A 57,671-nucleotide genomic window follows, 5' to 3' on the forward strand; every position below is an offset into this window, starting at 1 on the left:
TTTTTTGCCGAACCTTTCCTTCAATGGAAGGTATATGTCTGAAACCAGGCTGCTGGTCATCGAGTTTATTGCCGAGTTGAAGCTTGACAGGGCGGCGGCAAGAAGGCCGACCATCATAAGCCCCAAGACTCCTGATGGCATATAATTGAACATATATTGAGGAAATACCTGGCGACTGTCACTCAGGGTATCTTCAGGAAATGAAGCCCCCATCAGTTGCGGACAAGCATAGAAAATATATAGTAACAGTCCGATAATCATAAAAATCAAAACGACTGGCAGAGATATAATCTGAGAATAAATCAGTGAAGTAGTCGCCTTTTTTACTGATTGGCAGGTGAGCTGTCGCTGAACAAATTCCTGATCTGTACTATATTGTGCAAATTTGAAAATTGCGCAAGCTACCAGCGCTCCTACAAGGTTATATGGTTCAGTAAAAGAGAATTTTGTATCGATAACCTGTAGTTTGTTCATTTCTCCTCCATCAGACAATGAGGCATGTTTCAAAGCATCAATCGTCTCAGGCAATGAAACGGGTATAGAATTATAAAGCAGCAAGATTGCTGCTATTCCTGTTCCAATGACAAGCAAAATCTGTATGGTATCAATATATATAAGCCCTTTGATGCCTCCTGCCATAGTGTAGATAGTACTAATAATACCGAGTATAATGATTGAGAGAATAAGATTCGGCATATAGATATCGTTATAAATCATAACGGATACGGCAATTGCAGCAATAAAAATCCTGGACCCGGAAGTGAGTAATTGCCCTAAAAGGAACATGATGCTGGTCGCCCCTTTGGCCCCGTTCCCAAACCGCTCCCCCAAATAACCATAAATGGTAATTGTATTTGCTTTGTAAAGAGCTGGCAAAATAATATATGCCGCAAGTACCCCCCCCAATATGGCGCCTACACTCAGCATAAGGTAGGTCATGTTGCTGTCGAAAGAGATTTGAGGCGCCCCTACAAAAGTACCGGCACTAATGGAAGTTCCCACAGCGGCAAAAGCGACAAGCCACATCGGCATGCTCCTGCCTCCAAGGAAATAGTCATTGATATCTTTGTTCTTCCTGGAAAAAACCATGCCGATCGTTATAAGCGTACCGAAAAAAAAGATGATAATGCCCCAATCAAGTAATGTCATTATGTAATTGTTTTGTTATAGATAATTCGTTTAAGGTTAATTGATTAATCAAGGTTGTAAGTTCTTCATTCAATAATTCCCCCTTGATTTATTAATTCCTGTTGAATGTCCTTATAATCCAGGCTTCGCGGAGTTTTGTTTGATTGTACAGATAATGCTGCTGCTACTCCTGCCGCATGACCCGTGGCCCCACAGGTCGCCCCGACACGAACAGACCCCATTGCTTCACGATCTGTGGAAATACATCTTCCCCCTACAACCAGGTTCTCGATTTTCTTCGGTAAAAGCGCCCTGAACGGGATTTGATAAGGTAAAGGGACATACATTTCATGCATCCCGCTTTGTCCTTTTGGAGGATGAACATCAATCGGCCAGGTTCCCAAAGCAATGGAATCCGGAAATTTACGGCATGAAACGACATCTTCTTTTGTCAGCATATAAACGCCATCAAGCCTCCTCGTTTCGCGGATACCAATTGTTGAGGCGGTTTTCATCAGCCAGCTATGCTGAAATCCTTCACATTCCCTTTTGTAATAACCGGCTATCACATGGGCATTTTTCCTGGCCTCTATTTCCGCCGTTGTCAATTCCTCTGCATTAATAGCTGAACCATAGACCCTGGTCGTATTCACCCAGGGATATTTTTCCCTCATTCCTCCAAACCAGGGGCCACCAAAAAAAGGTAATTCTCCTCTTTGTGCTGCTTTTCTTAATTTTCCCCGGTCAATATAAATATCCCTTCTTCTGGAAGTATAATCTGATAATACAGGCTCTTTTAAAAAACCCGGTTCCGGTCCAATTGGTATTATTGATTCCTCCTCAAGCCCAATCTTACCTTTGGATTCTACATCCGCCAGATAAAAAGGTAAAGTCATTGGTTGCAATTCCGGCGAAATATGAAAAGTTTCATTTGCACGTGCAAATACATCCCCGTTTCCGGTACAATCGACAGTAACTTTTGCTTTGATTGCCTTCCGTCCATCTACATTCTCAATTAAAACTCCTTTCATGCAATTATCATCAATTATGACATCTGCCATCCAGGTGTGTAAAAGACATTTTACCCCATTTTTCAGGAGCATTTCATCGGCCACTAACTTCATAATCTCCGGATCGGAATTTAACACCCAACTCCTGTTATTTTCTGCTCCTCCTTTTTTTTCAGCTAAGGAAATCCATTTACCCAAAACGCCATTTACACAACGTTGATATGGTCTTAACCAGTTATTAAATCCGGCGAGTGTGATCACCAGCCCGTTGGTCCACATTCCCCCAAAGGAGCCCATCGCCTCAACAATCATTGTGTTAGCCCCGGCCCGAGCTGCACCAATAGCTGCCCCAATACCGGCAGGCCCCCCCCCAATAATTAAAACATCGACTTCATCGATTATGTCAATTTCTTTTTCTTTTTCTAAATAGGTATTTATCCTCATATAATTCTTTTTTTATTCATTGTAATTTCCTTTTTCATCTTTCAGGGGTCTGCCGCGCCAGAAATTAGCGAGTATTGAACCAGTTATATTCATTAAAGGCCCAAAAACAGCCGGGCCAAGGCCAACAGTGGCAATTTTCCCCATCTCCAATGCCAGACCGGAAGCCAGTCCGCCATTTTGCATGCCTACTTCAAATGCAATTGTACGACGGTCCCTTTCGGGCATCCGAAAAAGCCATGCTAAAAAATAACCCAACGTGTAGCCACCCAGGTTGTGCAACAAGCTGGTAAAAACGAGGGTAACCCCCACAACCAAAAGGCTTTCACGGCCGGCAGCAGTAATAACAATCACGATAACAGCAATTCCAACCATGGAAACATAGGAAAGAATGATGTCTATAATCTTTTTATCGCCTTTAAATGACTTATTGAAAAGGTATGCACCAACAATAGGCAGTAAATAAAACCAACCCATCCTTTTTACAAAATAAACAATGAATTCAGACATGCTTGCATTTTGTGCTTTGACAAAAACCAGGCTCGTAAGAATCATTACAATTGGGAAGGATACAAGTTGAATGATCTTCGACCGCCTACTTGTGCCCTTTATGTTTAAAAAAAGATTAAATATAAAACCGGCAACGATGGGAAGAATTATCATGTTTAGCATATCGAGCATCATCGCCCAGGGATCGACTTCAACCAACGTTCCTGCCAGGTATTTCATGAGCAATGGTGTAATAAGCGGTGAAAGAAGCGTGGTTATCGCTGCCAGCGTCACTGCCAGGGGAACATTGGCCCGCGCTAAAAACGACATTACGTTAGATGCAAGCCCGCTTGGAACGCATCCTATCAAAATTATACCTGCTGCTATCTCTGAAGGAAAATCAAAAATTCTGGAAATAGTCAGGGCAACCAATGGCATGATTGAATATTGAGCAAAAATTCCAATGATAACCCCTTTGGGCATTTTGATAATTCCAATAAAATCTTTAAAACTCATCTGAGATCCCATGCCAAACATGATCAACTGCAACAAGGGGACTATTAAAAGACTAAACTCAAAATCACCAATTGCAGTGAAATACTGAGGATAAAACATGGCAGCAGAAACACCTGTAAATATCCATAAAGTGTAAGATAATCCTTTTGTTGATTCAAAACCCCTTACACTAACAGCGAGCGTGATAAAGAACAAAATCAGTATTGGTCCGCCTGACGCCGTATTTCCCGTCAGCAACATAACCAGGGCAGTTAATAAGAATATTCCGGCAAGGCCCAGTACTAACTTGTGAAAGTTCATTTTTCTCATTTTTTTGATTAAAGTAAAATTAGCTCCAGGGCCTGTCATGGGAACGTTTTTTATCCCATTCGGGGGTTGGTTCGAAGTACCCGTTATCTTCCTGAATTAAATGTTTCTTCACCTCTTCGTCGTTCAATTCAATTCCCAACCCCGGTGCATCCGGCGGGACATTGGCAAAACCTTTGGTGATCAGTTGCCTTCCATCAGTGGTCTTTACCAGGTTTTCCCACCAGGGAAGGTCAACGGAATGGTGCTCCAGCGCCAGAAAGTTTTGCGTGGCTGCGGCACAATGTACTGCGGCCATGAAGGAAACGGGTGTACCCGCCTGGTGCATGGCCATGGCCACGCCGTGTTCTTCCGCGTAATCGCCGATCCGTTTAGTCTCCAAAAGTCCTCCTGAAGTAGCCAGATCCGGGTGGACAATATCAACCGCATGGGTATCGATCAGCGGTTTGAAGTTTTCCAGCAGGTAAATGTCTTCTCCGGTGAGCAGGGGGGTCTCCAGGGCATCTGACATGGTTTTCCACTGGTCGGTGAATTCCCAGGGAACAAGATCTTCCAGCCAGGCCAGCCTGTATTTCTCCAAAGCCCTGCCCAGACGTATCCCGTTGTTTAAATCAAAATGGCCGTAATGGTCCGTGGAAAGCGGTATATCATATCCAACCATACCGCGTACGTTTTCAACGATCCTGGCCAGTTCGTCCAGCCCCTTGTCCGTGATTTGTACCTGTGTAAACGGATGTTTGGTATTTGCTAAAGACATATAACCACCGTACCATATTTCAAGGTTGCCGTTGTCCTGCCAGAATTTCTGGTTCACCAAAGTGCCGGGTATGTTTACCAGTTCCCGGATGGAAACATCCATTTTGAGCCAGGTATAGCCTTGTTCCTCAATACGGTACTTAATGAGTCTTTGCTGGTCTTCGGGAGATGCGGACTGGGGCGTATCAGCGTATAATCTCACTTTATCCCGGTATCTTCCACCTAACAACTGCCAGGCCGGTACCCCGTAGGCTTTACCGCATAAATCCCACAACGCCATTTCCACACCCGAAACACCACCACCCTGACGACCGTGACCGCCAAATTGTTTAATGATCTTAAATATCATTTCTACATTACACGGGTTTAGACCGAGAATCCGGCTTTTTAACATCAGGGCGTAACGGGGGTCGGCTTTGTCCCTTACTTCCCCCAAACCATATATTCCCTGGTTGGTATCGATCCGGATAATAGCCGTACCTTTAAGCACCGACGTGACAGCATAACGCAGGTCCGTTATTTTTAAATCTGAAGGACTTGACGCGCGTGAAACTTTCGAGGTGGTTTGGGCAATGATATCTTCGACCGGCAAGGTCATTAAACCTCCTAAAGTGATCCCTCCAAGCGCCGCTTTTTTCAAAAAATTACGCCGGTCTTTCTCTGAAGACGGGTTAGCACTATTTGTTTTAATAACTTCTTTAGTTGTTATGTTTTCCCGTTCCCTGCTTTCTTCAGTAATTTGCTGCAAAATCTTTTTCATTATGTTTAAAATTTTAAGTTCTTAAAAATTTGATCAATTATTTTTGTGATTGTGTTTCAATAAATTAATAAACTACCAAGTCCTGCCTTTTAAATAGTTATCCAATTCTTTCCTTGACATAGGCGCCTGCTCAGGATTCTCACTGACCCACTTTAAAAAATGTTCTTTAATCTCGTCTGTCCAACGGGTATCTATCTGTCCGGGGGTGTATATCCCCTCCCGGAGCATCTGGTGACCGAACGCGTCTTTTAACTGGATGAATTCGCCAGTGAGAATAACTTCTTCAACCAGGTGGGATGGGACAAAAATTACTCCTGCCTTTTTTGCCACCACTACATCGCCAGGCACACAGGTTGCCCTCCCAATCCTGGTAGGTATGTTTATTCCCGTAAGCATCATGTTTGTAATGTATGAAGGATCAAACCCCCTGGTGAAGGCATTAAACCCCTCAATTCCAGACAGACCTTCAGCATCCCTGGCACCAGCATCGAAAACAACCCCTGTTTTTGATCGTGAATAAATTGAATTGCCCAAGTTATCACCAATCAATGTGCCATCAACCACCTTCCCATATCCCGCCGCCACATACACATCGCGTTCCCTAAGCCTGTCAATAGGCCATGAATTTGATGCCCCAATCCTTCCTTCTTCCTTCCCCTTTTCCATTATTTTATCGTTCACATCCGGCCGGCTGGGCATATATACTGCCGTTAACGCTCTTCCTGAAAAAGGCCTGTCCGGGTGTAACATTTCCCAATCACCTTCGTATTGGTTAAAATATCCTTTATTCCTCAACACACTCCATATTTCCTCTATTGAAAGTTTAAGAAGCCTGTCCATCAGACTATCCGGTACTTTCGGCCTTCCATCTTCAAATCGTTCACCCTCCCACTCGGAAGTGTAGAACATCATCAGATCCCTCGATGGCTCAATCTGCGCGATAGCCAGAGAAGAAATAAAAATTCCAATAAATAAAACTAACTTTCTCATATCCTGCTTTTTAGATTAGTATCTTCGTCATTAATCTTAACTTCCGCCATTTAGCTACTTGATTGACCATCTTTTTGTAATCCCAAGACAGGTTCAACCTTCTCATCTCTCGGGGTTTTACCACGCCAGAAATTAGCAAGTACCGAGCCGGTGATATTCATTAAGGGTCCAAAAACAGCCGGGGCAAGACCAACAGTAGCAATTTTCCCCATCTCCAATGCCAGACCGGAAGCCAGTCCGCCATTTTGCATGCCTACTTCAAATGCAATTGTACGACGGTCCCTTTCGGGCATCCGAAAAAGCCATGCTAAAAAATAACCCAACGTGTAGCCACCCAGGTTGTGCAACAAGCTGGTAAAAACGAGGGTAACCCCCACAACCAAAAGGCTTTCACGGCCGGCAGCAGTAATAACAATCACGATAACAGCAATTCCAACCATGGAAACATAGGAAAGAATGATGTCTATAATCTTTTTATCGCCTTTAAATGACTTATTGAAAAGGTATGCACCAACAATAGGCAGTAAATAAAACCAACCCATCCTTTTTACAAAATAAACAATGAATTCAGACATGCTTGCATTTTGTGCTTTGACAAAAACCAGGTTCGTAAGAATCATTACAATTGGGAAGGATACAAGTTGAATGATCTTCGACCGCCTACTTGTGCCCTTTATGTTTAAAAAAAGATTAAATATAAAACCGGCAACGATGGGAAGGATTATCATGTTTAGCATATCGAGCATCATCGCCCAGGGATCGACTTCAACCAACGTTCCTGCCAGGTATTTCATGAGCAATGGTGTAATAAGCGGTGAAAGAAGCGTGGTTATCGCTGCCAGCGTCACTGCAAGGGGAACATTGGCCCGCGCTAAAAACGACATTACGTTAGATGCAAGCCCGCTTGGAACGCATCCTATCAAAATTATACCTGCTGAAATTTCAGGAGGAAAATTGAAAATGTTTGAAATTAACATAGCAACAAAAGGCATAATTGAGAATTGAGCAAAAATTCCAATAATAACGCCTTTGGGCATTTTGATTATTCCAATAAAATCTTTAAAACTCATCTGCGATCCCATGCCAAACATGATCAATTGCAACAAGGGAACTATCAAAAGGCTAAACTTAAAATCACCAATTGCCGTGAAATACCGGGGATAAAACATGGCAGCCGAAACACCTGTAAATATCCATAAAGTATAAGATAATCCTTTTGCCGATTCAAAACCCTTTACACTAACAGCAAGGGTGATAAAGAATAAAATAATCAAAGGGCCCGCGTTGACAAGATTCCCTAATAAGGCCATGATCAGGGAAATGATTAATAATAAGAATGAAAAACCCAATAATAACTTATAAAAATTAAGTTCGTTCATAATCCATCGTTGTTACTTTAATCTTTCTATTTTTTAACCTGCCAACCTTGCTGTTATTACTCTGTATATTCCTGAAGCAGTTTAAGCATTTCACGGTCAAGCTTATGTCCATGGAAGTCTTCGTATTCGACATCTTCACGTCCGCTGTCAAGGATTCCGAAAGGGCCGTAGAAATTCCACAAAGCCCATCCGAATTTTGCCTCTTTCCATTTCTCGAGCCAGCTTCGCATCCAGGCTAATGTTACATCGTGCGGTGTCCGGTTATAAACGCCAAACTCGCCTACAAACACGGTCTCTCCCTGATCGGCAATTTTGATCCAGGGGTCAAAATAATCATTAATAGGCCACTCAGGGTCGAAATCAGCAGGCACCGGGCCGATCTTACCATCGGCCCCGATTTCATAAGTCCCGGGTTTCTGCCTGTCTATGCCAGCCCTGTATTTGATATCGGCAGGAAAGACCAACTTGTCACCGCCAGGCGGTTTGATTGAAAATTCACTGAATATCAGGTTCACACCATCTATGTTCTCGAACGAAACTTGCTCCGCTGCAAACGGAAGCGTGATGGTATATTCCCGGTCATAGATGTTCTGGTATTCCTGGTATTGTTCGTTCCAGATGACCTCTTTCCATTCTCCTTCTCCGCCTCCCGGTTCAAATGTTTTCTCCCATAGGACTGTTCCATCGGCTTTAACTGTAAGTACAGCCTTACGCACCACCTGATGTACCCGGATCGCGATTTCAGTATTCGCCTTAAAATCCGATTTTAACACGAACGGGCCGGCGGCCTCCGGTTTAGCAGGTCCGTACAGCCTCCCGATAATGAAGGGCATTGGCCAGGCAGGCCTGGGATACTCGGGGACGTTGGTTCCGGGTTTCATATAATGGGAAATGTTGCCAGGCACATATCCCCTGCATGCCTGGACCACGTTGGGTGCGTCCACAAGTTCCGGAACAGGTTCTTGTGACACATTCATTCCGTCGACAATGATCAGTCGACTGGGATCAACCCGGTGTATCGCTTCAATGGCACGCCGGTGCACGCTGAGAAAATTTCCTTTTGTCGTCTTTGGTTCATTCATCAGGTTGAAGAAGATATATTCGTGAGACACATTCTTATAACGTTTGGTAAACATCTCCCAATGCTCCAGAAAAATAGCGATCTTCCCTTCATTTGTCCAGAAATCTGATCCTCCGTCCGGATTGTCGTAAGGGTGATAACCTATCGGGTGATGAAAATCGAGCAAAATATGTATGCCGTACTTCTGTCCAAAGCCGATTGCATCATCGATCCATTTCAGCCGCTCCTCATCAAAAGCGCGTATATCTCCCGGAACCGTGTAACACCGGTAATCCAAAGGCAACCGGGCAAAATTGAAACCCCAATCGGCCATCCACTTAAAATCGTTTTCGGGGTATGGCTGCGGTGAGCTGTATGTCGCGTTAGCCCATGGGGTGTACATGTTTCTTAAATTAAAGCCATGTAATCGTGAGAAATCCACGTTGACAGGTTCATCGGGTTCATCCGGTTCGTCTTCATCTCTTGAAAAGATAGAACATCCGGCAAGAAACGTCAATAAAATAATTATTTGAAGACTAAACAGAATCTCTTTTTTCGGGAACCTTATGAGTGTTTCCAAAAACCGGCATCTTTTGTCATTCTCTGTGTCTTTCATCTTTTTTGTTTTATTTTGTACATGTTATTATTCCTGTTGAATTAATTCTTTGTCAGAATAACGGAACTGGTATTGACCGGAACCCAAATCCAGGTTCACGCCAATTTCTGATTGTTGCAGGCTTTTTTTCATTTTGGAAGTTATTGGTAATGAGTTTACCGTTAATTCTTCTGTTTTTGCCCATGGTAAGATAACAGTTGCCGTTGTATTAGCCGGTATGATAATATCATAAATGAAATTTCCACCACTGAGCTCCCATGCAGATTTTACCAAGCCATACATGGATAAGAATTCAGCGCTCGCATGGCCCAACCCGCCTCCGGGATGCGGGCTGAAAAGAATATGTTTATAGCCCGGATTTTGAGGGTCAATACTGATCCCGGCAACATGACTGTAAAGCCATTCTCCGATTGCCCCGTACGCATAATGGTTGAAACTGTTCATACTTATATTTTGAAATGAACCGTCCGGTTTCTGTCCGTCCCAGCGTTCCCAGATGGTGGTCGCCCCCCGGGTAACCGGATATAACCAGGAAGGATACTCCTTTCTTTTCAGCAGCATGAAGGCCAAATCATCGCGGCCAATGTCTGATAAGGTCTGGCACAGTAAAGGTGTCCCTACAAAGCCAGTTGTAAGATGTCCAAACTTTTCAACATCTTCAGACAAGTACTTAGCCGCTTCCGGCACAAGTTCGTCAGGCAACAAATCAAATGAAAGCGCCAGCACGTAGGCAGTTTGGGTATGGGATACCAATCGCCCGTTTGGGGTAACAAATTCAGCAATAAAGGCTTTTTTAATGTTATTTGCCAATGCCGTGTATATACCGGCATCAGTTTTATTGCCGATGATTGCTGCAATTTTGCCCAACAAACCAATCGAATAATAATAGTATGCAGTGGCTATTAAATCTTTTTCAGTGGTTGCCCCGGTATAATCGGAACGTGTGCTTGCAAAGGCCAGCCAATCCCCAAAGTGGTCATCACCCGTCCAAAGGTTATCATCCCCTGCGCGGGTTCTCATGTATTCGACCCATGCCTTCATACCGGGGTATTGTTCTTCCAAAATGCGTTGATCTCCATAGGTACAGTAAACTGTCCGGGGAACTATGACCGATACATCGGCCCATGCAGTTGAGCCGCCGTCCCCTTTAAACCCGTATCCTTTTAAAACATCGGGGATAACATGCGGAACCCTGCCATCGGGCAGTTGATCTGCGACAACATCTTTCATCCACTTGGTAAAAAAAGCAGCCACGTCGAAGTTAAAAGCTGCTGTCCTGCTGAATACCTGGGCATCACCTGTCCAGCCAAGCCGTTCGTCCCTTTGGGGGCAGTCTGTCGGCACGTCGAGGAAGTTCCCCTTCTGGCTCCACTGAATATTTTGTTGTAAGCGGTTGATCAATGAATCCGAGCAGGTAAATGTTCCGGTTGGTTTCATTGCCGAATGGATTACAACGCCGGTGATCTGGTCCGGCTTTGGCAAGCCGGGAAATCCCTCCAGTTTTACATACCGAAAGCCGTGAAAAGTAAAATGAGGCTCAAAAGTTTCTTCACCGGCGCCATTAAGAATATAAGTGTCAGTCGCTTTAGCCTTTCTGAGGTTTTCAGTGTAGAAATTACCTTCTTTATCCAGTACTTCCGCGAATTTCAAGGTAACCTTATCACCTTCATTTCCCTGAACTCTCAACCTGACCCAGCCCACCATATTCTGCCCCATATCGAAAACAGTTTCGCCTTTAGGAGTTGTAAGCAATCTGACAGGCTTTATTTCCTGTACGGCCTTCACCGGTACCCCCTGAGAAGCCACAAGTATGTTTTTAGGATGGTCAAGTAAGCTTACGTTCCCCCAACTGCTATCATCAAAATCAACGGCCGACCAGTTTTTCATTTCAAGTCGGGCATCATAGGTTTCCCCATTGTAAATATCAGATTGCAGTATCGGGCCTGTAGTTGTTTTCCAGTTCGCGTCGCTAATCAGTGTTTCATGGGTTCCATCCGTATAATTAACTTCCAGTTGTAACAAAAGCGCCAAGGTGTCTCCATAATAGCTGTGTCGTGGCTTCCACCCAATATTCCCGCGGAACCAGCCATCTCCAAGTATGGCTCCAATTGTATTCTTTTCACGGAGCATCGGGGTGACATCGTAGGTTTGGTATTGCAGTCGCTTGTTATAGCTGGTCCAACCGGGGGTAAACAACTCATCGCCGACTTTCTCTCCATTCAGGAATAGTTGATATAAGCCCAGTGACGTTATATAAACCCTGGCCGAACTTATTTTTTTTGCTATTGAAAATTCTCTTCTGAAATACTGGCATGGGCGTGATCCGTCAACTTTTTTCTCCTCTTTCACCGCAACCCACGATGCAGTCCATAATTTTGGGTCTAATATACCTGTTTCCCAATAAGCCGGCTCACTCCAATCAGATATTTTACCCTTGTTATCCCAAATCCGCACCTGCCAATAGACCCGTTTCTTCGATTTCAAAGCGGGGCCTTCATAGATAACGTTCACTGATTGATCACTTAAAACTTTCCCTGAATCCCAAATCAAAAATTTTTTTTTGTTCAGTTCGGAGGGTGAACCTGCTACCCGGATCTCACAGGCTGTTTGTTTGACGTTCTCCTCATCTGAAAGAATTTGCCAGCTAAGCCTTGGCTTTTTTACATCAATGCCAACGGGGTTTATGTGATATTCACAAACGGGATTTGACACACTTGTCTTTGCGATAACGTAATGGGACATTAGGCTGAAAACCAAAAATAGTGATAAGATACAGGGTAAATGCTTTACATTTTTCATGATGTTGTCAGTCAGATTTGCAGTTTCAAATTATCTTCGAGAATGGTCAATTATCAACAATTATTGGATTTATGCTCCAATAATATCTTTTAACTGCCACGGATCCCTTTCCGGACGTGAACGCATCCGATTTGCTTCATCATCATTGATAAATTCCTCTTTTCCCGGATCCCATTTTAGTTTGCGTTGAAGTTTCATGGCTATATTACCCATATGCGACATGGTCGATGTACGGTGCATATCTTCGGCGGGGTGATAAGGTTCTTTCCCTCCCTTAATACATTCGATGAAATTAACGAACTCGTTGGTGGCCGTATACAAATGAGTTTCATTTTCTCCTATTTCCGAATAAAGGATGTCATCCGAACTGGCCTGAAGTTCTTTGTTCCAACCTTTAATTCTTAACCAACCATCTGTGCCTTCACAGCCTATTTCAACCGTGTCAGTACTGTACACTTCCAAAATAACGCCATTCTCGTAACGGTAGATAAGATTGTACTTATTGAAGGTATTGTAAATCCCTTCAGATGGTCTGGAGCCAATACCCTCTACCTCAACCGGTCCCCACTTTTCGGTGCCATTGCACCATTGTGCATCGTCAATCAGATGCGCCCCCCAGTCGGTCAGGCTACCCCCCGAATAATTCTCGACCCACCTGAAATTCCAGTGGCACTGATCAGGAATATATGGGATATAAGGCGCCGGACCTAACCACATTTCATAATCAAAGTAATCGGGTACCGGTTGTATTCTGTCGTTTGTATTGTATCTTACCAGGTATTTACCTTCCAATCCCACACGAATTTTCAGTAATTTGCCTATGCGTCCGTTCCTTACTAATTCAGCCATGCGGTGATAAGGTTGCTTCGACCGGTCTTCCAGACTGGTTTGGAAGACTTTGCCGTATTTTTTTATCTGATCAACCAGGATCCGTCCGTGTTCAATGGTCAGGGTCGGCTTTTCGCAGCAAACATGTTTACCAGCCTGCATGGCCAGGATTGATAAATGGACATGCCAATGATCAGGTGTTGTGATTTGCACGGCATCAATATCCTTTCGCAACAATAACTCCCTGAAATCACGGTATCCGGATGCGTCATTATTCTGATACTTTTTATTGGTAAAACCAACCGCTTTCTGCAAACGTCGGGCATCCACATCACACACAGCCACAACCCTGCATGCATCAATGTCCAGATAATTCCGTTGGTTATATGCCATGCCATGATCTCCCATACCAATCATACCAATGTTAACCCGGTCATTGGCCCCCTTTACGCATGAAGGTATAATCGTCGGAAGGACAATTACCCCACTGGTTGCCAATGCGGTTTTTTTCAAAAATTCCCTTCGATCTGTTTTCATTTTTCTATATGTTTGTTTATTAGACTATTATATTAGTTATCTGTACATGGTACAATATTCGTTAAACAGCCCAAGTACGTAGTTATTTTTCCATATATTCCTGAAGAAGCTCCAGCATTTTCCGGTCGAGCTTGTGTCCATGGAAGTCCTCATATTCAACATCTTCGCGCTCGCTATCCAGAATGCCGAACGGACCGCTGAAGTTCCACAACGCCCAGCCAAACCCCGCCTCTTTCCACTTTTCAAGCCAGCTTCGCATCCATGCTAATGTCACATCGTGCGGTGTCCGGTTGAATGCACCCCACTCGCCTACAAGCACAGTCTCCCCTTGGGCGGCTATGTCGATCCACGGTGCGAGGTATTCGGAAAGCTGCCACTCGGGATCGAAGTCAGGCGGCGCCGTAATCTCGCCATCAACACCGATCTTGTAACTTTCTGGTTTCTTTCCGGAAGCAATGTCGGTTGTGAAGATCATCTTTTTGCCGCCAGGCTGTCTGACCGAGAATTCCGTGAACATCAGCCAATCGCCGTCGGTGTTCTCGAATGATATTTCCTTCGCTGACGACGGAAGCGTGAAGGTGTATTCCCGGTCATAGATATTCTGATAGCGACCCCATGACTTCGAGTAAACAACCTCCTTCCATTCTCCGTCGCCGTCTTTCGGCTCAAAAGTTTTTTTCCATACAGTCATTCCATCGGCCTGAACAATGATGGCTGCTTTCAGCGATACCTGGTGCACCCTGATAGTGATCACAGTTCCTTCTCTGAAATCCGATCTCAGTACGAACGGACCGGCAAGTTCCGGTTTTTGAGGGCCATACAACCGACCTGTAATGAAAGAAGACGGCGGCCATACCGGTTTTGGCCAATAGCCTGTTCCCGATCCGGGTTTCTTGTAGTGAGAAATTGTACCTGGTGTATAACCGCGCGTTGCCTGGATCACGTTTGGAATATTCAGAAGCTCCTGAAGAGGTTTTGACGCAGTGTCCAACCCATCAATAACAATTATTCGTTTGGGGTCTATCTGGTGGATCGCTTCAATCGTGCGTAAATGTACCTTGAAGAAATTCTCTTTTGTTGTCCTGGGTTCGTTAATCAGATTAAAGCTAAGGCATGTGTGGGGAACATCTTTATAACGACTGGCAAACATCTTCCAATGTACTACAAAAATATCAAGAGCCCTTTCATCTGTCCATAAATTACCTGTTTCCTCATCATCATCACCAAGTCCTACACGGTATCCCGGAGCCCGATGGAGGTTGATGCACACGTGGATGTTGTACTTTTGTCCGAATTCGATAGCTTCGTCGATCTCTTTCAGACGCGCCTCGTCAAAGGCCAGCGGGTTATCGGGGAATGTATAACAACGATAATCCAGAGGTAACCGGGCAAAATTAAATCCCCACTCTGCCATCAACCTGAAATCTTCTTCATAATAAGGTTCAGGGGACTCGAAAGAAGCATTGGCCCCAAGTGTGAATTTGTTTCGCAAGTTGAAGCCATACCATTTCGATGTATTAATGCCCCCGATGATTTGGGCAGGGCTGACAGGGGGCGCCGTCAGCCGTTTCAAAATATCCAGACACTCCATCATCGCCCTCCCTGTATGATAGGCCCCTTTCCATTCATTGGCTTTGTCTCCGGCCGGCCTTTTATCAGTGCCAATAATCCAGAACCATTCCCCTTTTTCCCAGTCTACCTGATGTTTTTCGATCCAATCAAGCGTTTTATCAAAATAATTCAAATACTTTGCATCATGGGTAAACTCGAACATGGACAGAGAGGATACTAATCCTTCTGCCTGTACCCACCATGCTTTGTTCATCTGATCCGCTGGTTTATTAAACTGTCCGCTTTGATAGAACCCCCCTCGTTTGTGGTCGAATCCGTACCGTGTGGAATAGTTAAATAGCGTACGATACAGATCAAGAAGCGGTGCGTTTGAAAGATTGACCGCTTTGCATGCATCAGCCAGCAGCCAGATGTTTTCAACATCGTGTCCATAGGACACGCGGTCATATCCGTCAGAAAGGATCGGCGTCCAATCGGGAGCATATTTATCGGTACAGGCTCCAATATTCTTGCGAACGATGGCATTGCTTTGAATTTGGATGAGTTCCAGCAGCCGTTCCCTGGCAAGGGAGTTCCCGGAAATCCGGTAGTATGCAGTCATGGCTTCCATCAGGTGCAGATGGGTGTTCATGAGCTTAAACGAATTGGGAACCTCCAGGGGACCTTCTCCCCTGAGGTCCTCAGAAGCGGGTGCCCAGTCAGAAAGAAAGACCTCGACATAGCCTCCATTCAACCGATCGCGGGCGTTATTCTCCAGCAAGCCAAAGAGCCTGTCGGCCAGTTTTAATGCTCCACTGTCTTTTGAAGCAGTTGCATATTCTGATATAGCATACAAAACAAAGGCTTGTCCGTACAAATACTTGTTGGCATCGATAACAGTGCTACCGGAGCGATCCACTTTCCAGTAAAAGCCACCATTCGTTTCATCCCACATCCGGTTCTTGAGAAACTCGTATCCCTGCCTGGCGACAGGCAGATTCACTTCAGAATCCCTGCCCGTGTTGACCAACCTGGAAAAATACCAAACCATCCTCGCCTGGGTGACGATCATCTTGTTTGCAGGCCCTTCCTTATGCCGGCCCTCCAGGTCCTGATCCAGAATGAACCCACCGTACTCCTTGTCGATCGAGTTGGAAAACCAAAATGGAATGATGTTCTTGTTGAGGATCTTCTCAAGCCGGCGCTGATAATCTGCAGCCTTGATCACGGAAATTCGATCTTCAGTATATGCCCCAAAGGACAGCATATGGCTCAGAAAAACTATACTTATCAGCGCCAGAGTAATATGTAATTTCATTTTCTGTTTCATTTAATCATTATTAAATATCTGTACACAACACGATATCTGTTAAATAGTCCAAATAGGTATTGTAGTTACCCCGGATAAAAATTAACGGAAGATCTTTATTCGCATTTATGGGGGTTACCGGACGATATATTTTAATTTTTCCCTTACTGATAAGTTCCGGTTTTTCCCAATTTACACCTGTATCCCTGGTTGTCCATTTTTCGATGTACCACTCCTTGTCCGATTCCCTTGACAGATAAAAAGTTTGACCACCGCCCTTGACAAACTCAATCCCGCCAAAATAACAATTCTTACCTGCCGGTACTTCTATTGGTTGTCCGGCATTGCAGATCGTTCGAATATCAAAAGCGGAACCATTCCATCGGGCATATTTATAGATGGCATTATTGGCGTTTGTATAAGAAGCAAAGGCTATCGTTGGCGTTGAGGACAGCGCGAGGTCAAACATTCGTGTAGATTCTCCAGTTTTCACTGTATAGACAGTGGAGAATTTAGTCGGGGTTAACGGTAAATTTGCCCCATCCAATCCTCCTGTAATATCTCCGTTGACAATCCGAAAATAACCTGATCCGTCAACAGAGCCATAATAAATATTGTGGTCGCCGCCTGCAGCAAGCGGGTGTGAATACATCGCCAAACGGATAACATCGGGATCAGTTTCGCTTCTCTGAAACTTGACATAGTACTGTTTACCGGCAGTTAGCCATATTCGTTCCGGATTCCATGAACCGGTTGAAACGCTGTACGAACGGTATCCCCATGACGTATTGGATACCCGGTAGAATAACCGGAGAATTCCCGTATCCATCAAAAATGCCTGAACATAGGTCACTCGTCCGGAAGATTGAATTATTTGTTCCGCCCCAAACGAAGAAATATCTTCCGGTTTTATCGAAATGCGATAACGAATGGATTGGTCCATATTATGTCGTGCATAAAAAACCATGAGACGATCATCCGGCAAGACTACGATGCAAGGTACATTATGGTCATCAGCTTCATGTGGCCCTGATAAGACATTACGTTCCGTGACGCCCGAATCATGGTCAACAGAGGCAATTCCCATATATCCTTTGGAATCAACATACGTGATATAGGTTTTATCTTTATGGCCCTTATGATGAACTGCCAATGGCGCCGTCCACCACGAATAAGCGGCATCTTTTATTATAAGGGTATCACCTGTTGCTGTAGCTCCTTTACCCTTCACACTCTCCCCTTCAGGTGAATTCCCGCTACAGTAGAAGCAGGAAACAAGAATTAGTGAAGTAATAATGATAGTTATCGAACCTGCAACCTTTTGTTTTTTTGATATCCTCTTCATGTTTTTTCCTTGTTTAGTTCAATTTTATTCATGCAAAAACACTACCCCCTCGTATGGAGCCAGGGAAAGTTGAACCGTTTTTTTCTGTTCATCCACCCCAAATTTTTTCCCGCTCAATTGATCTGTTAATTCCACCTTACCTGCGAACATGTCTGGCTCCAGGGAAATTTTAGCATTGTATGGGGCTACCGAGAAATTGATGACTACCAACGCTTTTTTGTTATTGTATGCCCGTGTAAAAGCAACGACATCCGGATTATCTTTAACTGGTATTTTCTTAATCTCTCCGAGACGTAACACCGCATTTTGATTGCGAAGTTTGAACAGAGACGTATAAAAGCTGAGAAGTTTTTCATCCTTTTCACCGCCGGTGCCGTAATAGTTACGGTTGCCGACTTCCTGCCCCCACCCGATAAACGGTACCCCCGGAATGGTACACATAAATGTCATCAAGGCTTTTGAATATTTTAATCCAAATGATTTTATCGCGGCCGTTCTATCGTGATTTTCTAAAAAGTGTACCCTTAAAAACCTTTTATCCCAATCACTGCCTATAAGTTCCGGCGTTCCTTTCCTCGCATCCGGCCATTTAAATCCACCGTATACGGTCAAATCATAAATGATATTGTCGAGGAACTCTTCATGCGTCATTTTGCCAGCCTTGCATCTTACCGACCAGTCGTAGAAAAAACCATTGTATCCATATCCAGCATCGAAACCATTTTCAAATAACCGGGAAGCATCCCCTTCCTGTAAAAGGATGACATCTTCTTTTACCTTGGAAAGAGACTTCTTGAAATACCTCCAAAAATCCTCAGGTAGCAAGGCAGCCGCATCACATCGATAACCGTCAATATCAAATTCCTGTATCCAGTAAACCCCGACCTCGCCCATGTATTTCCAGACCGGAGGAACGGTATAATCCAGTTTACACATATTCCCCCATTCGGACCAGAACTCTCCGTCTTTCAATTCATAATATTCCGGGTGTTCCCTCAGCAACGGGCTGTTTTGGGACGTGTGATTGATCACCAGATCGATAATGATCTTCATTCCGTTAGCATGGACTTCATGAACCAGTTGACGAAAATCCTCTTTGCTGCCAAATCTCGGATTAAGTGAAAAATAGTCTTTCACAGCATAGGGACCAAGATGGTTCTCTTGAATAGGGGTCAGATAGATTGTGTTTATTCCCAGTTGCTTTAATTCAGGTATTCTCATCTTCAAACCCTGAATCGTACCCTCTCCGGAGGCACCGATTATCGGAGTCTGATAGATGATCGCATCATTTATCCATTGTGGTCTGGAAGGCAGATCCTCTTTTCTTATATTTAATTCTGCAGGGATATTTGCTTCAGGTACGACTTTGAAGCTCCGTTCGTCTGCTTTTACTTTAGTCAAACCATATTTTTGCTTTTCGTTCTCATTATTTGTCACATCAGAAGGGGCTAAAACACCGCCTTCGACTAAAATCTGGTCAATGTAGCATACCGACTGTGGGTTATTCCCGTTTTCAAGGCATAAGCTTTCAAAACTGCTAAGCTGATAAATAAAGCTATAAGGCCCATATACTTTGTTGTTATTCCCGTTTCTGATCATAAAACTCCCTTTACCATTCACATCCCGGCTAATGTATAATGTCATCGGGTAGTTAAACTTTATGGGATACGGGGAGATATACTCCCTGGAATCATCTGATGTCAGGAAAACCCATGTAATATCAATCGTTTCCTGATGTTCTTTTCCTGATCTTTCAGTATATACATCTAAATAAGTCTTACTAACATCCTGCCTGATACCAACATACGGCCCTTTCTCTCCGTTTTCATCGCATAATGAAATTTTTAAAACATCGCCATACCTGGAACTTTCCGGAACACGACAGGAAAACATCAACCTGATAGTTTTCTCCTGTGTCTGAAAAGGATACTTGAAGCCCGATTGATTTCCGTTAAAACTAACTTTCAGGCTTCGTTTGCCCCCGATATAACTTTGCTTGTCAGTAATGGCATCAACAATTTGAAAGTCCTCCTCATTTTGTCCTGTTCTCTTCCAGTTTTTTAATGTTTGGCTGTTTTCTTCAAACTCTTCGTCGAGGATCAGCGTTTTGCCTGGCGCTTTGTAGCCACCGCCAATCGTAAATTTTTCTGCTTTGGAGATCCCTTGCTCACTGTTTTTGTCCAGTTCTTGCGCACAGCCGGGGAAACTTCCCATGATTGTGATGCTCATTGCAATCCACAAAATGATAACAATCTTGTTATGTAATTTCATATTCATGTGCTTTCTGTTTTTTGTGTTCGTGATAAAATAACTTAACATCCGGGAGTTATTTCAACGTTAAATTAAAAGCTGTCATCGAATGGGCAGGAAATGTGTAGGTAAAACCATCATCAAAACAGGGGACTGCTTCACCTGAACTGACTTCCTTTACCAATTCTTCGTCGCCGTTATGAGCAGACAGGTTTGGGCCGTTGACCTGCCATACCCGGGTGGAAGCGATCGATGCATGGTTAATCTTTACGTCTGTTTCAATATCTTTTTCAGAATGCTTATTAAAAACGACGAGATACAAGGTTTTACCATCCCCGGAGAGACTGGCTGTAGCGGTAAGCGCCGAATACGGGGGCCTGGGTGGCAAGCGTTCAAACTTTATGTCTTTAACTTCAACCGTCGCGTTCACCGGATCAGGTGACTGCCCCGCAAGCCACCAATTCATGACAAGCCCCGAACAATCGGGCAAAGTAGTAACTTCCGTTGTAAACTCCGTCCAATCTTTAGCGCTTTCGATACTGGCAATTGGAACAGAATGATGAGTGGCTGACCATCCTCGATCGTCTCCTACTTTTATCCCAAACCGGTACGAACCACACTCACCCATGAAACACGCTTTGAAAGTACATCGGTAAAGGGCTCCCGGTGAAACTTTTAAGGAACCAAATTCCATTGCGTTTGAAAAAAGCATTACAGATGAATGATTTACACCTACGTAGTTTTTCAACTCCAGTTTAATGGTTTTTCCCTCCATAGTTGCCTGGGCGCCGTCAATCCTGTCTTCCACCAAAATGACATGAGGGTTGTCGATGAAACCGCTCCTGGAATTCTCCATCCGCGGCCTGGTTCGCAAATAACCTTCGAATTCAAGTCCTGGGCCGGTTACTTTTGTTTCCACAAGTTGACTGCCGAAATGCTGTGCCCAAAGCCGGTAGAGATAATATCCTGCCATTTTCTTCCATGTCCGGGGATTCTTACCATATTTCGCAATCCCATCGGGATCGAGTATAAATGACCAGTAACCGCCAAGACGCCAGTAATTTGCCATGATCACGTTATTTCCCGGGTTAAGTAGTACCCTCAGGTAATCGGCTGCAAAAAGAGCGGCGGCATAGGGGAGAGGATTGGTATGCGAAAATCCGGCATTATACTCAGTAATTGCTATCGGAATATCCCGGCCTGCATTTTCACGGATAATGCGACGGTATTCGGAAAGAATCTCTTCCAGGTCATCGCCACTTGCCATGCAGGCCCGGGTCTGAATATCTCTCACAGGGTCACCGCCAGCTATATAGGTATGAATACATATAAAATTGGCGACATCCTTTACCATGGACAGGACTATTTTATTCCACAAATCATAAGGGCCAGTGCCTGTTCCCATCAGAGCACCCATTTTAATAGAAGGGTCAATCCCTTTCATCAGCTTAGCACATTCAAGAAACCATTTACTGTACTGTTCAGCCGTGTAACGCTGATATGGCTTGATGTTGTGGTTACCGTGATCCTCTTCATTCCCCATTTCAAAATATTTAACCTTGAAAGGTTCTTCGTGACCCCACGCCGCACGTTTCATCGCCCATGGGTATTCGGGAGTAGCAGGAGCATTGAGATACTCGACCAAATCCGCCTTATCCTTTGCATCTCCTACATACAGCGCCACGTTCATTAGTGGTTCGGCACCCAATGCCTGGCAATATTCTATAAATTCGTCAATACCGAAGACACGATCAGGACGGTTTTCCATAGGACCCACCGCCTTTTTCCAGTCGAATTTATGTACCAGGCAACCTCCCGGATACCGCATTATTTTCACCCCCATGTCTTTAACCAATTGAAGCGCTTCAGGAGCCGGGGAGCGAGTTATGGGATCCCAAACGCCATCGCCGGAGATACCGTAAGGAACGGATTCTGTACTATGGATATCTTTAGAATCTTCGGCGTGAAGATTATTCCCGAATACAAGCGGGTTTACCGGTCCCGGAATGTTGCTCACATCGATTTCTATTTTCCCGGTTCCTGTAATTTTCGATTTTTCTTTTTCGTTTGCAGTTGGACCTAAATTACGAACGCAGGCTAATGTCACCACGATAATAGCGATTAACCCCACCAGTCCAAGCCTTTTTGCTTTTGTCTTCATGTTTTTCCCTTTCATTTTCATTGACATGATTTACCTGCTCCGCGGGCTGGCTGACCTTTCCCTCCAGCGATCACAATCACAGCCTTTAACGGCAGCAGTGTAGCGTCAGCAGGAACAAGCGTTAAGGCGCTTGTTCCTGACTGACTGCTTTCATTGTTTACACAACCCCACTTTGCATTGCTTATTATATACTCAATAGTTAGGGTTTTGGCCCAGATTTGGATTAATAAGGACTTCCTTAGTAGGTATGGGCCACAGATAATTTCTTGTTGGATCAAACGTGCGTATAGCAAGTTGCCTGATCAAACCTGCATTAGCCATAGGTGTAAAGTCAGCTACACCATCTTCGTCAATCTCGGGTGTTTGAGGGAAAAACCAAAGACCGGGCTTAATCACTCTGGAGCGTAATTCCGCAACATTTAACAGTCCATATATGGGAATATTCATTACTTTCTCTGCAAGTCTCCAACGAATAATATCCATGTAACGGAGGCCTTCAAATGCAAATTCCATTCGCCGTTCTGTGCGGACTATTTTCCTGAGTTCTGCCTGATTGGTCGTTGTTACAGCAGGGTATGCCGCCGTATTTCCCGGATCGACGTGATAAGCCCTCGCCCGAACCTGGTTAATTGAGATGAGAACAGACTGGTCTATTTCATTCAGTTCAATCTTAGCTTCGGCATACATGAGCAAGACATCGGCATAGCGCATCAACACGATATCATTTTCTCTCCTTTCATCATCAAGCCATTCTTCGTCAATCCCTTTCTTCCAAAGCAATCCATTGAATGACGCATACATACCAACCGAACGTGTGTCCTGGTTTTTCTGAAGTTTACCGGTTTTAAAGTTCATGATATAAATCGAATCCGGATGAGGTTGATACATATATCCAAGGAACGGGGTTTGAAATTCAACGATGGTAGCCGCGCATCTCGGGTCACGGTTCTTGAACGGCTCACGGGGGTTAAAAAGCGGCGATTCGTCGATCGGAAGGCCGTCCGTGCAAAGATAGGAACAAAATAACTCCCACGAAGGATTAGCCGCTGCCCAGCCACCGGCATTTCTTGGGGTTATATCTCTCCCTTCGGCAGTGCTGTTATAAACAGTCGATCGGGGTATTCCAAATATCATCTCCTTTGGATTTTTGGTTTTGGATAAAAATAAGATGCCATAATCAGGAAATAATTCATAAACACCCAGATCGATACAAGCTTTGGCCGCGTCCCTTGCTGTTGTGTAATCCCCCATGTATAAGGCGATGCGGGCCTTGAAGGCTAATGCAGCGCCTTTGGTGGCATACATAGTTTGAGAACCGCTATACGAAACCGGAAGTTTTGAGGCAGCAAAATCAAAATCTTCATAGATGGCCTGAAGAACCGTATTTTTATCGGTGCGCGACAAGGTAAATGATTCTTCCAGATCAAGCGCATCTGTAAAATAAACCACGTCTCCATAGTGCAAAATCAGCCAGGCATATTTTGAAGCCCGCACGAAACGGGCTTCTCCGGCAAATTTATCAATAGTTGCCTGAGGTACTTCGCCTTCGAGACGACCGAGGTTTGCAAGAACGGCATTGGCCCGGGAGATACATTTATAGGAGTTTGCCCACCCGTTCACAACAAAACTCGTCTGACCCGTAAGAATAGCAGGGCCTATTGGGGATACCTCCCGGTTGGTATAATCGTCGGTGAACTTCTCGTAATAATAATCATAATCATCCTTCGGCCAGAAAACCGATTTATATAAATCATTCAATGCCATCCTCATCTGACTTTCGTCGGTGTACCAGTTTTCGCTGGATCCCATGGATAACGGGTTTAAATCCAGATCGGCGCAGGAGGAAAGCCAGGCCACGCCCGTCAATAAAACTACTTTTAACAATATCTTATTTTTCATGATTAAATTTTTAAAATGTAACGGATAAACCAAATACATAAGAAGCCGTGATCGGGTAACCAGTTACGGCAACTTCAGGATCCCAGCCTTTCGGATAGTTGTCAATGGTAAATAAATCAGAAGCGCTGGCATAGATTCTCACACGTTGCAGACCTGACTTTTGTATCAAAACTGTCGGGACGGTATATCCTAACGTCACGTTTTTAACCCGGAAATAAGCCCCGCTGGTTAACCAGAAATCAGACATGATATAGTTGTTACCTTTACCGGTCAATGAGTACCTGGGATACTTCGCATTTAGATTTTGTTCATCGCTGTTGTACATACTCCATGAATTACCGGCAATATTTTTTGGTACATTCCCAAATTGTGCGATCAAAGGCTCCACCATTTGTCCGCTCAATCGCTTAAGTACTTTCCCGACTCCCTGAAGAACAAATGATACATCAAAGTTCTTATAGTCCAGGTTAACATTTGCGCCGTATAAATAACGAGGTAAAGAACCACCTAATAACACCCGGTCATATTCCGGAGAAATTTTTCCATCGGGGACGCCATCCGGTCCGCTGATATCCATATATTTTACGTCCCCCGGCCTTACTGATGCGCTCGTTTTGGGAGAATTTGCCACTTCTTCCTGCGTTTGGAAGAGTCCATCTGATCGATAACCGTACCATTCGTTAAACTCGCTGCCTTCAATTTTTATCTGGTCACCGATAAATTCAGTTCCTCCCAGATCACCCATGACCGATTTATAATCGGACAAATTCAGGGAAACAGAATATCCCAAATCTCCGGCGCTACCATTCCAGTCCAGTTGGGCTTCCCATCCTTTGGTGTACATTTTTCCCGTGTTTTGATCAGGATTATCAAAACCAATGAAATCCGGTATTTCCAGGGCCAATAACATGTCTTTGGTTGTTTTTTTGTAATAGTCGGCGGTCAGGCGTAACCGGTTATCAAAGAACCCGGCATCCAACCCAAAATCATACGATTCGGTCGTTTCCCAGGAAATATCCCTGATCACATATTGCCATTGGGCAGCAGTAGTTTCAGAAACGACATTGTTTCCCTGGAAAAAAAGTGCGTTACTAAAATTCATGGCTGCCTGATAAGGATAATTTCCAATCCGTTCATTTCCAAGCGTTCCCCAGGAAGCCCGTAATTTAAGGAAAGACAGGCCCCGGATGTTTTTCATAAATCCCTCTTCCGTCATCACCCACCCGGCCGAAAATGAAGGGAAAGAACCCCAGCGATAATCCTCATGGAAACGGGAAGAACCATCGTACCGGATATTCCCTTGTATGAAGTATTTACTTTTATAATTGTACATGATCCGGCCGAAGTATGAACGATAGGCATTCTCGTAAGCATCTCCGCTGTTATTCCTGTATTCAAGAGGCCCCAGGTCCAGGTAGGGAAACGAAGTTAACTCGTACTGATCCCGTGACGCCCCAAGTTTTTCATTAAAGGCATAGTAATCTTCATATCCAGTCATGACATCCAGGTTGTGTTCCCCAAAAAATGTTTTGGTGTAGTTGACCAGGAATTGTTTGGTGATCCTCTTAGCATCGTCTCTTCTTTCATACAATATAGTTTTGGCCTGGTCCTGCAAAGTACTAATATAAACTGTTGGATCATCGGCGGAATAATAAGGGACTTTTTTATTAAAAGTTTTTCCTTTGTTAAAATCCAGTCTTGGTGATACAACAGCCGAAAACTTCAATCCCGTCAAAGGCGTATAATCAATGGACATTTTCCCTCCAAACTGGTTATACCAGTTATTGGCAAAGCCTCCATATTTCATACTTCCATAAGGATTAAGCCCTGATTTCCCCTCTGCAACACGACCATCACTCCACATGGCTGCATAGACAGGAGGCATCGTCATTATCCCATCTATCGGATTAGGTGGCTCTTTGGATACTGATCGTTTAAATGAAAAATCAAGGCTCGCGGATAAGTTTTTATTGATCGTAATATCATTATTGAAACGGCCGGTAATCCGTTCATAAGTCCGGCTATCGTAAAGGGCGTCTGTCTTGTCGTAGCCTAAGGAGGCCTTTGTCCGAATCACATTGGAACCTCCGGTAATGGTCAACAGGTGGCTTTGTTTAGGAGCCTTATCGTTCAAAATCAAACCAATCCAATCGGTATCAGGGTAACGATTTGGGTTTTCGGTATGTAATGCAGCGTAATTGTCCACGACATCCCTGGAATACAACGAGTACTCGTCTCCCGTATTTTTGTTATCATTCCATATCAGTTCATTATAAGCTTTCATATAACCAACCGCATCAGTAAACTCAGGGAACACCGTTGGCTTTTCAAAACCATATTCTGCATTATACTGTAACCCGATTTCTCCGGTTTTAGCCCGTTTGGTCGTAACCAGGATAACGCCGGCAGCAGCCCTGGAACCATAAATGGAAGCCGAGGCCGCGTCTTTCAGCACAGAAATACTTTCCACATCATTGGGGTTTATATCGTCAATGCCTCCTATAGGAACACCATCAACGATAACCAATGGATTATTTTCTCCGATAGTTGTAATACCCCGGATCCGAATGGTTGCAGTTGCCCCCGGGGCATTGTTGTTACGGGTAACCATAACACCAGGCATTGCTCCCTGTAAAGCCTGTGAAATTTGAGTGGTTTGCCTCTCAGCAATAGTTGTACCTTGCACTGAGCTAACAGCGCCTGTTAAATCTTTTTTCTTAACCGTACCATATCCAATGGCTACCACCTCTTCTATGCCAATAGCTTCTTCTGCCATAACCACACTAATGGTTGTTTTGCCCGATACCGGGACTTCCTGGGTTTTCATCCCCACAAACGAAAATTGTAATACGGCATTTTCAGGGATGCCGGAAAGAGAATATTCACCTTCGGCACTGGTAATAATCCCGGTGGTTGTGCCTTTTACTACCACAGTTACGCCTGGAAGTGGGATGCCGGAGGAGTCGGTTACGCGGCCCGAGATGGCGCGGGGTTGCTGAACTGTCATTCCAGTATTCCCCTCTTTTGGTGCAATCACCACATATCGGTCGATCAGAGAATATCCCAAACCCGTTCCTGTAAGTATTTTATTCAGAATTTGATGAATGTCTTCTTTTGCAACATCGATATTTATCAATCGATCAGCATGTAATTCATTCTCTTTGTAAAAAAAGTAAAACTCGCTCTCTTCTTCAATAAAAGACAGTACATCAGCTATCGACGTTTGTTGAAAAGAGAAACTCAACTTGGTTTGCTGAGAGTACGTTTTTGCATGCACTGTTAACACTGCAAGAAAAATAAATGCCAACGTTAACTTCATAATGTTTAATAGTTTAGTCAACAACCTTTTCAGGTCGTTATTCTTCCATTTTTTTTTCATAAATTTGAAAAGTTAAAGATTAGTACTTACGTATTATTTTTATCAAAAGCGGTGACAGGTGCCTAAGCTCTCACCGCTTCTTTTTTATCGTTATTTCGTTCGTTTAATTTCCACCATGCTGCTGCCATCCGGTTCTTCATTCATCCTAAAATCAATGGACTCGGATTTGGCGAGAACATTCAGAATTTGCCCGATGGGTTTATCTTTCACGATGGTCCCTGTCAGCCTGACTTGTTTGATTGATTCATCATCAAACACAATCCGGACATTATACCATCTTTCAAGAATTTTCACCAATTCTCCAATCGGTCGGTTTTTCAGGAAGATTTTTCCGGTTTGCCAGTCTGTTTTTAGGTGCGTATCGATGGTCGTCACCAAAATCCTGTTCCGCGTTTTGTCCAACACCAGGTTCTCATTGGGTTTTAATTCAGCGACTGTTTGCCCTTCGTTATCGATCACGGTTATTTTCCCTTCCTCCAGGGTCGCTTCCGGGTTTGCGTCCGGGTATGATTGCACATTAAACCGGGTGCCCGTGACTTTAACGGTAAAATCATCAACATGTACCAGGAAAGGATTCCTCGTATCAGAAGTGACGTCAAAAAAAGCTTCCCCAGTCAAAAAAACTTCCCGTGAGCTCAGAAAATTTAACGGGTATTTCAGTTCACTCGAAGAATTTAACTTCACCCGTGTGCCATCGGGCAAAACGACACTCCCCATTTCAGCATTCGGAATGTTAAAGACCGTGAACGCACCTTGATTTTCCCGGGCAATTTTATAGGACGCCATGTAATAGCCTCCCAGGATAAACAAAAGGATGGCCGCCGCATACCTGAGCGACCTCTGAATAGTCCCGGATATTGTTTTGCGCCGCTTCCTGTAAAGGATTTTCTTCCAGGCCCTATCGACGCTGACCGCTGCAATTTTTTCAATCACAGCTTTGTCATCAGCCAACAACTCGTTGATCTCTTTTTCGTTGTTGTCTGCATCCTGGTTGTGCTTGTTCTGATTTTCCTGATTCATTTGCTCTCGTTTTATGTATCACCTTTTAACCGCGAAATGCAACGTTCCATCCCTGGTTCTATAAAGTACTACACATAAACTTGAAAATGGGTGAAGAGAAATCAGAAAAAAATCGTGCAAAATTTTCTTAACTGCGCGTAAGCAATGTTCAACTGGGTTTTAATCGTATTATTTGAAATATTTAATATCTCAGCGACTTCATTGTATTTTAACTGCTTAAACACAATCATTTTAAAAATTTCCTTGCGCCGCGGGGGAAGGTTTTCTATTTCAAAAAGGACTTTTGAAATTTTTTCTTCCCGTTCAAAATTATATTCTTCATCAAATAACTCATGCAGACCGGGGACAAATTCCATCTGTTCTTTTTTGTCACGGATATGGTTCAGGCTTCTGTTCCTTGTTGATTTCAGGAGGTAGGATTTAAGTTTAGGATCAGACAGGTCAAGTTCCGGTTTTTCCCACAATTGTAAAAAAATTTCCTGGACAATATCTTCTGAAGACACCAAATCATTGGTTATCCGGACTGAAATTATAAGCGCCAGTTTATAATGCAGTCTGAAAAATTTCTCAAATTCTTTCTCAGGGAAACCGTATTTAAACCTGAATTTCTCCATGAACGATTTTTGAACAGGGCAGTAAAGTTAACTAAAAATAGATAATTCAGTATTTCATTTGAATGTATGATTTTTGCATTCCCATCGTCAGTAAATCAGTTCTTCATCCGAACTTTTTGGAGAGGGACAATTGTGAGAACTACATTTTCAACCTCGATTTCAAACTTTTCATATCCTCCGAAATCTTTGATTCCAGAACCCGTGCATAGGTTTGGGTAGTCCGGATTGATGTGTGTCCCAGAATTTTCGAAACCGTTTCAATGGGAACCCCATTCGTTATGGTAACTGAAGCGGCAAAGGTGTGGCGCGCCACATGCATCGACAGGTTTTTGTTAATCCCGCAAATATCTGCCAGTTCTTTCAAATAGCTGTTCATTTTTTGGTTTGACAATGCCGGTAACAAACGTCCTTTGGATTGACAAACCGGATAATTTTCGTACAGTTCCAATATTTGTTTGGCAGAAGGTAATAGAGGTATCCTGCACCGGGTGGAAGTTTTGGTCCGGTCAATGACGATCCAGTCTTCACCGGCTTCTCCTTGTCTGATATGCATTTTGTTCAATTCCGTTAAAGTAAGAAATTCCCTGTTGGGTTCCTGCTTTTTAACCTTGAATTTCAGATAAGGGCTTTTGTCCAGATAATCCAAGGCAATGGCCAAATTGAGTATTTTCTTTATTTGCTTATGGTATCCCCAGGCCGTGTTCAGGTTATTTTTGTGCTTTTCTTTCAGGTAAATATCAAAAGAATTGATGAACCTGAAATCGACGAACTCAAGTGATACGTCATTTTTGTGATAAACTTCCCGTATAAATTCAACTAACCTGTTCCTTGTCGTCCGGTACTGTTTCAACGTCCTTTTGGATCAATTAACACGAAATGAGTCAGAAACTTACAGCGATTCGCGAGACCCCTTTCCCGGATTTTTTTTGGGAGGTCTCGCTAAAGTCCCTGTTTCGAGGGATTTCAAAGGGACTTTTTGATTTTTAACAAAATAAAAAAGACGCCTAAAACATTGATTTTAAGCGTCTCCGATTCAATTTAGTTTCCTCTTTTGTACCCGGGGCGGGAATCGAACCCGCACGATATTGCTATCACTGGATTTTGAGTCCAGCGCGTCTACCAATTCCGCCACCCGGGCCTGAATTAGCGATGCAAAAATAATGGAAAATTCCTTTATGCAAAGAAAATAACTTAAAAAGTTTCACATTTGAATGCATCGCTGATTCTGCAATAAAACCGGTCTAATTAAAAAATATACCTGATTGAAATAGCCGCTCCGTCTCCCCAGAAACCGGTGTCGCCAACCAGGTTAATTACCGGCTTCCAATCCAGTCCAAGGTTAATCGGTATCTCAGAAAAATTGTATTCAATACCAAGAATACCATCGGCGCCAATAACAACATAATTGTCTCCATCGTCAAAACGCGACGACCTGTCCCCGTCATAGAATCCCAAATGGGCTCCAAAACCATAGTACCAGTTTAAACGCGGTGCATTGAATGCCTGGCGGTGAATCTCATAAAGCCCGGTAATTTCCAGACCATGCCAGCGGGAGGACAGTAATCCTTCAAATGCATGTGACTGATTCAGAAAATGTTTAACGGTAAGACCGCTAAAAAATCCGCCACGAAGACCAATACCTGTATTGTAATCCTGTGCGTTTGCCGAAAAAAGAGCAAAAAATGAAATAGCTGTAATAAGAATTAGTTTTCTCATGACTTTTTGTTTGTGTTTTACGAAGATAAAACGGTCATTTCTCCGGAATGTTTTTAAGCCCGCCAAATTTTTTATTTCATGAGACAGACATGAAACCTGAATTTGCCTGTAAAAGCGGAGCAAATATGTTACAAAATTATTATCCGTTTATTAAGGGTTTACGATGTCTGAACCGTCTCTTATTTTTAATACCTTAGCACTTGCCGGAACTAATAATGATGTCGCCATAAGCACCGATGGACAAGCTAACCGATAACGAATTGTTTGAAAAACTGAAAGAGGGTAACGAGAATGCCTTCCGGGTATTATTTCTGAAATATTACGGCCCGCTCTGTGTATTTGCTCTTCAGTTTTTAGCTGAGAAAGGAAAGAGCGAGGAAGTTGTTCAGGAAGTGTTTTTTCGGATTTGGATGAAAAGGGAACAACTGCATATTGAAACTTCAGTTAAACAATACTTTTTCCGGTCGGTCCGGAACGAATGCCTGAACAACCTTCAACACCGGCAAGTCAGGCAAAAATACAGCCGTAAGGTGCTTGAAGAATTGAAACACGAACCCAATCCTGAGCCCTATTTCCTGGAAGTCGGTTTACAACAAAAAATCGAAAAAAGCATTCATTCCCTGCCTGAAAAACGCCGGGAGATTTTCAGGCTAAGCCGCGTGGAAGGTTTGAAATACCACGAAATTGCCGACCGCATGAATATTTCGGTTAAAACTGTAGAGGCCCAAATGGGCATGGCCCTGAAACAATTACGGGAGATGCTGAAAGATTACAAAGATTATTTGCTTGGTTTTTCTGTTTTTTTGAAAAAAAGATAGTTGACAGTAAGGGTCAACCGGGGCGACGATTGTCTTATTTCTGTATTGAACAAGGTTGGAGCATTAACCGGATTGAGAATATAGAAAGAGGAACACATGCAAAAGAACAGAGAAATTGAAGAGAAAGAATGGGAGGCTATTGCCCGGCGCCTGTACAATGCCGATACGCATAGCGACGAGCCGGTCGGGCTTGGCGATTTGGAGGAAGGCTTACTGTCCGGCATTTCTCAAACAGCCCGACAGGTGGACCGGTACCTGATGCTGAAAGAATTTGACGCGCAGCAGGCTTATAACAAGCTTCAACTCCGCCTGAAGCAGCCAAAAAACATCGTTTTCAGGCTTAACCGGCCCTTGTTGAAAATTGCGGCCATATTGGTTTTTGCCCTTTTCGTGGCCTCGGCCGGATTTTATGTCGGAAGCCGCCCTTGGGCAAATATGAAATCGGCCGGGGTGGCAGTCGATAATTACGGCCTGTCAAAAATCGAACTTCCCGATGGTTCGGTTGTCACCTTAAATCATGATACAAAGATCAATTATCCCGAAAAATTTAACGGAGGTATCCGCGAAGTACAGATTGAAGGTGAAGCATTCTTTGAAGTGCAGCCCGATGTGACGAAACCTTTTGTTATTCATGCCGGGAACGCGGTGATTCGCGTGCTGGGCACCAGCTTCAACGTGAACGCCTATCCCGGGAATGCCGAAGTGGAAGTGGTGGTGGAAACCGGGAAGGTACAGGTCTCAAATAGAAAAACCGAGACAAAAGAAACAGACCGGGTAATTCTGAACGCGGGAGAAAAGGGAGTGTATGTGCTCTCGACCAGGGAATTACAGAAAAGCAGAAACGACAATCCAAACTATTTGTCATGGAAAACCCGGAATTTAGTCTTTCATAAAACATCGTTAACAGAGGTATTTGAACAATTAAATAAAGTGTACCGGGTTCAGATTAAAACAGAAGATTTGCAAGCCGGGCAGTTACTTCTGACTGCCCGCTTTGAAGATCGTTCGCTGGACTTTATTCTGCAGGTAATTGCCCTGACCCACCAATTGGAAGTGAAAAAAGAGCATGATCAGTATGTGTTAACGCGTATCAATCAATTAAACCAATCAGAGCCATGAAAACTCAAGTTATGAAAAGCCTTGCTGTCGTTATGTTTACAGCCGGCCTGCTGTTGTCGGGTTCGTTTGTTGCTTCCTCCCAGGAAAAACAAAAGAAAACAATTATGGATCAAAATATCAGTATTTATGCTGAAGAAGAATCCCTGTCAACAGTTCTTCAACGGATTTGCGAGTATTTCAACCTCGACTATTCCTATAACTCAAAGTTGGTTGAAGGAAAACAAATCAGCCTGAACATCTCGAACAGACCCATGCGTTATGTGCTGGATAAACTGATGAAAGATTATTTTCTCATCTTTGATATTGAAGACAATATCCTGGTGGTGCGCGAATATATCCCGCTGAAAGAAAGTATTCGTTATGAGGAAGAAATGAAATTTTCGCCGGGTAAAAATCTGTTCGAATTTGATAATCCCCGGAAAAAAACAATCACCCTCGATTTCAAAACAGCCAGTAACCTGATTATCATTCCGGTTATGATCAATGATTCGGATACCCTGAATTTTATTCTTGATACCGGTGTTCGTATCCCCATCATCACCGAGTTACCTTATGTGAATAAGCTGAACCTGAATTTCCTGCAGCCGGTGACCGTTTCGGGTCTGGGCGAAGGTGAGTCGTTAACCGCTTACCGATCGGGAAACAACACGTTGAAAATTGGAGGAGGATTGGTTTCTTTTAATCAGGAAGTCCACATGGTGATCAGCGAAAATTTTCAGATATCGCAAATTCTTGGTTTGCCGGTTCACGGATTGATTGGATTCAATTTATTCAAAGATTTTGTGGTGGAAATTGACTACGATGCCCATAAGCTGACCGTAAGCAAACCCGATTATTACCGTTCGCGGGTAAATAACCGCGATATCGTGATGCCGCTCCACTTTGAGCATAATAAACCCTACGTGCGTACAACCATCATGACCGATAAGCACGAAGAAGTACCGGTAAAATTACTGGTCGACACGGGCGCCAGCGATGCCATTTGGCTGTCGACAAACTCTGACGAGCGGATCAGTTTGCCTGAAAATCACATCGAAACCTTTCTGGGCCGCGGCTTAAACGGCAACTTGTACGGCAAAAAAGGACGGATCGGAGGGATTTGGGTCGGGCCGCTGGTTCTTTATGAACCTATCGTTGCTTTCCCCGATGCCAGTTTGGTCGATCAGATCATCACCGACGACCGGAACGGAACACTTGGCGCCGAAATCCTGAGACGTTTTTATGTGACCATCGATTATCCGGGCAATCAGATTAAACTCCGCCCTACCAGTAAAGTCAAAGATGAGTTTAATTACAACATGAGTGGCCTTGAAATATCGAATCCGTTCCCGGGAATGACTGTTTTTACAATTGATCAGGTTCGTGAAAACTCGCCTGCTTATTACGCCGGGCTGATGGAAAACGACCAGATCCTTTCGGTAAATAAAACCAACCACAAATCGCTGACCTTAAACGATATTAACTTATTATTGCAAAGCAAGGAAGACCGGAAAATTTCGATCACCGTTTTACGTAAAGGCGAAGAAATTACCACTTCCTTTCAGTTGCAGAAAATTTTTTAATGAGAAACAGCTTCCAAATAACAGGCTTTATTCTTCTGACGTGCATCTCGTTCCGTTTGGGCGCTCAGCAGGATGAAGCCTTTGTCCCGGAACAGAAAATTAGCCTGAAGATTGAAGAACGGACGGTGGCTGAAGTGTTGGACGAAATTTCCCGCTTGGCCGGAATCAGTTTCTCCTATGATCCCTCGCTGGTCAATGTCGATGATATCGTTTCGATGAACTGTGAGGATCAGGAAATCCATGAACTATTGAGTGACTTGCTGGGAGACGGATACCAGTTTCGACAGCTGAAAGACCAATTGATTATTACACTGAAAACCCCGCCCTCGGCCAGATTGAAAGACTTTCCGGCCGAACCCTCCCCGGACATGGTGATTATTTCGGGACTGGTGACCGAGGCCGGGACCAGAGAAACGATCCCCTATGTCAGTATCTCCGTGTTAAACGAACCTTTCGGGACGATTACCAACCGCGACGGGCATTACGAACTAAAAGTGCCGGAAAAATACCGCAACAGCTCCATCGTTTATTCCTGTATGGGATACGGGCAACAATCGATACGACTGGATACCCTGAACGAAAAAACCGTAAATGTAACTTTGCGCCCCATTGACATCCGGCTGGCTGAAATTGAGGTCAGGGCAATTGATCCAATCCGGATCCTGGACAAGGTGATGGCGCATATCCCCGATAACTACCCGGATGAAATCCGCTTGTTGACCTCTTTTTACCGCGAGGTGTTACTTCAGGACAAAAAATACATCAATGTGTCCGAAGCCATCATCAATATTCTGAAATCGCCCTATGACCAAACCTCCCGCGACGACCGGATCAGGTACCTGAAAGGGCGGAAAAGCCCCGACGTGGAGCCGTTTAAGTGGGTCGATTTTAAAATGCAGGGAGGCCCCTACTACATTACCAAACTGGATGTGGTGAAAACGATGGATTCTTTCATAGATCCCGAATACCGTAGCTTTTACAAGTACGAGATGGATTATGTGATCGATTATTTTGGCCGCCCGACTTACGTTGTCCTGTTTGAGCCATCCGGGAAAATTGATTTTCCCTGTTACCAGGGGAAACTGTTTATCGATCAGCAAAGTTTTGCCCTTGTCCATGCCGAGTTCAGCCTGGGAAAAAGCGGAATGAAATACGCCCGAAAATCGCTGATCCGGAAGAAACCCAAAGGGTTTAATGTGCGCCCGCTCGATCTGAATTATGCCGTTACCTATAAGGAGCACGAGGGACGATGGAGCCTGAATACGGCACAAACATCGGTCCGTTTCCGGGTGAGAAGCGGAAAAGACCATGTCAACTCGGTATTTCACAGCATCTCCGATTTGCTGGTCACCGAGCACGAAAAAACTACCCTGCGAAGGTTTCACAAAGATGAAACCTTTTTGCCAACCGATATTTTCACCGAAATGATCATCGATTATGATAAAGAATTTTGGGGAAACTTTAATATCATCCAACCGGATGAGGATCTTCGGCGCGCTCTGAAAAAAATCAACTTAAATGAAACTTTACGGGATCAGGAATCCTTCCCGGATCATCGATTAACCCAACAGAACAACTAAAATGAGAAACACCATTTTGCTCCTGCTTTTCACGCTTTTTTCCATGTGCAATCTGGCACAAAGCAAAGATCAGATCGAACGCTTACATGCTCAACTGGGCAATTATTATAGCAATAACCCGGTGGAAAACATTTGTCTTTTTACTGATAAAGACGTGTACAAACCCGGCGAGATCATTTGGTTTAACGCCTGGGTCAGCAACCTGAATGCCGACGGACTTGCCTCTGTCAGCACCGAGATGAATGTAGCGCTGTTTCATGAATCGGGCGAGCAAATGATTAACGACGTGTACCGGCTTTCGGATGGTACGGTCAAAGGCGACCTCGTCATCCCCGATGATTTGACCGCGGGAAGGTATGCCTTGGTTGCTTACACGCCATTTACCCGGGAAGAAGATGAGATCTGCCAGAAACTGATTTTTCTTGATCCGATGAGTCCGGATGAAGTTCTGGTTGATGTAAAAACCAGTCCTGAGGTCCTGAAAGCAGGCGCGGGGAACCTCATTGAACTTAGCCTGAGCGAACTCTCGGGAAAAGCCTGGTCGTCTGCGAAACTGAATTTAGAACTGTTACATGGCGAGCAGCTTTTGCTGAAAAGTAAACTAAAAACCGAGCCAAATGGAGGGCTGCGTTTTAATTTGGATGTCCCTTCGCAGGAATTCGACCTACCGCTCCGGCTAAATATTTACGATTCAAAGAATCTGATCTATTCAAAAATTTATCAGGTGGATACCGGTAAATTGCAGGTCCGTTTTTTTGCCGAAGGAGGAAAGCTCGTTGCCGGTACCCCCCTAAAGATCGGCTACCGCGTAACAAACAGCCTGGGGCAAGCGGTGAACGTGGAAGCCGATATCGTTGAAAAAGGCGTGAGAACCCTTACTCAAACAAAAACGTTTACAGCCGGCTTTGGTGTTTTTCCTTTTAGCGGGAAACTTAACGCGGCTTATCAAATGAAAATCACCGGCGAGTTGGGAATCGGACAGCTTTTTGATCTGCCCGCTTTTGATCCCAATGGTTTTGCCTTTTCCATTCAGAAAACAGACCAAGATTTTATTTATACAAGCTTGGTTTTTACCGACGGCGAAACACGGTCGGTTAACCTGATGGCTACACGCGGAAGCCGGTTGTTCTGGGCTTCACCAATGGAAGTGGCCGGAGCTGTCAGGGTAAAAATTCCAAAAGAAAATTTTCCTCACGGAATCTGCATGCTTTCGGTTCTCGGTCCGGATGGCCGTTTAATTGCCGATCGCCTGATTTATGTGGATAAGCGGGATCAACTCCGCATTTCAATCGAAACGGAAAAGGAAACGGTTCAGGCGGGCAAGAAGTTTGAGTTAAAAATCAAATCGGCACCGGACACCGGTGACGCCTTGCCGGGAATCATGACGGTATCGGTGGCTGCCGACTCAAAAATACTGGAAACACCGGAAGACATTCTTTGCAGTTTTGGCCTGAATGATCTGCTGGAATATCCGGTTTCAGGGCTTTCACAACTAATTGCCGACGGGACTTTCCCGGAAAATTCGCTCAACTACCTGCTGATTTGTAACCGGTTTAAAAATTTCTCCTGGGATACTGTTTTGGAGTTTGACCGAAGCAACTACTTGTCGGACCAAGGCGAAAACTGGCTGGCCGGCGTTGTTTTAAACAAGTATGACGAACCTGTTCCCAATGCCAAAGTTAATTTGCTGAACACCTCGAATGTACGGATTATGAATGTGACAACCGATGCGAACGGGTATTTTGTTTTCACCGGAATCGGGCTGGCCGAACTCGACAAGTACGTGGTAAAGGCCATCGATGCCGAAGGAAACGATAAACTGACCGTGGCATTCGACGGTAATACCGGCGAAAAGCTGGCCAGGCAGGTTAAACGGTTTATGGCACAAACAGCCTTTGTGGAAAAACCACAGGTGAGCAGCCGTTTCTATCAGGAAAACAGCCATCTGTTTTTAAAAATGAAAAAGCCGGCCGCTAAAGGGCCGTCAAAAGACGAAACCTACCGTAAAATGTTAAGCTCCGGATCTTCCATCCTGGATGTCATAAAAATGATCAAACCCTACCAACTCGATGGGGATAAAATTGTTTTTCCAGGCGGACAAAATTCACTTATGGCTCAGGATGGCGCGTTAATCGTGATTGACGGCCAAAAAATGGGAACCAGCGCCTCGGTTATAAACAGTCTTTCGCCTTCTGATGTCGAGTCGATTAATATCTCCACTTCTCCAATCGATATTCAACGGTACACCGGACTAAATTCGGTAGGTCTGATTGAGATCCGGACAAAAAGAGGAGAAATCGTTCCTGAAGTGACCGAAGTCAAAGAAAACCTGTACCAGGACGGTTTCCGTATTTCACGCGATTTTTCCGGTACGGTTCTGAAATCAGACCAGCGCAATACGACAAGCCTTTACTGGGAGCCGGCTTCGCAATGCAACGCCAACGAAACGGTGAGCCTGCAAATTCCGGCCAATACCGTAACCGGAACGTTCCGGATTACCGTGGTGGCCATTGATGCCGCAGGACGGACCGGAAAGGCCGTTTCAACGATAACCGTGAGCAAATAACGTATAAATTTTTCGGCGCGGAACATCAAAGGATCGCATCCAGTAAATGAGTAAGAGAGATTCCTTCGCGGGCCAGCTCTTCCTCTAAGACCAATAGGGCGGGAGCCAGGTCCTCCCGTGAGTGGTTCAGCCCGGACAATCTTTTGGCAATCAAACCGGCCAGATCGCTGCGAATAGCCCCTTCCCAAAGGCACTCCTTTATTTTCCCTTTTTCAACCTGAAGGGTGAGGGTGATTTTTCCCTTACCTGAAATCAGCTCGTTTCGGTACTTGTATTTGGGCGAATAACCGTAAATCCAGTCCCATTGCGCGTACTTTTCATCGCGCAGTTTTTTTATCGCGTTTATATCTTCCGGCTTCAACCCTGTGATTTTCGAATTGGCATAGCTTTGGGAGATATTTTCAAAAACGAACGCAGCAAATTCCTCCACCGTCATTCGGGGTGAAAGGTAATCGGCTATGTTGGTAACAGGGCTCCGGTTCGACTGGACAGCTTTGTCTTCGAAGCGCGACAAATCCACCTTCAACGCGTTCTTCAGCTTTTCTAAATGACTGTCGAAAAGCAGGGTGCCATGATGCAACACCCTTTTTTTATAGACATGTTCGGCATTTCCTGAAATCTTTTTACCGTCGATCAGCAGGTCGTTCCGGCCGGTCGTGTAGGCATCGAGTCCCAGTTTCCGCAAAACGGACAAAACCGGTTGGGTGAAAATTCTGAAGTTAACCTCTTCCAGCCGTTCGACATTTTTAATGAAGGTAAAGTTGAGGTTTCCCGGGTCGTGAAAAACGGTTCCTCCGCCCGACAGCCGCCGGGCAATTTTAATGTTGTTTTCGCGCACGTAAGGGTGATTGATTTCGGCCAGTGCGTTTTGATGTTTACCAACAACAACCGAATATTCGCTTCGCCAGAGCATAAAAATATCATCCTGAAACTGTTTCAGAAGGTATTCTTCGGTGGCCAGGTTAAAATAGGGATCCGTCTCATTCAGTTGAATACAAAGTACTGTCATGCTGCAAATTTAAGCTAAAATGCCAGAATGATACCGATGGTGGGCAATACCGTACCCGAAACGTTTTCAACTTGCTTCAGCACATATTGGGTTCCGTTATTTGCCGTAACAAACTGACCATTAGCATCTTCCTCGCGCACCACGATGTCCTGTTCCTTGTTTTTGAAAGCATAGAGGTTTTGGATGTCGATGTAAAATTTGGCCGTCATTTTATCCAGGTAATAGGCTTTATCCACACGAACATCCAACTGGTGAAACGGGTCAAAACGTTTCGTATTCCATCTCCCCTTATTCAGATAAGGGCCGTTATTCAGGTTCCAGGCCTCCACCAGCGACGAGCGCTCCAGATCGTAAGGCGTGTAAGGTAGTCCGCCCACAAACCTCCAGCGGGCGCCAATTGTCCAGTTTCGGTTCAGGTTCCGGTTTGTGGTCAGCACCAAAACGTGTTTGCTGTCCCAACCCGAAACCAGCTTGTCCCCGTTCTTATCTTCAAATTCGCTCCTCACCAGGGTATACGACAGGTTAAAGTTATATCTGCCCGCCGAAGTCACGCGTGTTTGCAACTCAAGTCCATAGGCTCTCCCGTCTGAAACAGACTTCACTTCTTCGTTTCCGATTACCCCAAAATCAGCTCCCAGGTTCGCCAGACTAACAGAATCTTTCACCGAAAACGGATAATGGCTGTAGTTTTTCAGAAAACCTTCGAGCGTGAACACCATGTTTTGCCGGGCTTGATATTCCAACCCGCCAATCAGGTGATCGGCCCGGATATATTTCAGCTGATTGGTCTTATTGATGTATTCGTCATTTTCTTTATAACCCAGCGTGGTGTATGGCGGTAGTTGGTAATAACGTCCGGTGTTGAAGTTAAGGCTCCATCCGGGCCTGAATTGCCAGGATGCCGATACGCGGGGAGAGAACTGATCGAAGAGTGAACTCATACTTGACGAATAGTTGTTTGCATCCATACGTACTCCAAGGGACAAAGCAAGCCGGTCGTTTGCCAGTTTATGGCTGACTTGACCGAACAATCCCCATTTGGTCAGGTTTAAACCGGTAGCATAATTGACATCCAGGATCGCATCGGGATAATACCGTTTTTGTTTGGTTGAGTTGGTATATTTTACAAAATCAACACTGGCTCCAAAATTCAACTTTGTATCTCCCATCCTGGCCGTATTCTCGTAGCGTAGTTTGTTTTCCACTTCTTCTGAAAGGTAATCCAGTGTTTTGTTTGCTTCCGAACTATAATCATTGTCGAGGTACTTTTGAGCCCGATTGTTCAAATGGCTCCGGCTTACCACGAGAGTTTGATAGCCGTTTTCGCGGTAATGCTTGTAAACAATTCCTGTGGTATAATTCCACTGTTCATTTTCGGAAATAGACGCCAGAATATACTTTTGCTGATCATCGGGTTCTGCAATATCGAGGTTAAGATCGAGCTGATCAACAGAACCAAGACCGACAAAAGAAATCTCGTTTTTACGATTAAGCTTTGTTTTTACCTTAAACTGCATGTCGTTGAAGGTAGGCAAAAAGGGCAACTCCAGGACGCTGAACAAAAACTTCAGGTACGAACGGCGGGCTGAAATGATGTAGGTAGTCTTTTCGCCGATTGGCCCGTCAACGGTTGCGGCCACTTCCGACGCCCCCGCCGAAGCTTGCACCCGTACTCTCTCCTGGTTGCCGTCGACCTGAAAAAACTCGAAAACGCCGCTTAGCGCGTTACCCCGGTTGGCAGGAAAAGCTCCTGAAAAATAATTGACTTCGCGCAGCAGATCGGCATTGATGATGCCTACCGGGCCGCCCGAAGCTCCCTGCGTGGCAAAGTGGTTAATGTTCGGCACCTCTATGCCGTCGAGAAAAAAACGGCTTTCAGACGGACCGCCGCCACGGATAATAATGTCGTTCCGGAAAGCAGGAGTAGACTGAACCCCTGGAAATGACTGGATAACTTTCGAAATATCGCGGTTGGCGCCCGGGCTGTTTTCTATTTCAGAAATGCCAATGGTCTTTAATGAAAGCGGACTTTCTTCCGTTTTCCGGAATACAGAAGAAGTCACAACGATCTCCCGGAGCTGGGTGTTGCTTTTTTCAAGTCCGATATCCAGGTAAGTTGGTTTAAGGTTACTGATTTCAACTTCGGACGAAATAACATTCCTGTAGCCGATATACGAAACCTCAAGCCGGATAAAGCCCGGTTTCAGTCCGGTAAGTTGGTAGGTTCCGTCTTCGGCAGTGGTTACGCCGGTTGTTGTACCTGCGATAATCAGGTTTACAAACGGAAGCCCCTCGTTGCTGGAATCGTCAAATACACGACCCTGGATGGAAGCATGCTGTGCATAGCCGGCAGAACCGACCAGCCACAACACCAAGGTAAAAATACGTTTATGCTGCTGCTTCATAGGCAGACAATTTACCTGTTTTCGGGCTATTTTTTATCGTGCAGTTTATTTTTTTTGAACGACTACAAATTTCCCGGTACTAATCGAATGAAAAAATGATTGTGCGTTTAGCCACAAACAGAAAAGGGGCTGGTCCGGATGGATACAGCCCCTTGGTTCTAAGGTTGTTGGTTATTGTTTCTCGGGGTAAACGGTTATAACAAACAAATGCTTCCCGCGATCACGAAAAATGAAGCCTCACATGGTCTGTACGACAGGCCGGGTATGTCTTTCCGGATGTTTTTTGATTTTGCCCGGCCCGGCAAAATCGTTTTCCCGTATAGCATTTATGTAAAACTTTCAATATCTTTGATAAGCTAACTCAAAAAACGGGAAATTATAATGACTATGCACGACAATCCGAAGATACTGATTGCAGAAGATGTTGAATCCAATTATTTGTATCTGAACGCGGTACTGACCAAAATCAACGCACAAATTCTATGGGCAAAAAACGGAAGGGAAGCAGTGGATATTTTCACGCGGGAAGCAGATATCGATCTGATTCTAATGGATTTGCAAATGCCCGAAATGAATGGTTATGAAGCAACTCAGCTGATTAAAGCCGAAAACCCGGAGATTCCTGTTATCGCCCAAACAGCGTTTGCCATGTCCGACGACCGCGAGAAAGCGCTTCAGTCGGGCTGCGATGATTACCTGGCCAAACCAATCAAATCGAAAGACTTACTTAACATCGTCGAAAAATACCTGCACGGACAAAAACCAGCTCATCCCGAAAATAAAAAATTGTAATCTCCCGGAACGGATATGTATTTTTGTAATTCTTTTTTCAGATAAAGACTGATCATTTATTACTTTTGGCCACAAAGATCTGCTAATGGGAAACAAACAATATCTGCTGGATCAGCGTTATCTGAAAATGGCTGCCATCTGGGCGCAAAATTCATATTGTAAAAGACGACAGGTTGGAGCCCTTCTGGTAAAAGACCAGATGATTATTTCTGACGGGTACAACGGAACACCTTCGGGTTTTGAAAATAATTGCGAGGACGAAAACAACAAAACAAAACCCTATGTGCTGCATGCCGAGGCCAACGCTATCACGAAAGTGGCCAAATCGGGCAACAGCAGTGAGGGCGCTACCATGTATGTTACCTCGTCGCCTTGTATGGAATGTGCCAAACTGATCATTCAGGCCGGGATCAAACGGGTGGTTTTCACCGACAGCTACCGCCTCGAAGACGGAATTGAACTGCTGAGGCGCGCGAAAATCGAAGTGGTACAGGTAGAAGATGAATAAACAATCAGACCGGAAAACAAGAAAACATGAACAAACGAATAAACATTTTATTACCCATCCTGATTGCCGCCGCGGTAATCGTGGGTATCTTTTTAGGCAATAACCTTCGTAAAGCGCCTAAAGTCGCGGGCTATCACAACATGTCCATGTCAAAATCGAATAAGCTCAGCGCTATTGTTGATTTAATTGCCAATGCCTATGTTGACTCCATTTCAACATCAGAACTGATCGAAGACGCCATTCCCGGCCTGTTGCAAAACCTCGATCCGCATTCCACCTACATTCCGGCCAAAGAGATGCAGGAAGTAACCGAAGAGATGCAGGGAAATTTCGGGGGCATCGGGGTCCAGTTTTCGGTCCACAACGACACCGTACAGGTGATCGATGTCGTTTCGGGCGGGCCGTCTTCCAGACTGGGCATCCTGCCCGGCGACCGGATCGTTACCGTGAATGACTCGGTCATTGCCGGAATAAATGTCAAAAATGAAACCGTTTTAAAACTGCTTCGCGGCGAAAAAGGAACGAAAGTAACTGTTGGCATAAAACGTAAAGGAATCAACGACCTGATCCCTTACGAAATCACCCGCGGCGACATTCCGATTATCAGCGTGGATGTCAGTTACATGATCAATGGTTCCACCGGATTTGTGAAAGTCAGCCGCTTTGCCGAAAAAACCTACCGCGAATTCACGGATGCCGTCTCCAAACTGGATAAGCTGGGAGCCGAAAAAATCATTGTTGACCTGCGCGGGAACCCGGGCGGTTATTTAAAGGCCGTCATCCAAATGGTGAATGAATTTCTGGATGAAGGAGAGCTGATTGTTTACACGGAAGGACATTCCCAATCGCGAAAAACATACTCCGCTGAAAGTAAAGGCAAATGGTTTGGCAAAAAAATGCTTGTCCTGATTGATGAATATTCGGCATCGGCCAGTGAAATTTTTGCCGGCGCGCTCCAGGATAACGATCGTGGAATTATTATCGGTCGCCGGTCATTCGGTAAAGGCCTGGTTCAGGAGCAAATCCCCTTTCACGACGGCTCGGCCCTTCGCCTGACCGTGGCCCGCTATTATACCCCAAGCGGCAGAAGCATCCAGAAACCTTACGAAAACGGAAATCCCCAGTATTTCCACGACATCATGAACCGCGCGGTACATGGGGAATTACAGGAAGCTGACAGCATCCGGTTTGCCGACTCGCTGCGATACGAAACCAAACACGGACGGGTAGTGTACGGCGGCGGCGGAATTATGCCTGATTATTTTGTGCCCGTCGACACGACCGGTTATTCAGAATATTTTTCAAAAATTACCCAGAAATCGTTGGTTTATCACTTCGCGTTCGAGTACAGCGACAAAAACCGGGATAAGCTAAATAAAATGGGCACAGCGAATGAGTTTACCGAATATCTTGGCAAAGAAAAAATTCTGGAGCAATTCGTGACCTATGCCGGGCAAAAAGGCGTTGGACGAAGTGAAACCGGCTTGAAAGTTTCCGGAGAAATCATTGAAACTCAGCTCATGGCGTACATCGCCCGAAATATCATCGGAGAAGCAGGTTTCTTCCCGATTATCCAGCGAATTGATCATACGCTGCTAAAAGCAATCGAGATTTCCGACTCCAAAGATTCATTGGAAAAACTGCTGGCTGTAACAAAATAACACTTCATCCGTCATACCGGGTGTACAGACGAAAGCCCTATGACCGTTGAAGACTACAACCAGGCTGTAAATCAACTTGCTGACGGAGTATTCAGGTTTGTTCTGAAAAATATTCGCGACCACGAAAAAGCGCGGGATATTGTACAGGATAGCTATGAAAAACTCTGGCTCCATCTTGATTTTGTTGCAGCTGGCAAAGTGAAATCATACCTGTATTCAACGGCTTACCACCGGTTGATCGACGTCGTCCGGAAAGATAGCAGGCTTAGTTTGCTCGAAGATCAACAGCAGGCGGAAGATGTTCACTTTGAGCAATATTCCGATCTGCACGAAGTACTGAACCAGGCCATTAAACGGCTGCCAAACGACCAGCGGTCGGCGCTGATGTTGCGTGATTACGAGGGTTATTCGTATAAAGAGATCTCCGAAATCACCGGTCTGACGGAATCCCAGGTAAAGGTTTACATATATCGCGCCCGGGTCTTCTTAAAAAATTATATCGGGAAAATGGATGTTTTGGTGTAGAATATGAAAATCAGCCGGTTAAATTATGAGTCGTTTTTTATCGACTATATCGACGGGAACCTCCCGCCTGATCAGGTCGATGAATTTCTTGATTTTCTGGAAGAAAACCCGGATCTGGCCGAAGAGCTGAAAGCGGTTCACGGCATCAGCCTCCCAAAAACAGACGTGACTTTCCCGGCTAAAGAAAAACTGCTAAAACCCTTATCGGCCGCCCAAAAAGATCTCGATTACCGGCTTATCGCTTACCTGGAGGACGATTTGACCGAAGCCGAAAAATCGTCGCTACTCGATGAAATTGCCCGGGACTTAGAGAAACAAAAAACACTTGCGCTGTATGGAAAAGTCCGCTTGCAAAAAGATACCAGTCTGGCCTTTCCAAATAAAAATTCGCTGCTAAAAAAGAAGCCTGAAAAGTACCTGTATCCCTGGTTTCGCCGGGTAGCAGCCATCCTACTTCTCGGATTGCTCGGCTGGTACTTGTGGCCCGAAAAACCGGACAAACCGGCTGAGTCGCAAATTGCTCAACAACTGCCGGAAACAAAGATACCGGGTGTACCCGTTGAAAAGCCTGCCGCGCTTGCGGAAGAACCCATCGAAAAAGAACAAGCCAAAATCGCGGCCGAACCGGCGCAGCTTGCTTCAACGACTCGGGTTAGCCCTCAAGCTGTAAAACAAACAGCGGAAAAAACCCATGCACCGGCCGAAGATCGTACCGGGCGCGAACCTGCACCCGAACCCATTGCCCTGATAACAATAAGTCTGACCACTGACCGGCCAGCAGAGCCGGTTGCATCCGTAAACCAAGGGCAAAACGGGCAAAACAACCGGGATTACCTCAAACTGGATGAATACCTGGCCCATAAAATACTCAATACTCCCAAAGGAGAGAACATTTCATTTTCGAACCTGGTAAGAGCCGGGCTGCATGCTGCCGAAAATATTTCCAACGAACGCTTTGCCCTCGAAGAAAATAACCGGGGAGAAATATCGGGAGTTAACTTTCAAAGCCGCTTGATTGCCTTTTCCATCCCTGTCAAAAAAAAATAAATAAACTGCTGTAACTTAATCCCGGAACCAGCCGTCATAGGTCAGAAATCAAATAATAACAGCTATGAAACGATTATTTTTATTCAACCTGACCCTCTTGCTTGTTACCCTTGCCTGGGCGCAGGAACCAACCAAAACCACCGTAACAAGTACAAAAAAAGTGCTGGAAGTAACCGAGGATGCCGATAAAACCGAAGTCAGCCTGCTGAATGACCGGATTAACATACGCGACGACTACCACAGCGACACCACCACCATCCGCATCGGGAAAAGAAATATAGAAATCATTGAGAAAAATAACAAAACCAACATCAATGTGACCAAAGACGAAAACTGGGACAAAGACTGGAAAAAAAACAAACGCTTTAACGGCCATTGGGCCGGTTTTGAACTGGGCTTTAACGGTTTTTATAACGAAGATTACAGTTTGTATGATGAGGCTGATTTCATGGACCTGGACCAACCGAAATCGATGGAGGTGAATATCAATTTTCTGGAATATAACATCTGCCTGAAAGAAGAACGCGTCGGGCTGGTCACCGGCATGGGCTTTTCGATGAACAACTACCGTTTCGACAATCAGATCACCATCGATAAAGTTGACGGGATGATTGTACCGGTACCGGTAGAAACGGAAAAGTTTGACAAATCGAAGTTAACCCTTTCTTACCTTACCGTTCCGCTCATGCTCGAATGGCAAATCCCGGTTAACGACCATTCCAACCATTTTTTCATCTCGGCCGGGATGATGGGCGGAATCAATATCGGTTCGCACACCAAGGTCAAAGCAGATAATTCAAAAACAAAAGACCGGGGAAGTTTCAACATCAACCCGTTCCGGTATGCCGCCGTGGCGCGGGTCGGATTAAAAGATATCTCCTTATTTGCATCATACAGCCTTTCGCCTTTGTTTAAAGACGATAAAGGGCCTGAGCTTTTCCCGTTTACCATCGGGATCAGCCTGGTAAACTTCTGACAAAAAAACAGAAAACAGAACGAAAAGACCTGCCACGCGCGGGTCTTTTTTGTTTCAGGAGGCCGGTGTGGAGCCAATGATCTTTATATTTCCAGCAAAAAGTTAAAATTATCCCCGGCGGTTAATTCCTTCGGCGTTTGCCCTTTTTTGAAAATCCGGGCGGTACGCGGACCAATCAGATCAAGCCTTCCGTTTTCCAGTTTTAGCATGGTTCCTTCACGAAGCCCGACCACGTAAACATCCGGGTTTACTTCCAGAAATTCTTCGATGCGTTGTTCGCGGGTTTCGCCGGCATGCCCGTCGGGGTTGGCATCCAGGTAGTGCGGGTTAATCTGGAAAGGAACCAAGCCGGTTGTCGCAAAGCTGGTCGGATCGGTAACCGGCATATCGTTGGTTGTCCGTAAGGTCGGACAGGCAATGTTCGATCCGGCGCTCCAGCCCATGTAGGGCACCCCGGCCCGCGCTTTCCGGGCAATCAAAGGCATCAGCCCGCGGTCGTGCAACATGCGTACCAGTTGCCAGGTATTTCCCCCGCCAACAACGATGGCTTCGGCGTCTTCCACGGCTTGCTCCGGCTGTTCAAAATGATGGATACTCACCACCGAATGACCGATTTCGGCGAAACGTTCGTTCACTTTCCGCTCATATTCATCAAACGTGAAGGTGACGGCGGCATAGGGAATAAACAGGGCTTTTACCGGTTTTTCACCCAGAAATTTTTTCATTTCCTGTTTGGGGTAGTCCAGGTAGGCTTCGCCCGGCATGGTTGAATTGCTGATCAGTAACAGTTTCATGGATATCTTCTTTTCTTTTATCGGCTAAAATAAAATTTTCGCGGCTTGCCACACAGGAAATATGTCAGGATTTCGCCCGGTTCAGAACGAAATCAGGGCAAGGCCCACCGAGAACGGATATACTTCGGGCCCTTTTCCTTCCTCAAATAAGGGCCTCAGGTCGTAAGTCGCAAACAAATTGATCCAACGATAGCCCAAACGCGCTGTTGCTGAATAGCGGAAATCGTGCGTGTAAAAATCGTCGGGGGTTTTCAGCTTTTGCTTTTGGTTATTCTTCCGGTACTTTATCTTGGTGTGTGAGCCCAGCTGCCTGCTCAATGTGATCCCGCCGGACAAGTACAGGCGGTTCTTATAGTGTTTCAGGGGAACCTGAAATTCGAGCAAAAGCGGCATGTTCAGGTAAATCGACGAAAACTTCGATTTCTGGTTGTTGTCAAAATAAAGCTGAACCGGTTCAATACGCGAATCGCCGGCCACAAAACTGGTATTTTTATCGAGGTAATAGGTTTGAAGCTCCATGCCCAGGCCGGTTACCAGCCCAACGGTGTTTCGCGTATGCTGCAAGCCTTTCGACAATTGAAACAGGTTGACATGAAAGGTGGTTGACCGAAGCAGATTCACATCCAGAAAGTCCTGTTCGTGTTCGGGGTACATGGAGTAATCGGCCCGTGCCAGCCCGTTAACTCCCAAGTGAATGCCGGCCCAATGTCCCTTAAACTCATCTTCCCAAAAATTAAATCCTTCGATCGGCAGGCTTTTCAGGTTAATCACCGTGGGTGATTTCAGCGTTGGATTTGTTGGCGGATTTGTATCCCAATACTGAGCCTGGCTCTGTACGGCGAAAAGAAATATACCCGTAAAGAGAAAAAGCTTTTTTAAAACCAGGCTTAGGTCCTGTGCCAGGCGGAACCGGGAACAATCCCGTTTTTCTAACTTATTTACCATACGGTTTTCCGGCTTATTGATATCGTAACAAAGGTATAATCAAATTTCTAAAATTCGAATGTTCAAAACACCGGCCACTGCAAGCGGGCGCCAACCAATTACTTTAAATATTTCCGGTAATAATTGGCTTGTTCCGGGTTTTCGAAACGGGTGTAAATATTGACCAGGTAAGGCGCATATTTCGGCCCGGGATTCATTTCCCACAACACCTTAAAATAGGTCAGGGCCTGTTGAAAATCGGCTGTCACCAGCTTCAGTTCCTGCACGAGTTGCAGATGCTGCAAATGGGTACGCTTGTTTTCGTACTTTTTCATTTCAAGCTGGTAACGGTCTTCCGCCATCCGGTAATATTTATCGCCCAACCATTCGAGGGCATCCGTGTGCCGGGGATTGATTTCCAGCAACTGTCCGGCAATGGTGTCGCAGCTTTCTTTTTGATCAAGCTGACGTTGAATCAAAAAATACTGGTTGAGGTACTTTTCCTCCTTCCGCTTTTCAGCGCTCATAAATGGCCAGATTTTCAGCGCGTTTTCCTTATTTCCCATCTGTATATACCGGTCGAACAGGCGAACGCTTATTCCGGCCGTATCTGCCTGCTCCGGGTAATTTTCCTGATAGGCTTCCAGAACCGCCAATTCTTTGTTCAGGTTATTTTGCTGCTGATAAATGGCCGCCAGGGCCTGATACATGTCGGGGTCGGCATAGTTACGGTATTGCGCCATACCGAACCAACTTTCGGCCAGGGCGACCTCGTTGGCGCGGTAGGCGGTTTTGGCTGCCCTGGCATATTCCTCGGGACTGATTTCGCTGCCCGCGGCGAGTTGCTGATCAAAATACTGGTTCCAGGCCTGTGTGGCTGCCTCAAAACGACCTTCCGCTTCTGCTGTTTCCGCGTTTGCCCGGTGCGAAACAATCACTTTAGGCGCACTGCAACCCATGATGATTGTTACGAATATCATCATGATGATCTCACTCCTTCTTTTCATTTCCTTCATTTTTAAGTTGAAACGGTAAAGGTAGCATATTTGTTTTGCAGCCCAAATGCAAGCGGTTTGAGGAGGTGTTGGACAGAAAGGCCCGGCACTGCGATTTACAGTCAGCGGGAAGACAGAAGAACGGAGAAAGTAACAGTATTCAGTAACAGTGTTCAGTCCCGGTTCTACTCTGGTGCTTTTTAGCTGCAAGCTGCAAGCCCCAAGCCGCAATGACCAATTATCTAATGACTAATGAAAGTACCAGTGTTCAGTCTCAGTTTTTTACACAGGTACTTTTTAGCTGCAATGACCAATTATCCAATGACCAATTAACGGAGACGGGAGACCGGAGACCGGAATACAGTCGCAAGTCGCAGTGTTACTTTGGCGCTTTACCACTTAGGTACTCTGGTCCTTTTTTAAACGCAAAGAAAGAGGAGAAGCCGCAAAGTTTCGCAAAGGGAATCACCGATTGTCCTCCCACCCCGGCGGGGTGAAATATGGGTAGCCCCGGGTAAGCCGGCAACTGCCGGAGAAACCCGGGGAATCAGGCCGGCAGGCAACAACAAGGCGCAGCCGCCGGGATGGCAAAAAATACTTACGCCTCATGCGCCGCACCAGTAAAGGTGTCCATAAGAAGAATTAAACACGAAGACACCAGCACACGAATTACCGAAGACGGAAGAAAGTACCAGTGGTCAGTAACAGTGTCCAGTCGCGGTTCTACCCAGGCACTTTTTAGCTCCAAGCTGCAAGCCGCAAGCTGCAAGTGACCAGTGACTAATGACAGAACCCTGAAAAGCAGCAGTCTTGCTTAGGCACTTAGGTACTCAGGCGCTCAGGTACTTTTTAGCTACAAGCTACAAGCCGCAATGACCAATTATCCAATGACCACCAACCCCCGCTGATCACCGATTACTGATTACCGATCACCGATCACTTCTTTTCACTTTTTTCGTCCATATTATTTTGTTCACTAAAATTGAAATGTTCGTTTTTTACAACGAAAGCATACTTTTTGGGGGTGTTTTTGAATCACTGTCTTTGACGAACAAAATCCAAATTTTCTTGAACAAAATATTTCTGTTTAACAACACATCAGGGGGGGTACTTCTGTATGGTTCAGTGAATTAACCCATGAAGCCGGTTTAATCGATTCGATCTTTATTATTCCGGCCTGTCAATTAACCTTAGTCCAAACGGCAGCCCTGCCCGGCGGACAGCCCTGTTTTTCGTGTGCCGGGTTATTTTACATCAGCTTTTGCCCGGCGCATGTTCGCGAGATAACCGTTTTCAGATAAAAAACTACCACGATGGCATTAAACTATGCCCTGTTTGAAAACCACCTGACCACCGACCCGACCGACTACATGGCGGTGGTGCAAAACCAGCAAAGCAAAACACAGGACGATGTAATCGACCTGTATATGAACGACCTGGGCAGCGGCGCCCGCAACGAGACGCTTACCCCCGGCAACATTGCCCAACTGAAAGGCAGCCGCCTGAAGTTCGACCCGGCCGATGCCGCCCAGGGCATTTTCCTGGTCGCGCCCAATGGCAGCGAAACCCGCGTGGCCACCGTGTCGCGCAACAAGCCTGCTCAGCTCGACTTTTTGGTGCCTGCCCTACCGGCTGGAACCTATCGGGTTGAGGTGCGGGCTGCCCTATACAAAACCAACGGCCTGCGCAAAGGGGCTCTGCCCGCCGAGCTGATGGTTGTATAAGCGCGTTCCACGGAACATGGAAGGTAAGGCCCGGAAAATATGGGACCATATTTAATTGATACATTAATTTATAATTGACTACATGAGAAAAATTGTACTTATTAGTTTTTTCCTGTTGTGCACGTTTGGCACCGGCTTGTATGCCCAGGATATTATTTACCATTACGACAATGCCGGGAACCGGATTGAGCGGGTTATTGAACTGAAATCGGCTTACGTGTCCAAAAGTGCAATGCAGGAACAGCAAGTTTTTGAAGAGACGCTTGCGGAACAGGAAATAAAGATTTACCCAAATCCAACAGAAGGATTATTGTCTGTCAGCATCAGTAATACGGGAAATCTGCCTGAAGGGGCGATTACCGTTACCGACATGAACGGCCGGAAAATCCTGACCAGGCGGATTGAAAACGGCTTGACCCCTGTTGACCTCAGCGCCCACCCGGCTGGCTACTACCTGATGAAAATCACCCTTGGGGCAGAAACTTCGACCTGGAAGATTATTAAAAAATAACTTGCAATATTTTGAATCGCTATGAACACAAAATACTACATGGGATACGGAATAACTTTGTTCCTGCTGGCCATCTTCCTCTCTTTTGAAGGCCAGGCACAGCCAAAAAAGAAAGTGTCGAAGCCTGACCTGGAAAACTGGACCGATGAACAGCTCGACCTATGGGAAGATTCGGTAAAAAAAGCGCTTTATCCCGATCCGGAAATAAAACAATCACCAGCCCCTGTTGTCGGCAATGATGATAAAACAGATGAAACAGCTAATGCCGGTATCTCCAGCCAGAGTGCGGCGCCTCTTGCCTATACACTTTCTGTCAGCATTGACCAATCCAAAGGGGTTGGCGAAATCCCGATTATCCCGGGCACATCGCCGGCAGGGGGAGCCACTTACCAGGTCCCCGTTGATGTTTATCCTGGCCCCAAAGGTATTCAGCCCCAATTGGCAATGGTTTATAACAGTTCCGGTGGAAACGGCCCTCTTGGAGTTGGATGGAGTTTAGGCGGTTTGTCGTCAATTACGCGGATAAACAAATCCATTTACTATGACGGGGCTTCAGGCGGGATAAACAGGAATAAAGACGATGCCTTTGCCCTGGATGGCGTCCGGTTGATAAAAACCGGGAGTACAGCCACAACCTACCGTTATGAAACTGAACAAGGACAAATAAAAGCAATCGCCTACCTTTCCGATGGTATTGTTTCGTATTTCGAGGTGCTTTATCCCAACGGCAACAAGGGCATTTATGGTGATACAGAAAACTACGACAGCCAGAACCTGGAATACCCCCTTACTAAAATGACCGATTTGCAAGGGAATACTGTCAGTTATGGTTATTTCTGGTTTTACCGGTATTATATCAGCAATATAACTTACGGCGACAATGCCGGGGCCAGTGTCAGTTTTGAATATGATACCACCCGGCCTGATGCTTTTTACACGTACAGCGGAGGTTTGCAGCTGTACGAAAACCGCAGGTTAACCAAAATCAATTGTAAGTACGGCAGCAATATCCTGCACTCCTACTCAATTGGCTACACAACCATAAAAAACAATTCGGCGGTCAGCCGGATAGACTATTCGACGGGGAGTAATTCGTTCAATCCCCTGCTGTTTTCCTACGGCACGGACAACAACCAGACTGCTTATACATCAGGTAATGTTCAGCTCCTGGAATGGTTTGAGGCTGGTTCTTCCCCCGGTTTGATCCGGGTAACCAAGGGCAAATTTGACTATGGATCGGACGATGACGGGATGATTTCTTTGCCCAACAAAAACCCTTACTGGAACCATTACCGGAATAAAACAACGTTCCGTCACTCCCAAAACCGGTATGACAATTATTATACAGGCAATGAGAAGATTTTTCTGTACGCCGGATTATCCGGTTCACTGGCGTCTCCGATGCCAAACCTGACAACAGAACCCGGTTTTATCGATATCTTTTGCGCCGATGTGGACGGCAAATACGAGGAAGAAGTGGTTAAGGTGAACAATAAGGTAAACGGCAGTTACGACCAGTTGACTTTTAAAGTTTACTCGGCCAACCTTTACGCGGGTTTGGCGCTTAAATATACCCGCACCTACAACTTCCCGACCGTGCTGACCGATGCCGACGGGGGGAAAAGCATTCATCCCAAATTTTATTTTACCGGCGACTTCAACGGGAACGGCAAAATGGAAGTGCTGGCCGTATCGTGCCACAACCCGATTGGGAACACCAGCATCACGTCCAAATGTTATTTATTCGATTTAGACAGCAGTTCGAAGCTTTACGAGGCCTATGTATTTCCGTATATCGTTGATTTTGTTGGGGTAAGACAGACCGATTCGCAGGCTGCTTTTGATAATACCGATCGCTTGTTTGTAATGGACTACGATGGGGACGGTAAAAGCGACGTGTGCCTGATAAACGATTCGGGGACCAACATTTATACCTTCGATGTTTCCGGCTCAACCTATACCATGCGGAAGGTAGCTACCTACACCGGGCTGAAAAAAGCTAATTTAGTAGGATATGACTTGGTTCCGGGAGAATTTGATGGAGATGGGCAGGTAGACCTTCTTGTTTCTCACAAAGAGAACAGAACATTGTGGTCGATTTACCACTCCATGGGGAACGGACAGTTCTATAAAACCACTTTTACAGGCCCATGGAGAGAAACTGGCGAATACAGTGGCTTGTTACTTCAGGATGTAAATGGGGACGGAATAAGTGACGTTATCTCATACAATAATGGTGCTTTCTTTGTTTCCCTGACCAAAAACGGAACGCCCCAGTCTTCATATGAAACCTCCTACAGAAAAACAACCTACTCCAAGCTGGTGCCAACCAGTATCGTCAGTCGAAATATTTTCTGCCAGTTGCTGTGTTTAAAAGACGGTTTTGTAACAAAATTTATCTTTCCCCGGGACGATACCCGTGAACGAATGCTGACAACAGCCGTTAGCAGTTTGGGTGTAGAATACCGCAACGATTACCGGAAGCTTAACAGCCAGGCATATAACAATAGCGGACCTGTTTACACTAAAGGTTCCGGGGCGGTTTTTCCTTATGAGAACCTCAACGGCCCCCTGTGGGCGCTGTCATCACAGGAAGTGTGGCTGAACGGACAAAAAAAGGAGTCGGTTTCGTACAATTATTCTAATGCCGTCATCCACAAACAGGGGCTTGGCTTCCGCGGGTTCGGGCGCATCAGTAGCTACGACAACATCCGGGGGCGGTCGTTTGTTCAGGAAACTGACCCGTACAATTACATGGTTCCCAAAACCGACGAATCGCCAACCGCCAAAAACACGTACCAGTTTTCGGTTACGGTACAGGCCAATAAAATACTTAAAATACGGCTCTCCCAAAAAACCACCTACGATAAACTGAAAAAGACAAACACTTCAAGCAGTTACACCTATGATACTTACGGAAACCCGACCCGCGAAACAGTTAGTTTGGACGGTAACATTACGGTAACCACCGACAACATTTTTTCAAACTCGACCAGCGATGCCTTGTATTTGTTGGGCTTCCTGCATGATCAAACCATAACAACTACCCGGAACGGGACCAGCTCTTCAACCGGTTTTTTCTACCCGGTTTACAGCAGAGGGCTCCCAACTGTCAAAGTGTACAGAGTCGATGGGAAAGCGATTGGGCAGGAATCCTTTGCGTACGACAGCTTTGGCAAAGTAACGACCAGGCGTGAGAGCCATTTCTCATCGGCCCAGTTAATTTCTACCTATGTGTACGATGCTTTTGGTCACCTGGTCAGCGAAACCGACCCGATGGGCTTTACCGCCGAAACCCACTACGGGGCTAACGGCCTGCCCGATTACACCAAAAACCATAAAGGACAGCAAACCAACCTGGTGTATGACGAGTTCGGACGGCTGAAAACAAAAACAAATCCCCTGGGACTGGTTACCGAAACCACTTACAGTTGGGATGCTGCAGGTACCAATGGGCTGTACTGTATTACCCAAACAACAACGGGGCAGGCCACACAAAAAACCTGGTACGATACCTTTGGCCGCGAAGTACGCCAGGCAGTGCAACGCTTCGACGGGTTATGGTCTAAAACCGATCAGTTGTACGACAGCTACGGCCGTTTGCAGAAAGTCTCGCTGCCCTTTACCGGCTCCGTCGCATCGTTCTGGAACACCTATGCCTACGATAGCTACGACCGGCCGCTATCAGTAACCAAGGCCTCTGGTAAAACAATAAGCTACTCGTACGACGGGCTTAAAACAACCACGACCAGCGAAGGCATTGCCTCTGCCCGTACCTACGATGCACTGGGCAAACTGGTTAAGGCCGAAGACCCGGGCGGCGCCATAACTTACACCCTCCGTCCCGACGGGCAACCATCGTCTGTCCTCGCGCCCGGCAATGTCACTACCAGTTTTACCTACGACGAATACGGGCGGCAAAAAACAATCGTCGATCCTTCGGCCGGGATAACAACCTATAATTATGATGCCTCCGGCAACCTGAACCAGCAAATTGACGCCGAAGGGCGGGTGACCGACATGCTTTTCGACAATTATGGAAGGATAATCTCTAAAAGCTACCCGGAGTTTTCGACCAGCTACAATTATAATACCGACGGCCTCCTGGAAACGGTTACCAGCAACAACGGCACAGCAATAGTTTATACCTACGATGTTTACAACCGGTTAAAAACCGAAAAAGAAACCGGCGCCGACGGCCTGTGGCTCGAAAAAAGCTATACCTATAAAACAGATGGCAACCCGGAGACACTGACCTATAAAACTACCGACGGGACCATCACCAGCGAGCATTATAGCTACGCCAACGGCGAGCTGACCGAAATTAAGCTGAATGGCGCCACCTCCATTTTTAAGCTAACGACCCAAAATGCCCTGGGGCTGCCAACTGCCGTTACCACCGGCCCGTTTGCCCGGCAGTACGCTTTTAACGACTACGGCATACCCACCGGCCGCGCAGCAGGCAGCCTGATGGATGCCACCTACAGCTTTGAAGCTGCCACTGGCAACCTGCTTAGCCGGAAAGACAATAAACGGAATAAAACAGAAAGTTTTGACTACGATGGCTTAAACCGGCTGACCGGTTACGGAACTTACACGGCAAATTACGATGCCAAGGGCAACCTGGCCGGGAAAACCGATGTGGGTACCTTTTATTATACCAACAGCAGTAAGCCCTACGCCTTGTCGGGCGCCGACCTGTCCACCAATGCGGTGCCCCTGCGCAACCAAAATATAACTTACAGCTCGTTTGAACAACCGCTAAACATCGCCGAAAACGGCTACCTGGCCGGCTTTACCTACAATGCCGAAGGCCAGCGGGTAAAGATGGAACTGAAACAAAACGGCGTCATCCAGCTGGTACGCCATTACCTGGGCGCTTGCTACGAAAAAGACCTGGGCGTTGGCGGTACCAAAGAAAAGCTGTACCTTGGCGGCGATGCTTACTCGGCCCCGGCGGTGTACGTGAAACAGGGAAGCGGCAGTTGGCAGTTGCACTACATTTGCCGCGACTACCTGGGCAGCATCACCCACCTGGCCGACAGCAACGGTTCTTTGACACAAGAGTTGAGCTTTGATGCCTGGGGGCGCCTGCGCGACCCGGCCAACCAAACAGCCTATGCTCCCGGCAGCGAACCCAACCTGTTTTTGGGCCGCGGCTACACCGGCCATGAGCACCTGCCCTGGTTTGGCCTGGTGAACATGAATGGCCGGCTTTACGACCCGGCAGTGGGGCGTTTCCTGAGCCCCGACAACTACGTGCAGTTGCCCGACTTCAGCCAAAACCTGAACCGCT

General features: G+C 45.4%; 38 protein-coding genes and 1 tRNA gene (2 of these 39 only partly in view). 14 read left to right on the forward strand and 25 right to left on the reverse strand.

Annotated elements, in window-relative coordinates:
* From AC6H3C_RS24475 to AC6H3C_RS24570, 20 genes are all read right to left on the reverse strand, one after another.
* A protein-coding gene (locus AC6H3C_RS24475; protein ID WP_497518321.1) for a sodium:solute symporter family transporter crosses the window boundary here: on the reverse strand, positions 1-1,149 show its 5' portion. It extends 399 nt beyond the left edge of the window; the window shows 1,149 of its 1,548 coding nt (coding positions 1-1,149); the start codon lies at positions 1,147-1,149; the stop codon falls past the left edge of the window.
* Positions 1,150-1,214: 65 nt separating this feature from the next.
* On the reverse strand, positions 1,215-2,582 hold the full coding sequence (locus AC6H3C_RS24480; protein WP_497518322.1) for an FAD-dependent oxidoreductase: 1,368 nt from the start codon (positions 2,580-2,582) through the stop codon (positions 1,215-1,217).
* A 12-nt stretch (positions 2,583-2,594) separates the two neighbouring features.
* The gene (locus AC6H3C_RS24485) at positions 2,595-3,932 is read right to left on the reverse strand and encodes a bile acid:sodium symporter family protein (RefSeq protein WP_497518323.1); all 1,338 of its coding nucleotides are present in this window, start codon (positions 3,930-3,932) and stop codon (positions 2,595-2,597) included.
* Complete coding sequence (locus tag AC6H3C_RS24490; RefSeq protein WP_497518324.1) at positions 3,913-5,406, reverse strand: mandelate racemase/muconate lactonizing enzyme family protein; 1,494 nt, start codon at positions 5,404-5,406, stop codon at positions 3,913-3,915. Before AC6H3C_RS24490 ends, AC6H3C_RS24485 begins: the two co-directional genes overlap by 20 nt.
* 72 nt (positions 5,407-5,478) lie before the next feature.
* Positions 5,479-6,396: an RraA family protein gene (locus tag AC6H3C_RS24495; protein ID WP_497518325.1), complete on the reverse strand. Its 918-nt coding sequence runs from the start codon at positions 6,394-6,396 to the stop codon at positions 5,479-5,481.
* Positions 6,397-6,446: 50 nt separating this feature from the next.
* A complete protein-coding gene (locus AC6H3C_RS24500) occupies positions 6,447-7,775 on the reverse strand; it encodes a bile acid:sodium symporter family protein (RefSeq protein ID WP_497518326.1) in 1,329 nt (442 codons plus the stop codon).
* A 56-nt stretch (positions 7,776-7,831) separates the two neighbouring features.
* A complete protein-coding gene (locus tag AC6H3C_RS24505; protein WP_497518328.1) occupies positions 7,832-9,451 on the reverse strand; it encodes a glycoside hydrolase family 5 protein in 1,620 nt (539 codons plus the stop codon).
* A gap of 27 nt (positions 9,452-9,478) precedes the next feature.
* Positions 9,479-12,250 carry a glycoside hydrolase family 78 protein gene (locus AC6H3C_RS24510; RefSeq protein WP_497518330.1) on the reverse strand — a complete coding sequence of 924 codons (2,772 nt, stop codon included), beginning with the start codon at positions 12,248-12,250 and terminating at the stop codon, positions 9,479-9,481.
* Between the two features lie 69 nt (positions 12,251-12,319).
* A complete protein-coding gene (locus AC6H3C_RS24515) occupies positions 12,320-13,615 on the reverse strand; it encodes a Gfo/Idh/MocA family protein (protein ID WP_497518332.1) in 1,296 nt (431 codons plus the stop codon).
* Positions 13,616-13,697: 82 nt separating this feature from the next.
* Positions 13,698-16,484 (reverse strand): AGE family epimerase/isomerase, encoded by a 2,787-nt coding sequence (locus tag AC6H3C_RS24520; protein WP_497518333.1) that lies wholly within the window; start codon positions 16,482-16,484, stop codon positions 13,698-13,700.
* 22 nt (positions 16,485-16,506) lie between these two features.
* Positions 16,507-17,820: a BNR-4 repeat-containing protein gene (locus AC6H3C_RS24525; protein ID WP_497518335.1), complete on the reverse strand. Its 1,314-nt coding sequence runs from the start codon at positions 17,818-17,820 to the stop codon at positions 16,507-16,509.
* A 24-nt stretch (positions 17,821-17,844) separates the two neighbouring features.
* Positions 17,845-20,097 (reverse strand): alpha-amylase family glycosyl hydrolase, encoded by a 2,253-nt coding sequence (locus tag AC6H3C_RS24530; RefSeq protein ID WP_497518336.1) that lies wholly within the window; start codon positions 20,095-20,097, stop codon positions 17,845-17,847.
* A 49-nt stretch (positions 20,098-20,146) separates the two neighbouring features.
* The gene (locus tag AC6H3C_RS24535) at positions 20,147-22,231 is read right to left on the reverse strand and encodes an alpha-L-arabinofuranosidase family protein (protein ID WP_497518337.1); all 2,085 of its coding nucleotides are present in this window, start codon (positions 22,229-22,231) and stop codon (positions 20,147-20,149) included.
* A 192-nt stretch (positions 22,232-22,423) separates the two neighbouring features.
* Positions 22,424-24,130 carry a RagB/SusD family nutrient uptake outer membrane protein gene (locus AC6H3C_RS24540; protein ID WP_497518339.1) on the reverse strand — a complete coding sequence of 569 codons (1,707 nt, stop codon included), beginning with the start codon at positions 24,128-24,130 and terminating at the stop codon, positions 22,424-22,426.
* A 10-nt stretch (positions 24,131-24,140) separates the two neighbouring features.
* Positions 24,141-27,449: a TonB-dependent receptor gene (locus AC6H3C_RS24545; protein WP_497518340.1), complete on the reverse strand. Its 3,309-nt coding sequence runs from the start codon at positions 27,447-27,449 to the stop codon at positions 24,141-24,143.
* A 150-nt stretch (positions 27,450-27,599) separates the two neighbouring features.
* Complete coding sequence (locus tag AC6H3C_RS24550) at positions 27,600-28,529, reverse strand: FecR family protein (RefSeq protein WP_497518341.1); 930 nt, start codon at positions 28,527-28,529, stop codon at positions 27,600-27,602.
* A gap of 101 nt (positions 28,530-28,630) precedes the next feature.
* Entirely contained in the window at positions 28,631-29,143 is a 513-nt protein-coding gene (locus tag AC6H3C_RS24555; protein WP_497518342.1) for an RNA polymerase sigma factor, read from the reverse strand.
* 139 nt (positions 29,144-29,282) lie between these two features.
* The gene (locus AC6H3C_RS24560; protein ID WP_497518343.1) at positions 29,283-29,993 is read right to left on the reverse strand and encodes a site-specific integrase; all 711 of its coding nucleotides are present in this window, start codon (positions 29,991-29,993) and stop codon (positions 29,283-29,285) included.
* A gap of 204 nt (positions 29,994-30,197) precedes the next feature.
* Positions 30,198-30,281, reverse strand: a tRNA-Leu gene (locus AC6H3C_RS24565).
* A 107-nt stretch (positions 30,282-30,388) separates the two neighbouring features.
* Complete coding sequence (locus AC6H3C_RS24570) at positions 30,389-30,859, reverse strand: hypothetical protein (protein WP_497518344.1); 471 nt, start codon at positions 30,857-30,859, stop codon at positions 30,389-30,391.
* Between the two features lie 236 nt (positions 30,860-31,095).
* Here AC6H3C_RS24570 and AC6H3C_RS24575 point away from each other — a divergent pair, with 236 nt between their 5' ends.
* The 5 genes from AC6H3C_RS24575 (at position 31,096) to AC6H3C_RS24595 (ending at position 38,504) form a co-directional block, all read left to right on the forward strand.
* Positions 31,096-31,677 carry an RNA polymerase sigma-70 factor gene (locus tag AC6H3C_RS24575; protein ID WP_497518345.1) on the forward strand — a complete coding sequence of 194 codons (582 nt, stop codon included), beginning with the start codon at positions 31,096-31,098 and terminating at the stop codon, positions 31,675-31,677.
* A gap of 96 nt (positions 31,678-31,773) precedes the next feature.
* Positions 31,774-32,796 (forward strand): FecR family protein, encoded by a 1,023-nt coding sequence (locus AC6H3C_RS24580; protein WP_497518346.1) that lies wholly within the window; start codon positions 31,774-31,776, stop codon positions 32,794-32,796.
* On the forward strand, positions 32,793-34,358 hold the full coding sequence (locus AC6H3C_RS24585; protein ID WP_497518347.1) for an aspartyl protease family protein: 1,566 nt from the start codon (positions 32,793-32,795) through the stop codon (positions 34,356-34,358). The genes AC6H3C_RS24580 and AC6H3C_RS24585 overlap by 4 nt, the downstream gene beginning before the upstream one ends.
* Positions 34,358-35,938, forward strand: coding sequence for a carboxypeptidase-like regulatory domain-containing protein (locus AC6H3C_RS24590; protein WP_497518349.1), 1,581 nt, complete (start codon positions 34,358-34,360; stop codon positions 35,936-35,938). The genes AC6H3C_RS24585 and AC6H3C_RS24590 overlap by 1 nt, the downstream gene beginning before the upstream one ends.
* 1 nt (position 35,939) lies before the next feature.
* On the forward strand, positions 35,940-38,504 hold the full coding sequence (locus AC6H3C_RS24595; protein ID WP_497518350.1) for a carboxypeptidase-like regulatory domain-containing protein: 2,565 nt from the start codon (positions 35,940-35,942) through the stop codon (positions 38,502-38,504).
* Positions 38,505-38,529: 25 nt separating this feature from the next.
* Here AC6H3C_RS24595 and lplA read toward each other — a convergent pair whose 3' ends face one another.
* Positions 38,530-39,513: a lipoate--protein ligase gene (gene lplA / locus AC6H3C_RS24600; RefSeq protein ID WP_497518352.1), complete on the reverse strand. Its 984-nt coding sequence runs from the start codon at positions 39,511-39,513 to the stop codon at positions 38,530-38,532.
* Between the two features lie 14 nt (positions 39,514-39,527).
* Positions 39,528-41,918: a TonB-dependent receptor gene (locus AC6H3C_RS24605; RefSeq protein WP_497518354.1), complete on the reverse strand. Its 2,391-nt coding sequence runs from the start codon at positions 41,916-41,918 to the stop codon at positions 39,528-39,530.
* Positions 41,919-42,299: 381 nt separating this feature from the next.
* On the opposite strand from AC6H3C_RS24605, the gene AC6H3C_RS24610 reads away from it, so the two are divergent.
* The 6 genes from AC6H3C_RS24610 to AC6H3C_RS24635 all read left to right on the forward strand — a co-directional run bounded on the left by AC6H3C_RS24610 (position 42,300) and on the right by AC6H3C_RS24635 (position 47,427).
* Positions 42,300-42,710: a response regulator gene (locus AC6H3C_RS24610; protein WP_497518355.1), complete on the forward strand. Its 411-nt coding sequence runs from the start codon at positions 42,300-42,302 to the stop codon at positions 42,708-42,710.
* 85 nt (positions 42,711-42,795) lie between these two features.
* Positions 42,796-43,218, forward strand: a complete 423-nt coding sequence (locus AC6H3C_RS24615; RefSeq protein ID WP_497518356.1) for a deoxycytidylate deaminase — start codon at positions 42,796-42,798, stop codon at positions 43,216-43,218.
* 26 nt (positions 43,219-43,244) lie between these two features.
* Entirely contained in the window at positions 43,245-44,879 is a 1,635-nt protein-coding gene (locus AC6H3C_RS24620; RefSeq protein WP_497518357.1) for a S41 family peptidase, read from the forward strand.
* Positions 44,880-44,918: 39 nt separating this feature from the next.
* Positions 44,919-45,404 carry an RNA polymerase sigma factor gene (locus tag AC6H3C_RS24625; RefSeq protein WP_497518359.1) on the forward strand — a complete coding sequence of 162 codons (486 nt, stop codon included), beginning with the start codon at positions 44,919-44,921 and terminating at the stop codon, positions 45,402-45,404.
* Between the two features lie 3 nt (positions 45,405-45,407).
* Positions 45,408-46,451 (forward strand): hypothetical protein, encoded by a 1,044-nt coding sequence (locus AC6H3C_RS24630; protein ID WP_497518360.1) that lies wholly within the window; start codon positions 45,408-45,410, stop codon positions 46,449-46,451.
* Between the two features lie 64 nt (positions 46,452-46,515).
* The gene (locus AC6H3C_RS24635) at positions 46,516-47,427 is read left to right on the forward strand and encodes an outer membrane beta-barrel protein (protein WP_497518361.1); all 912 of its coding nucleotides are present in this window, start codon (positions 46,516-46,518) and stop codon (positions 47,425-47,427) included.
* 83 nt (positions 47,428-47,510) lie between these two features.
* Here AC6H3C_RS24635 and pepE read toward each other — a convergent pair whose 3' ends face one another.
* From pepE to AC6H3C_RS24650, 3 genes are all read right to left on the reverse strand, one after another.
* Positions 47,511-48,221: a dipeptidase PepE gene (gene pepE, locus AC6H3C_RS24640; protein WP_497518362.1), complete on the reverse strand. Its 711-nt coding sequence runs from the start codon at positions 48,219-48,221 to the stop codon at positions 47,511-47,513.
* Positions 48,222-48,302: 81 nt separating this feature from the next.
* Positions 48,303-49,166, reverse strand: coding sequence for a hypothetical protein (locus tag AC6H3C_RS24645; RefSeq protein ID WP_497518363.1), 864 nt, complete (start codon positions 49,164-49,166; stop codon positions 48,303-48,305).
* Between the two features lie 98 nt (positions 49,167-49,264).
* On the reverse strand, positions 49,265-50,152 hold the full coding sequence (locus tag AC6H3C_RS24650; protein ID WP_497518364.1) for a tetratricopeptide repeat protein: 888 nt from the start codon (positions 50,150-50,152) through the stop codon (positions 49,265-49,267).
* Between the two features lie 1,301 nt (positions 50,153-51,453).
* On the opposite strand from AC6H3C_RS24650, the gene AC6H3C_RS24655 reads away from it, so the two are divergent.
* The 3 genes from AC6H3C_RS24655 to AC6H3C_RS24665 form a co-directional block, all read left to right on the forward strand.
* Positions 51,454-51,864, forward strand: a complete 411-nt coding sequence (locus tag AC6H3C_RS24655) for a DUF4469 domain-containing protein (protein ID WP_497518366.1) — start codon at positions 51,454-51,456, stop codon at positions 51,862-51,864.
* A gap of 82 nt (positions 51,865-51,946) precedes the next feature.
* Positions 51,947-52,375, forward strand: coding sequence for a T9SS type A sorting domain-containing protein (locus AC6H3C_RS24660; protein ID WP_497518367.1), 429 nt, complete (start codon positions 51,947-51,949; stop codon positions 52,373-52,375).
* Positions 52,376-52,396: 21 nt separating this feature from the next.
* Positions 52,397-57,671, forward strand: the 5' portion of a protein-coding gene (locus AC6H3C_RS24665) for an RHS repeat-associated core domain-containing protein (RefSeq protein ID WP_497518369.1). The gene runs 968 nt beyond the window's last position; only the first 5,275 of its 6,243 coding nucleotides appear in the window; the start codon lies at positions 52,397-52,399; its stop codon lies beyond the right edge, outside the window.

Source organism: Gaoshiqia sp. US2 (assembly GCF_059705485.1).

Bases quoted from the DNA above. Each gene is read 5' to 3' on its own strand.
- AC6H3C_RS24660 (WP_497518367.1), top strand. From the start codon at position 51,947: ATGAGAAAAATTGTACTTATTAGTTTTTTCCTGTTGTGCACGTTTGGC.
- AC6H3C_RS24550 (WP_497518341.1), bottom strand. From the start codon at position 28,529: ATGAATCAGGAAAATCAGAACAAGCACAACCAGGATGCAGACAACAAC.
- pepE (WP_497518362.1), bottom strand. From the start codon at position 48,221: ATGAAACTGTTACTGATCAGCAATTCAACCATGCCGGGCGAAGCCTAC.
- AC6H3C_RS24610 (WP_497518355.1), top strand. From the start codon at position 42,300: ATGACTATGCACGACAATCCGAAGATACTGATTGCAGAAGATGTTGAA.
- AC6H3C_RS24655 (WP_497518366.1), top strand. From the start codon at position 51,454: ATGGCATTAAACTATGCCCTGTTTGAAAACCACCTGACCACCGACCCG.
- lplA (WP_497518352.1), bottom strand. From the start codon at position 39,513: ATGACAGTACTTTGTATTCAACTGAATGAGACGGATCCCTATTTTAAC.
- AC6H3C_RS24615 (WP_497518356.1), top strand. From the start codon at position 42,796: ATGGGAAACAAACAATATCTGCTGGATCAGCGTTATCTGAAAATGGCT.
- AC6H3C_RS24635 (WP_497518361.1), top strand. From the start codon at position 46,516: ATGAAACGATTATTTTTATTCAACCTGACCCTCTTGCTTGTTACCCTT.
- AC6H3C_RS24535 (WP_497518337.1), bottom strand. From the start codon at position 22,231: ATGAAGACAAAAGCAAAAAGGCTTGGACTGGTGGGGTTAATCGCTATT.
- AC6H3C_RS24580 (WP_497518346.1), top strand. From the start codon at position 31,774: ATGCAAAAGAACAGAGAAATTGAAGAGAAAGAATGGGAGGCTATTGCC.
- AC6H3C_RS24495 (WP_497518325.1), bottom strand. From the start codon at position 6,396: ATGAGAAAGTTAGTTTTATTTATTGGAATTTTTATTTCTTCTCTGGCT.
- AC6H3C_RS24650 (WP_497518364.1), bottom strand. From the start codon at position 50,152: ATGAAAAGAAGGAGTGAGATCATCATGATGATATTCGTAACAATCATC.
- AC6H3C_RS24480 (WP_497518322.1), bottom strand. From the start codon at position 2,582: ATGAGGATAAATACCTATTTAGAAAAAGAAAAAGAAATTGACATAATC.
- AC6H3C_RS24575 (WP_497518345.1), top strand. From the start codon at position 31,096: ATGGACAAGCTAACCGATAACGAATTGTTTGAAAAACTGAAAGAGGGT.
- AC6H3C_RS24605 (WP_497518354.1), bottom strand. From the start codon at position 41,918: ATGAAGCAGCAGCATAAACGTATTTTTACCTTGGTGTTGTGGCTGGTC.
- AC6H3C_RS24510 (WP_497518330.1), bottom strand. From the start codon at position 12,250: ATGAAAAATGTAAAGCATTTACCCTGTATCTTATCACTATTTTTGGTT.
- AC6H3C_RS24585 (WP_497518347.1), top strand. From the start codon at position 32,793: ATGAAAACTCAAGTTATGAAAAGCCTTGCTGTCGTTATGTTTACAGCC.
- AC6H3C_RS24590 (WP_497518349.1), top strand. From the start codon at position 34,358: ATGAGAAACAGCTTCCAAATAACAGGCTTTATTCTTCTGACGTGCATC.
- AC6H3C_RS24620 (WP_497518357.1), top strand. From the start codon at position 43,245: ATGAACAAACGAATAAACATTTTATTACCCATCCTGATTGCCGCCGCG.
- AC6H3C_RS24525 (WP_497518335.1), bottom strand. From the start codon at position 17,820: ATGAAGAGGATATCAAAAAAACAAAAGGTTGCAGGTTCGATAACTATC.
- AC6H3C_RS24625 (WP_497518359.1), top strand. From the start codon at position 44,919: ATGACCGTTGAAGACTACAACCAGGCTGTAAATCAACTTGCTGACGGA.
- AC6H3C_RS24555 (WP_497518342.1), bottom strand. From the start codon at position 29,143: ATGGAGAAATTCAGGTTTAAATACGGTTTCCCTGAGAAAGAATTTGAG.
- AC6H3C_RS24530 (WP_497518336.1), bottom strand. From the start codon at position 20,097: ATGAATATGAAATTACATAACAAGATTGTTATCATTTTGTGGATTGCA.
- AC6H3C_RS24540 (WP_497518339.1), bottom strand. From the start codon at position 24,130: ATGAAAAATAAGATATTGTTAAAAGTAGTTTTATTGACGGGCGTGGCC.
- AC6H3C_RS24500 (WP_497518326.1), bottom strand. From the start codon at position 7,775: ATGAACGAACTTAATTTTTATAAGTTATTATTGGGTTTTTCATTCTTA.
- AC6H3C_RS24485 (WP_497518323.1), bottom strand. From the start codon at position 3,932: ATGACAGGCCCTGGAGCTAATTTTACTTTAATCAAAAAAATGAGAAAA.
- AC6H3C_RS24630 (WP_497518360.1), top strand. From the start codon at position 45,408: ATGAAAATCAGCCGGTTAAATTATGAGTCGTTTTTTATCGACTATATC.
- AC6H3C_RS24515 (WP_497518332.1), bottom strand. From the start codon at position 13,615: ATGAAAACAGATCGAAGGGAATTTTTGAAAAAAACCGCATTGGCAACC.
- AC6H3C_RS24595 (WP_497518350.1), top strand. From the start codon at position 35,940: ATGAGAAACACCATTTTGCTCCTGCTTTTCACGCTTTTTTCCATGTGC.
- AC6H3C_RS24505 (WP_497518328.1), bottom strand. From the start codon at position 9,451: ATGAAAGACACAGAGAATGACAAAAGATGCCGGTTTTTGGAAACACTC.
- AC6H3C_RS24490 (WP_497518324.1), bottom strand. From the start codon at position 5,406: ATGAAAAAGATTTTGCAGCAAATTACTGAAGAAAGCAGGGAACGGGAA.
- AC6H3C_RS24645 (WP_497518363.1), bottom strand. From the start codon at position 49,166: ATGGTAAATAAGTTAGAAAAACGGGATTGTTCCCGGTTCCGCCTGGCA.
- AC6H3C_RS24570 (WP_497518344.1), bottom strand. From the start codon at position 30,859: ATGAGAAAACTAATTCTTATTACAGCTATTTCATTTTTTGCTCTTTTT.
- AC6H3C_RS24545 (WP_497518340.1), bottom strand. From the start codon at position 27,449: ATGAAGTTAACGTTGGCATTTATTTTTCTTGCAGTGTTAACAGTGCAT.
- AC6H3C_RS24520 (WP_497518333.1), bottom strand. From the start codon at position 16,484: ATGAAATTACATATTACTCTGGCGCTGATAAGTATAGTTTTTCTGAGC.